The 57671-nt window shown below is 36.2% G+C and carries 60 protein-coding genes and 5 pseudogenes (2 of these 65 cut by a window edge); 20 read left to right on the top strand and 45 right to left on the bottom strand.

What is annotated here, in order from left to right; all coding sequences use genetic code 11:
• Positions 1–256: the 3' portion of an ammonium transporter gene (locus AC1DS7_RS06395; RefSeq protein ID WP_256484863.1), read on the top strand. The gene continues 977 nt to the left of window position 1, outside the view; only the last 256 of its 1233 coding nucleotides appear in the window; the start codon falls outside the window, past its left edge; the stop codon is at positions 254–256.
• A gap of 181 nt (positions 257–437) precedes the next feature.
• Here AC1DS7_RS06395 and katB read toward each other — a convergent pair whose 3' ends face one another.
• From katB to asnB, 3 genes and pseudogenes are all read right to left on the bottom strand, one after another.
• A complete protein-coding gene (gene katB / locus AC1DS7_RS06390) occupies positions 438–1904 on the bottom strand; it encodes a catalase KatB (protein ID WP_328068884.1) in 1467 nt (488 codons plus the stop codon).
• 59 nt (positions 1905–1963) lie between these two features.
• A pseudogene (locus AC1DS7_RS06385) lies at positions 1964–2417 on the bottom strand (ferrochelatase).
• 189 nt (positions 2418–2606) lie between these two features.
• Positions 2607–4454, bottom strand: a complete 1848-nt coding sequence (asnB, locus tag AC1DS7_RS06380) for an asparagine synthase (glutamine-hydrolyzing) (RefSeq protein ID WP_016119809.1) — start codon at positions 4452–4454, stop codon at positions 2607–2609.
• Between the two features lie 242 nt (positions 4455–4696).
• Between asnB and AC1DS7_RS06375 the strand changes: the two genes are divergently transcribed.
• Positions 4697–5251, top strand: a complete 555-nt coding sequence (locus AC1DS7_RS06375) for a DUF2777 domain-containing protein (RefSeq protein ID WP_002140810.1) — start codon at positions 4697–4699, stop codon at positions 5249–5251.
• 53 nt (positions 5252–5304) lie between these two features.
• On the opposite strand, the gene AC1DS7_RS06370 is transcribed toward AC1DS7_RS06375, so the two are convergent.
• On the bottom strand, positions 5305–5673 hold the full coding sequence (locus AC1DS7_RS06370) for a YisL family protein (RefSeq protein ID WP_002011256.1): 369 nt from the start codon (positions 5671–5673) through the stop codon (positions 5305–5307).
• A gap of 150 nt (positions 5674–5823) precedes the next feature.
• Between AC1DS7_RS06370 and rocD the strand changes: the two genes are divergently transcribed.
• Together rocD and AC1DS7_RS06360 are read left to right on the top strand one after the other, a co-directional pair.
• Positions 5824–7014 (top strand): ornithine aminotransferase, encoded by a 1191-nt coding sequence (rocD, locus tag AC1DS7_RS06365; protein WP_000616665.1) that lies wholly within the window; start codon positions 5824–5826, stop codon positions 7012–7014.
• 105 nt (positions 7015–7119) lie between these two features.
• Complete coding sequence (locus AC1DS7_RS06360; protein ID WP_000925332.1) at positions 7120–7404, top strand: hypothetical protein; 285 nt, start codon at positions 7120–7122, stop codon at positions 7402–7404.
• A gap of 34 nt (positions 7405–7438) precedes the next feature.
• Here the strand turns inward: AC1DS7_RS06360 and AC1DS7_RS06355 are convergent, their stop codons facing one another.
• Complete coding sequence (locus AC1DS7_RS06355; RefSeq protein WP_002140809.1) at positions 7439–8341, bottom strand: fumarylacetoacetate hydrolase family protein; 903 nt, start codon at positions 8339–8341, stop codon at positions 7439–7441.
• A gap of 243 nt (positions 8342–8584) precedes the next feature.
• Between AC1DS7_RS06355 and AC1DS7_RS06350 the strand changes: the two genes are divergently transcribed.
• The 7 genes from AC1DS7_RS06350 (at position 8585) to gerPF (ending at position 10845) form a co-directional block, all read left to right on the top strand.
• Positions 8585–8764: an aspartyl-phosphate phosphatase Spo0E family protein gene (locus AC1DS7_RS06350; RefSeq protein WP_002087032.1), complete on the top strand. Its 180-nt coding sequence runs from the start codon at positions 8585–8587 to the stop codon at positions 8762–8764.
• A gap of 96 nt (positions 8765–8860) precedes the next feature.
• A complete protein-coding gene (gerPA, locus tag AC1DS7_RS06345) occupies positions 8861–9082 on the top strand; it encodes a spore germination protein GerPA (protein WP_001111190.1) in 222 nt (73 codons plus the stop codon).
• Positions 9083–9096: 14 nt separating this feature from the next.
• Positions 9097–9303, top strand: coding sequence for a spore germination protein GerPB (gerPB, locus tag AC1DS7_RS06340; protein ID WP_001012506.1), 207 nt, complete (start codon positions 9097–9099; stop codon positions 9301–9303).
• A 67-nt stretch (positions 9304–9370) separates the two neighbouring features.
• Positions 9371–9985, top strand: coding sequence for a spore germination protein GerPC (gene gerPC, locus AC1DS7_RS06335; RefSeq protein ID WP_002087034.1), 615 nt, complete (start codon positions 9371–9373; stop codon positions 9983–9985).
• A gap of 6 nt (positions 9986–9991) precedes the next feature.
• Positions 9992–10186 (top strand): spore germination protein GerPD, encoded by a 195-nt coding sequence (gene gerPD, locus AC1DS7_RS06330; protein ID WP_002087035.1) that lies wholly within the window; start codon positions 9992–9994, stop codon positions 10184–10186.
• 14 nt (positions 10187–10200) lie between these two features.
• Complete coding sequence (locus AC1DS7_RS06325; RefSeq protein ID WP_002087037.1) at positions 10201–10587, top strand: spore germination protein GerPE; 387 nt, start codon at positions 10201–10203, stop codon at positions 10585–10587.
• Between the two features lie 42 nt (positions 10588–10629).
• Positions 10630–10845 (top strand): spore germination protein GerPF, encoded by a 216-nt coding sequence (gene gerPF, locus AC1DS7_RS06320; RefSeq protein WP_001141570.1) that lies wholly within the window; start codon positions 10630–10632, stop codon positions 10843–10845.
• Positions 10846–10895: 50 nt separating this feature from the next.
• On the opposite strand, the gene AC1DS7_RS06315 is transcribed toward gerPF, so the two are convergent.
• From AC1DS7_RS06315 to AC1DS7_RS06280, 8 genes and pseudogenes are all read right to left on the bottom strand, one after another.
• A complete protein-coding gene (locus AC1DS7_RS06315) occupies positions 10896–11603 on the bottom strand; it encodes a DNA alkylation repair protein (protein WP_016119808.1) in 708 nt (235 codons plus the stop codon).
• 215 nt (positions 11604–11818) lie between these two features.
• A complete protein-coding gene (locus AC1DS7_RS06310) occupies positions 11819–12097 on the bottom strand; it encodes an RNA polymerase alpha subunit C-terminal domain-containing protein (protein ID WP_016119807.1) in 279 nt (92 codons plus the stop codon).
• A 23-nt stretch (positions 12098–12120) separates the two neighbouring features.
• Complete coding sequence (gene addA / locus AC1DS7_RS06305; protein ID WP_088292273.1) at positions 12121–15846, bottom strand: helicase-exonuclease AddAB subunit AddA; 3726 nt, start codon at positions 15844–15846, stop codon at positions 12121–12123.
• Positions 15843–19358: a helicase-exonuclease AddAB subunit AddB gene (gene addB / locus AC1DS7_RS06300; RefSeq protein ID WP_476998851.1), complete on the bottom strand. Its 3516-nt coding sequence runs from the start codon at positions 19356–19358 to the stop codon at positions 15843–15845. The genes addA and addB overlap by 4 nt, the downstream gene beginning before the upstream one ends.
• Before the next feature lie 117 nt (positions 19359–19475).
• Positions 19476–20039 carry a signal peptidase I gene (gene lepB / locus AC1DS7_RS06295; RefSeq protein WP_088292275.1) on the bottom strand — a complete coding sequence of 188 codons (564 nt, stop codon included), beginning with the start codon at positions 20037–20039 and terminating at the stop codon, positions 19476–19478.
• Between the two features lie 56 nt (positions 20040–20095).
• A complete protein-coding gene (locus AC1DS7_RS06290) occupies positions 20096–20689 on the bottom strand; it encodes a TVP38/TMEM64 family protein (RefSeq protein ID WP_002011278.1) in 594 nt (197 codons plus the stop codon).
• A 334-nt stretch (positions 20690–21023) separates the two neighbouring features.
• Positions 21024–21605, bottom strand: coding sequence for a competence protein ComK (locus AC1DS7_RS06285; RefSeq protein ID WP_002011279.1), 582 nt, complete (start codon positions 21603–21605; stop codon positions 21024–21026).
• Positions 21606–21654: 49 nt separating this feature from the next.
• A pseudogene (locus tag AC1DS7_RS06280) lies at positions 21655–21732 on the bottom strand (RNA-guided endonuclease TnpB family protein); the annotation flags it as partial.
• Between the two features lie 302 nt (positions 21733–22034).
• Here AC1DS7_RS06280 and AC1DS7_RS06275 point away from each other — a divergent pair.
• A complete protein-coding gene (locus AC1DS7_RS06275) occupies positions 22035–22220 on the top strand; it encodes a hypothetical protein (RefSeq protein ID WP_002011281.1) in 186 nt (61 codons plus the stop codon).
• A gap of 50 nt (positions 22221–22270) precedes the next feature.
• Here the strand turns inward: AC1DS7_RS06275 and AC1DS7_RS06270 are convergent.
• Both AC1DS7_RS06270 and cspA read right to left on the bottom strand, forming a co-directional pair.
• A pseudogene (locus AC1DS7_RS06270) lies at positions 22271–22532 on the bottom strand (hypothetical protein).
• Positions 22533–22558: 26 nt separating this feature from the next.
• Complete coding sequence (cspA, locus tag AC1DS7_RS06265) at positions 22559–22762, bottom strand: RNA chaperone/antiterminator CspA (RefSeq protein WP_002011282.1); 204 nt, start codon at positions 22760–22762, stop codon at positions 22559–22561.
• Between the two features lie 275 nt (positions 22763–23037).
• On the opposite strand from cspA, the gene AC1DS7_RS06260 reads away from it, so the two are divergent.
• Complete coding sequence (locus AC1DS7_RS06260; RefSeq protein WP_476998850.1) at positions 23038–23532, top strand: DUF6584 family protein; 495 nt, start codon at positions 23038–23040, stop codon at positions 23530–23532.
• Between the two features lie 136 nt (positions 23533–23668).
• Here the strand turns inward: AC1DS7_RS06260 and aceA are convergent, their stop codons facing one another.
• From aceA to AC1DS7_RS06195, 13 genes and pseudogenes are all read right to left on the bottom strand, one after another.
• Complete coding sequence (aceA, locus tag AC1DS7_RS06255; protein ID WP_002140795.1) at positions 23669–24946, bottom strand: isocitrate lyase; 1278 nt, start codon at positions 24944–24946, stop codon at positions 23669–23671.
• A gap of 25 nt (positions 24947–24971) precedes the next feature.
• Positions 24972–26561, bottom strand: a complete 1590-nt coding sequence (aceB, locus tag AC1DS7_RS06250; RefSeq protein WP_098635490.1) for a malate synthase A — start codon at positions 26559–26561, stop codon at positions 24972–24974.
• Positions 26562–26749: 188 nt separating this feature from the next.
• A complete protein-coding gene (locus tag AC1DS7_RS06245; protein WP_098635489.1) occupies positions 26750–27409 on the bottom strand; it encodes an S-layer homology domain-containing protein in 660 nt (219 codons plus the stop codon).
• A 361-nt stretch (positions 27410–27770) separates the two neighbouring features.
• Positions 27771–28421, bottom strand: a complete 651-nt coding sequence (locus AC1DS7_RS06240; protein WP_215588818.1) for an S-layer homology domain-containing protein — start codon at positions 28419–28421, stop codon at positions 27771–27773.
• Positions 28422–28809: 388 nt separating this feature from the next.
• Positions 28810–28970 (bottom strand): annotated as a pseudogene (locus AC1DS7_RS06235) (S-layer homology domain-containing protein); the annotation flags it as partial.
• 72 nt (positions 28971–29042) lie between these two features.
• The gene (locus tag AC1DS7_RS06230) at positions 29043–29720 is read right to left on the bottom strand and encodes an S-layer homology domain-containing protein (protein ID WP_476998849.1); all 678 of its coding nucleotides are present in this window, start codon (positions 29718–29720) and stop codon (positions 29043–29045) included.
• Between the two features lie 77 nt (positions 29721–29797).
• The gene (locus AC1DS7_RS06225; RefSeq protein ID WP_429690656.1) at positions 29798–30706 is read right to left on the bottom strand and encodes a DMT family transporter; all 909 of its coding nucleotides are present in this window, start codon (positions 30704–30706) and stop codon (positions 29798–29800) included.
• Between the two features lie 221 nt (positions 30707–30927).
• Complete coding sequence (locus AC1DS7_RS06220) at positions 30928–31719, bottom strand: methyl-accepting chemotaxis protein (protein WP_407707571.1); 792 nt, start codon at positions 31717–31719, stop codon at positions 30928–30930.
• Positions 31720–31875: 156 nt separating this feature from the next.
• Positions 31876–32655 (bottom strand): annotated as a pseudogene (locus tag AC1DS7_RS06215) (MCP four helix bundle domain-containing protein); the annotation flags it as partial.
• A gap of 135 nt (positions 32656–32790) precedes the next feature.
• A complete protein-coding gene (locus AC1DS7_RS06210) occupies positions 32791–34059 on the bottom strand; it encodes a M48 family metallopeptidase (RefSeq protein ID WP_215588815.1) in 1269 nt (422 codons plus the stop codon).
• A 222-nt stretch (positions 34060–34281) separates the two neighbouring features.
• Entirely contained in the window at positions 34282–34581 is a 300-nt protein-coding gene (locus AC1DS7_RS06205) for a hypothetical protein (RefSeq protein ID WP_001006056.1), read from the bottom strand.
• Between the two features lie 181 nt (positions 34582–34762).
• A complete protein-coding gene (locus tag AC1DS7_RS06200) occupies positions 34763–35002 on the bottom strand; it encodes a malate synthase (RefSeq protein WP_113769179.1) in 240 nt (79 codons plus the stop codon).
• Positions 35003–35036: 34 nt separating this feature from the next.
• Positions 35037–35885, bottom strand: a complete 849-nt coding sequence (locus AC1DS7_RS06195) for a lysostaphin resistance A-like protein (RefSeq protein ID WP_476998848.1) — start codon at positions 35883–35885, stop codon at positions 35037–35039.
• A gap of 139 nt (positions 35886–36024) precedes the next feature.
• Here AC1DS7_RS06195 and AC1DS7_RS06190 point away from each other — a divergent pair, with 139 nt between their 5' ends.
• A complete protein-coding gene (locus AC1DS7_RS06190; RefSeq protein WP_002064182.1) occupies positions 36025–36726 on the top strand; it encodes a response regulator transcription factor in 702 nt (233 codons plus the stop codon).
• 9 nt (positions 36727–36735) lie between these two features.
• Entirely contained in the window at positions 36736–38478 is a 1743-nt protein-coding gene (locus tag AC1DS7_RS06185) for an ATP-binding response regulator (protein WP_002064181.1), read from the top strand.
• A 153-nt stretch (positions 38479–38631) separates the two neighbouring features.
• On the opposite strand, the gene AC1DS7_RS06180 is transcribed toward AC1DS7_RS06185, so the two are convergent.
• The gene (locus AC1DS7_RS06180) at positions 38632–39534 is read right to left on the bottom strand and encodes an AraC family transcriptional regulator (RefSeq protein WP_002030329.1); all 903 of its coding nucleotides are present in this window, start codon (positions 39532–39534) and stop codon (positions 38632–38634) included.
• 136 nt (positions 39535–39670) lie between these two features.
• Here AC1DS7_RS06180 and AC1DS7_RS06175 point away from each other — a divergent pair, with 136 nt between their 5' ends.
• Both AC1DS7_RS06175 and AC1DS7_RS06170 read left to right on the top strand, forming a co-directional pair.
• Entirely contained in the window at positions 39671–40156 is a 486-nt protein-coding gene (locus AC1DS7_RS06175; protein WP_016119792.1) for an RNA polymerase sigma factor, read from the top strand.
• 5 nt (positions 40157–40161) lie between these two features.
• The gene (locus AC1DS7_RS06170; protein WP_002140777.1) at positions 40162–41283 is read left to right on the top strand and encodes an anti-sigma factor; all 1122 of its coding nucleotides are present in this window, start codon (positions 40162–40164) and stop codon (positions 41281–41283) included.
• A gap of 67 nt (positions 41284–41350) precedes the next feature.
• On the opposite strand, the gene AC1DS7_RS06165 is transcribed toward AC1DS7_RS06170, so the two are convergent.
• From AC1DS7_RS06165 to AC1DS7_RS06155, 3 genes are all read right to left on the bottom strand, one after another.
• The gene (locus AC1DS7_RS06165) at positions 41351–41962 is read right to left on the bottom strand and encodes a hypothetical protein (RefSeq protein ID WP_429685572.1); all 612 of its coding nucleotides are present in this window, start codon (positions 41960–41962) and stop codon (positions 41351–41353) included.
• Between the two features lie 484 nt (positions 41963–42446).
• Positions 42447–43424 (bottom strand): HD domain-containing protein, encoded by a 978-nt coding sequence (locus AC1DS7_RS06160; RefSeq protein WP_215588812.1) that lies wholly within the window; start codon positions 43422–43424, stop codon positions 42447–42449.
• A 245-nt stretch (positions 43425–43669) separates the two neighbouring features.
• On the bottom strand, positions 43670–44776 hold the full coding sequence (locus AC1DS7_RS06155) for a metallophosphoesterase (protein WP_215584677.1): 1107 nt from the start codon (positions 44774–44776) through the stop codon (positions 43670–43672).
• Between the two features lie 34 nt (positions 44777–44810).
• Between AC1DS7_RS06155 and AC1DS7_RS06150 the strand changes: the two genes are divergently transcribed.
• Positions 44811–45002, top strand: coding sequence for a hypothetical protein (locus AC1DS7_RS06150; RefSeq protein WP_044741124.1), 192 nt, complete (start codon positions 44811–44813; stop codon positions 45000–45002).
• A gap of 70 nt (positions 45003–45072) precedes the next feature.
• Here AC1DS7_RS06150 and AC1DS7_RS06145 read toward each other — a convergent pair whose 3' ends face one another.
• From AC1DS7_RS06145 to AC1DS7_RS06100, 10 genes are all read right to left on the bottom strand, one after another.
• Positions 45073–46146, bottom strand: a complete 1074-nt coding sequence (locus AC1DS7_RS06145) for a sulfate/molybdate ABC transporter ATP-binding protein (RefSeq protein WP_002125843.1) — start codon at positions 46144–46146, stop codon at positions 45073–45075.
• A 12-nt stretch (positions 46147–46158) separates the two neighbouring features.
• On the bottom strand, positions 46159–47016 hold the full coding sequence (gene cysW / locus AC1DS7_RS06140) for a sulfate ABC transporter permease subunit CysW (protein ID WP_476998847.1): 858 nt from the start codon (positions 47014–47016) through the stop codon (positions 46159–46161).
• A gap of 11 nt (positions 47017–47027) precedes the next feature.
• A complete protein-coding gene (gene cysT / locus AC1DS7_RS06135) occupies positions 47028–47855 on the bottom strand; it encodes a sulfate ABC transporter permease subunit CysT (RefSeq protein ID WP_476998846.1) in 828 nt (275 codons plus the stop codon).
• Between the two features lie 21 nt (positions 47856–47876).
• A complete protein-coding gene (locus AC1DS7_RS06130) occupies positions 47877–48932 on the bottom strand; it encodes a sulfate ABC transporter substrate-binding protein (protein ID WP_476998845.1) in 1056 nt (351 codons plus the stop codon).
• Positions 48933–49165: 233 nt separating this feature from the next.
• Positions 49166–50191 (bottom strand): S-layer homology domain-containing protein, encoded by a 1026-nt coding sequence (locus AC1DS7_RS06125; protein ID WP_033715102.1) that lies wholly within the window; start codon positions 50189–50191, stop codon positions 49166–49168.
• An 89-nt stretch (positions 50192–50280) separates the two neighbouring features.
• On the bottom strand, positions 50281–50532 hold the full coding sequence (locus AC1DS7_RS06120; protein ID WP_002140768.1) for a hypothetical protein: 252 nt from the start codon (positions 50530–50532) through the stop codon (positions 50281–50283).
• A gap of 185 nt (positions 50533–50717) precedes the next feature.
• Entirely contained in the window at positions 50718–52250 is a 1533-nt protein-coding gene (locus AC1DS7_RS06115; protein ID WP_002140765.1) for a fatty acid--CoA ligase family protein, read from the bottom strand.
• A gap of 146 nt (positions 52251–52396) precedes the next feature.
• On the bottom strand, positions 52397–52840 hold the full coding sequence (locus AC1DS7_RS06110) for a hypothetical protein (RefSeq protein WP_016101568.1): 444 nt from the start codon (positions 52838–52840) through the stop codon (positions 52397–52399).
• Between the two features lie 170 nt (positions 52841–53010).
• Positions 53011–54000 (bottom strand): lipoate--protein ligase, encoded by a 990-nt coding sequence (locus AC1DS7_RS06105; RefSeq protein ID WP_002030357.1) that lies wholly within the window; start codon positions 53998–54000, stop codon positions 53011–53013.
• 9 nt (positions 54001–54009) lie between these two features.
• On the bottom strand, positions 54010–54744 hold the full coding sequence (locus AC1DS7_RS06100; RefSeq protein WP_476998844.1) for an MBL fold metallo-hydrolase: 735 nt from the start codon (positions 54742–54744) through the stop codon (positions 54010–54012).
• A 203-nt stretch (positions 54745–54947) separates the two neighbouring features.
• On the opposite strand from AC1DS7_RS06100, the gene yhfH reads away from it, so the two are divergent.
• Complete coding sequence (gene yhfH, locus AC1DS7_RS06095) at positions 54948–55076, top strand: protein YhfH (RefSeq protein ID WP_000567010.1); 129 nt, start codon at positions 54948–54950, stop codon at positions 55074–55076.
• 39 nt (positions 55077–55115) lie between these two features.
• Here yhfH and AC1DS7_RS06090 read toward each other — a convergent pair whose 3' ends face one another.
• Positions 55116–56129 (bottom strand): LacI family DNA-binding transcriptional regulator, encoded by a 1014-nt coding sequence (locus AC1DS7_RS06090; RefSeq protein WP_002087115.1) that lies wholly within the window; start codon positions 56127–56129, stop codon positions 55116–55118.
• A 224-nt stretch (positions 56130–56353) separates the two neighbouring features.
• Entirely contained in the window at positions 56354–56863 is a 510-nt protein-coding gene (locus tag AC1DS7_RS06085; RefSeq protein ID WP_107887047.1) for a GNAT family N-acetyltransferase, read from the bottom strand.
• Positions 56864–57003: 140 nt separating this feature from the next.
• Between AC1DS7_RS06085 and AC1DS7_RS06080 the strand changes: the two genes are divergently transcribed.
• Positions 57004–57354: a PH domain-containing protein gene (locus AC1DS7_RS06080; RefSeq protein ID WP_207626242.1), complete on the top strand. Its 351-nt coding sequence runs from the start codon at positions 57004–57006 to the stop codon at positions 57352–57354.
• Between the two features lie 175 nt (positions 57355–57529).
• On the opposite strand, the gene yknW is transcribed toward AC1DS7_RS06080, so the two are convergent.
• Positions 57530–57671 carry the 3' end of a YknW family membrane protein gene (gene yknW, locus AC1DS7_RS06075; RefSeq protein WP_215588809.1) on the bottom strand. The gene runs 536 nt beyond the window's last position, so the window shows 142 of its 678 coding nt (coding positions 537–678); its start codon lies beyond the right edge, outside the window — the gene reads right to left on this strand; its stop codon occupies positions 57530–57532.

The raw sequence follows: 57671 nt of genomic DNA, 5'->3' as shown, positions 1-57671 counted from the left end.
AACTGGACTATTTGCTACTACTACTATAAATAGCGATGGTGCTAACGGATTATTTTACGGAAACGCCACTCTCCTTTTCAAACAACTTGTAGCAATCGGAGCAACATATGCATTCACAATCATAATGACGTACGCCATTATTAAGGCTATTAACTTCTTCCTTCCTGTTCGCGTCGATGAGCACGAAGAACAAATGGGGCTTGATATTTCGATGCATGGGGAGAAAGCTTATGAGTATACTGAGCGAGTAAATTAAAAAAGAGATGCAATCTATTAATAGTAGATTGCATCTCTTTTATCGCACTGATTAGCACACCCCATCCTGTATTTCCATAAATATATCGATTTACCGACGAATTCCGACATAGCTAAAACGCAAAATACCCTGCATGATTTTACACAAAAAAGACGACCGTTTAACAGTCGTCTTTTCCTATTTACTTCGGAACATTCCCTACATACTGCGTAATATCAACATTTAACGCCCCTGCTAAACGCATTCCGTAGTCATGATCCGCGCGGAAGAAGTTGCAAATAGCTAGTAATTTCGTTTGCTCATTTACGCCTTTTAAGTCGTTTGTTAAGTTCGCAATTAAGTTGTCTTGCTCTTCTTTAGAGAATGAACGGTAACGCTCACCCGCTTGTTTGAAGTCATTTGGTTTTTCAATTTTTTCACGAGATACGTAGCCTTCTACTTTCATAGTTGAATCGCGGTAAGCTGGATCCTCAACTGGATTTTCAGTATGACGGCTCGGTTCGTAGTTTATTGTAGATGGGTTTTGATCCACTTGCATCGCACCATCACGTTGTTGATTACGAACAGCAGCGTATGGGCAGTTTACAGGAATTTGTAAATAGTTTGCACCAAGGCGATAACGCTGCGTATCTGGGTAAGAGAATAAACGACCTTGTAATAATTTATCTTCAGATGGTTCAATACCATTTACAGTTGCACTTGGAGAGAACGCCGCTTGTTCTACTTCCGCAAAGAAGTTTTTCGGGTTACGATTTAACGTCATTGTCCCTACTTCAATTAATGGGAAGCGATCTTCCGGCCATACTTTCGTCGGATCTAGTGGATCGAAATCTAAAGAATCCGTTTCATCTAGGTGCATTACTTGTACGTGTAAATCCCATTTCGGATAGTTTCCTTTTTCGATTGCATCGAATAAATCACGAGTTGCATGATTGAAGTCTTTACCTTGCACTTGCTCGACTTCTTTTGCACTTAAGTTACGCACACCTTGCTGTGGCTTCCAATGATATTTAATGTAAACAATTTTACCTTCTGCATTAATCCATTTAAATGAATGTACGCCGAAACCTTCCATTTCACGGTAGTTTGCCGGTGTACCATAATCAGAAAATACCCATGTCATCATATGTGTAGATTCTGGAGTTAACGTCATGAAATCCCAGTAACGATCTGGCGTTTGAACATTTGTATCAGGTGCTGGCTTTAAAGAATGCACCATGTCAGGGAATTTAATTGCGTCACGAATGAAGAAAACTGGTAAGTGGTTACCTACGATATCGTAGTTTCCTTCTTCTGTATAAAATTTAACAGCGAACCCACGCGGATCACGAGCTGTCTCTGGAGAACCTTGACCATGAATAACCGTTGAGAAACGAACGAATACAGGTGTTTCAGTTCCTTCATTTTGTAAAAACGCTGCTTTCGTATATTGCTTCATGCTGTTTTTCGTTACGAATACACCGTGAGCACCTGCACCACGTGCATGCACAACACGCTCAGGAATACGTTCACGATCAAAGTGAGCAAGTTTTTCTACTAAATGATAGTCTTCTAACAATACCGGTCCACGGCGACCAGCTGTACGAGAGTTTTGGTTATCTCCAACTGGAGCACCTTGGTTTGTTGTTAAGCGCTTATTTGGATTCATCAAGGGTGATCCTCCTCTTTCCTTCATAGTAATTATTATTTATTTAAAATTATTATAAACTAATTATTATTCAAAATTAAATCCTTGTCAACTATTTCCTTCATTTTTTTGGAAACAATTTCAGCTAAACAATCAATAAATACAGATTGTGAATTGGGCATATTTAGTCTAAAATATGCGGCATTTAATTCATCAGTTACAACTTTACATTCATAATCGGTGTCATATAAAACTCCTAAATCGAGCAATGTGTTTTAAACCTAAGTAACAAACAAATTCATACTCTGTAAACATTTTATTCATTGAATCTGTTAATTTATGCGCCTGCTCTTTCATTATTTTCCCAAGCGGTGAAATTCCACCAATTGCTTTATACCGTCCGATTAAATTTTGGAGCGCTTCTTCAGATGGCTTACGGCCATGACGAATGTGAGTATAATAAGCTTCTACATCATCTAATGACTCCGGTGTTCCATATGCCATTACAAGCAAACCTATTTTCTTCTTCGTCATCTATATAGCACCTCAATTTTGGAAATGAGAATCTTTTTCAAGAACATTTGTTTCCAATTATAACAAGCAATAATAAGTACGTCAAAATAATAATTCTAAATAAGTATTGTTTCTAATATGATTTCGAATTTTATATGACAATTTATTTAAGAAAAAGAGCGGCTCACATAAATATAAGCCGCTCTTTCCCTATTCCTTAATATTTACCCCATACTCTTTAAACCAAACATGAATTTGCGCTAAATGAGCTAAAAGCTGCGGCCCAGTCATTAATTGACCAAACCATGGTTTTTGAAATGCACTGCCGCCAGACTGGATCAATCCGCTCAATTGCTCCTTATCGAACAATTCATGCAAAATTGAGCCTTTATCCGTTAATAAATCTTGGAGCCATACTGTGACTGCTTTCGTATAGTGCGGGTTATGCGTTTTCGGATACGGACTTTTCTTTCTATACAATATATCATTTGGAAGTAATCCTTCTAAAGCCTTACGCAATAGACCTTTTTCGCGGTTTTTATACATTTTCATTTCCCAAGGAATATTCCACGCATATTCGACAAGTCGGTGGTCCGCAAATGGAACGCGTACTTCTAAGCTTGCCCCCATACTCATACGGTCTTTTCTGTCTAATAATGTTGTCATAAACCATACCATGTTTAAATAAAATAATTGTCGTCTCTTCGCTTCTAATGGGCTTTCTCCCTCTAAAATAGGAACTTCTTGAATGGATTCTTCATAGCGTTGTTGTACATATTGTTGTAAATTTAATTTATTTCTCCATTCTTTCTTCAGAAGTTGTTCACGCGCTTCTGTAGAACGCATCCATGGAAATGCACTTGATTGTAAATCATCTTCTCTATAAAACCACGGATAACCGCCGAATATTTCATCTGCACATTCTCCAGATAAACCGACGACAAAATCTTGTTTTATTTCACGGCAAAACCATAATAATGAAGAATCAATATCTGCCATACCAGGCAAATCGCGAACGAGTACTGCTTCTGTTAAATACTGCGCTAGTTGTTCATTAGAAATGACGCAGCGATGATGAATTGTTTGAAATGTCTCTGTCATTAAATTAATAAATGGTGCATCTGAATTCGGCTGAAACGCATTCGCTTTAAAATATTTGTCGTTATCTTCATAGTCAACAGAATACGTGTGCAATTGACCTTTCCCTGATCTTTCATACTCTTTCGCGGCAATTGCTGTTATAGCACTTGAATCTACACCTCCTGATAAAAAAGTACATAGTGGTACGTCAGAAACTAATTGTCTCGTAATCGCATCTTGTAATAAAAAACGAGTTTTCTCTACTGTTTCTTCAAATGAATCTTCATGTTTTTTACTTTCTACATTCCAATATCTCCATATGCATAAACCGTCTTTTGAGAACGTCATTGCATGACCCGGACGCAGTTCTTGAATACCAGCATATATACCGTGACCAGGCGTTCTAGATGGTCCGAGCCCAAATATTTCTGACAACCCTTCTAACGTTACTTCCGCCTTCACATCTGGATGCGCTAGTATCGCTTTTAACTCTGAACCAAATAATAATCGTCCGCTATCATATTTATAAAAAAGCGGTTTTACACCTAATCTATCTCTGGCAATAAAGACTCGTTCATTTTTCTCATCCCATACTGCAAACGCATATATACCGTTTAAATGATCGACACATTCTTCTTTCCATTCAATATAAGATGCCAATAGTACTTCTGTATCGGAATGCCCTTTAAATGTATAACCTCTTCTTAATAACTCTTTGCGAATATCTTCTGTATTGTAGAGCTCTCCGTTATAGCAAATCGCATAACTCGTTTCGTCTTTTAAACAAGTCATGGGTTGTTTACCACCTTCAGGATCTACAACGATTAACCGTTTATGCCCAAATGCGACGTTCCCTTTAATCCAAACTTTATTATCATCTGGACCGCGTTTCGCTAGCGTTTCCGCCATCTTCGTCACGATGTCCCTTTCCCCTTCTAATGAGCGTTTATAATCCACCCATCCTGTAATCCCGCACATAAGAATCATCCTTCCTAATCTAATATCTGTTTCCGAACGTGCAGTAATCCCCACCCTATGAGTGCGGATACATAAAAACAACAAACTTGACGATAACTAACTATCCACATATGGAATAGCAGTTTCACAGTGTAAAGCGTGTTTTATTGTATGCCCATCTATCTTTAGGTGTGTCTAGTTATAAAGAACGTACGAACTGTCCATAACAAGAATAACTATTTCTATAAAAGGAGAAATGAACTATGATACAACGCAAACACATTTTGTATAACCAACCGCGCGCTCATACAGTCGGTAATGTAGAATATATAAACAAAGAATGGGTATTCTTTGATGATGAAAATGATGAGGCTTTTCTATTAGAAGATATTGCTGAAGATGGTTTTGAAATTTTATATAACAACAATTGGCTACCAGCTCGTTTTTATGAACAAGACATATTACAAATTGCAAATGAACAACATTCTCTCCAAAACGGGGAAATGATACGAATTCGAAAAAAATTACTTCTTAGCTATAATGAATGGCTTGAGGAATTACCTGACTCTGTCTTTACATTATTAACCGAATCATTGCAATCACTTAATTACTCTTTATATGATTGCATGTATTGTCATAATTATTTATCCTTCTTGCCAAAAGAGGAAGCATGCGAAGGAGTAAATATTCTTTTATTCGATAACGACGAAATGATTTGTACATTGCAGCATCATTTTGTACGCCACTCTTCCTCTAATAAAAATATTTTGCGATTTACGAAAGTAAACGGAGAAGAGTTGCATATTGATGCGACATAAAATAAAAACCACCTTATCTCCCAAATATTTGAGATCATAAGGTGGTTTTATTTTTATTTGAATACGTACCAGCCAAGCGGTAATTTTAGTCCTAAGTATAATACCGCTACTAGCGCGACAATAAATAAGCCCCAAACCGCCCCTGTTGGTTTGTTTTTGCTCATTTTCACAAGAACCATTTCCATTCCAGCGATTACTAATATACCAGCTAGCATTTTCATGCCGTACCACATGTGCATGCTACCTGTTGCCGTCTTCACAATACTCATGTACAACATGAAACCTGTCACAATAATGATGATATACATAAGGCGAAGCCCCATATGTACACCTTTACCTTTTCTTCCTGCTGAATAAAGTGAATACGCAACGAAGAATAAAATTAATCCTAACGCCCATGCTGTAATATGCATATGTACCATCGTATCCCTGCCTCCTCTTTTTCACACTTTTTCACTCTATATGATAACATGTTCATATATTTTCAGGAAATGTTTCGCTTTTTTATATTTAAATGCTATAATATTTAGAGTATTTACAAACTTCTTGTAATAACAAAAGGGGGAACAATCATGATTCAAACTAAGGATATTATCGAACTTACAGACACATACGGGGCAAATAACTACCATCCACTTCCAATCGTTATTTCTAAAGCAGAAGGCGTTTGGGTAGAAGATCCTGAAGGAAACCGCTATATGGACTTATTAAGTGCATATTCTGCAGTAAACCAAGGTCATCGTCATCCAAAAATCATTAACGCTTTAATTGACCAAGCTAATCGAGTGACGTTAACTTCTCGTGCTTTCCATAGCGATCAATTAGGTCCTTGGTACGAAAAAGTTGCGAAACTAACAAATAAAAATATGGTACTTCCTATGAATACAGGTGCAGAGGCTGTTGAAACTGCAATTAAAACAGCTCGTCGCTGGGCTTATGATGTGAAAAAGGTAGAAGCAAACCGTGCAGAAATCATCGTTTGTGAAGATAACTTCCACGGACGTACAATGGGTGCTGTTTCTATGTCATCAAACGAAGAGTACAAGCGCGGCTTCGGTCCAATGCTTCCTGGCATTATTGTAATTCCTTATGGTGATTTAGAAGCGTTAAAAGCTGCGATTACACCAAATACAGCTGCATTCATTTTAGAGCCAATCCAAGGTGAAGCAGGAATTAACATTCCACCAGCTGGTTTCTTACAAGAAGCTTTTGAAGTATGTAAAAAAGAAAACGTTTTATTCGTAGCAGATGAAATCCAAACAGGCTTAGGCCGTACGGGTAAAGTATTTGCTTGCGACTGGGACAATGTAACTCCTGACATGTACATACTTGGTAAAGCACTTGGCGGCGGCGTATTCCCAATCTCTTGTGTTGCAGCAAACAGCGACATTTTAGGTGTATTCGAGCCAGGTTCTCACGGTTCTACATTCGGTGGTAACCCACTTGCATGTGCTGTTTCTATTGCAGCTCTTGAAGTATTAGAAGAAGAAAAATTAACAGAGCGTTCTCTTCAATTAGGAGAAAAACTAGTTGGGCAATTAAAAGAAATTGATAATCCAATGATTACTGACATTCGCGGTAAAGGTTTATTCATCGGTATCGAATTAAACGAGCCAGCTCGTCCTTACTGTGAACAACTAAAAGCAGCTGGTCTATTATGTAAAGAAACACACGAAAACGTAATTCGTATTGCACCACCTCTAGTAATCTCTGAAGAAGATTTAGAGTGGGCGTTCCAAAAAATTAAAGCTGTACTATCTTAATCATAGTGAGGTTGTCCTAAATATAGGACAACCTCTTTCTTTTTTTAGTAGTTTATCGTAAAATAAAATTGAATATTCTGTTTTTGTTAAAAAGGGGGTAACTGTATGCTATTGAAATACGGTAAACACATTAATAATTTAGCTACCATTTTTATTTCTATGACATTCATCGGCTTCATATTATCTACAACTTTACTCAGTCATTATTCAACTCCTAATACATTCACACTACTCAAAACATCATTTTGGGCTGCTGTTTTCCTTACAATTATCGGTTTTGGCCGTGAGAGAAGTGCACTTGCAGTTATGCTAATTGGAATTTGTACTTTAGCATTAATCGGATTGTATATTTTCGCCATCATAGATTACTCCGTTAATCCACGCCCATAGAAAAGAGCTATCTTTTCACAAGATAGCTCTTTTTTCATTTCACAATATTTCTAAGCGTACCAATTCCCTCTACTGTAATAACAACTTCATCACCAGCATGTAAAAACTTCGGTGGTGTAAAACCTTTACCAACACCAGCTGGTGTCCCTGTTGCAATGATATCTCCTGGCTCTAATGTCATGCCTTTACTTATAGTTGAAATAATTTCTTCTACTGAAAAAATCATTTCTCTCGTATTTGAAGTTTGCCTTACTTCTCCATTTACCACTGTTTCAACGTGTAATGCATTCGGCGTTCTAACCATCGATTTATGAATTAAATACGGTCCCATCGGACAAAATGTATCGAAACTTTTCCCTAGGAAAAATTGTTTATGTTTCCTTTGAATATCCCGAGCAGTTACATCATTTATAACTGTATATCCAAAAACATGATCAAGAGCTTTTTCTATTTTTATTTGTTTCCCTCGCTTACCGATAACGATTGCTAGTTCACCTTCGTAATCAAGTTCATTCGTCGCGTGAGGGTGACCATTAATTTGCTCATCAATTCCAATCACTGTTGTTGGCGCCTTTGTAAAAATCATTATATTTTCAGGGATAGACTCTACTCCGCCCATTTCTACCGCATGCTCACGATAGTTCTTTCCAACACAAAGAATATTTTTTCTCGGCCTTGGAATCGGTGCTAATATTTTCACCTCTGCTAACGGATAATACGCCGATCCCGCATTTTCCTTCGCCCAATTTACAATATCGTACACTTTCTCAAGACATTCGCTTCCTCTTTCAATACACTCTAACATGGTAATTGGGATAGTAACCTTTTCCCCTTTTTGTCTTTGCGCTTCTCTTAAATGTAATACCTTTTCTTCCTCTTCATCCACAATACCTACAAATACTTTTTCTTCTTTCTTCGCCGTTACAAAACGCAACATTTCCACTCTCCATCCTAAAACTCATACCCTATAATTGTATTCGCATCCTTAAGAAAAAAACCTTCTTATACACGCTAATTTTTACAATATTCAACCATTCTTATATTTGTTCCTCATCCGTTATTTGACATAAAATGTAGAAATTATACTTTTTTTAGCGAAGATGTTTCTTTTTTATGGGATTTTTGTATAATATGTACTACATATATACATAAAATTTATTGAGAGATGGAGCCGATTTCAATGTTTGAGCAAGCTATCGAAAAAAAACGCGAAAAAATGATCTATTTTGCTGAACGCTACGGAATGACTTCTCAAAAAACAGTAGATTGTAGCCAGGAATTGGACAGGCTCTTAAATGTTGTTTGGCCTATACATACAGATTGCACACATACTCAAATGTTCGAAACACATACGCAATAACGTATGTGTTTCTTTTATTTCGAAAAAATACACATTTTATTGAAAACGCCCATACAATAGTAGAAAAGAAAATTTTAAAAACGAAAGGTGTTTTGTATGCCAGCTATGGTCGGACATATTCGTATCGTTAACATTGGATCAAGTGGTATTTTTCATATTGGAGATGTATTTGCGATTAGGCCTATTAGTTATTCACGCGCTTTTGCCGGAGCCGGTTCATTTAATGTTGGGGATAACGTCTCTGTCTACAATTATCAAAGCTCAACGACCGTCAATGATTCAGATGTAATTGATCAAGCAATAATTGGTTCGAACTAAAGGGGGCGATTGCATTGAATTTTTATGTGAACCAAAGTATCATCATTAACAGCATTAAAATCGATAGCATTACGACCTCTTCCGTTTTTCAAATTGGAACTGCAGGTAGTATTAAAGCTCTTTCTAAATTCTCAAATTCTGGCGGATTTACAGAACCTCTTCGTCCATTACAGGCGAAAGGACAAATTATTTCCATCAAACCATCAACTAGTTCTTCTTAAGGTATCCTTGTCATAAATATATAGCAGGAATATATTTCCCCTCCCTATTGAAAAGGAGGTTTCACAAATGAATCAAGATATATATACTTACCTACACCAACTTCAACAAGCTCTCCAAATACAGCAGCAAACTATTCTAAATCTTGAAGAGCAAGTTCGCCTACTACAAGAAGAGCTTAATGAGTTAAAAAGTCGTCCCTCCTCTTCTATAGGAAAAGTGGAATATAAATTCGATCAATTAAAAGTAGAAAATTTAAACGGCACTTTAAATATTGGCTTGAATCCATTTTCAACAAAAGGGCAACAAATTGAAGATTTTCAAGTGGATACAGAAACATTAAAAGTAAATCCTGAAACAGAAACAAATCCAGATTTTTATCAAGGTATCCTTCAAGAAATGCATCGCTATTTAGATGAAGAAGCATATAGTCGAATTCTCCATTTTGAACAAGAAGAGAGAACGCCGCTTGATGAGATGTATCGACAAATGATGGTGGATGACATAAAAAAACAGATGGAACATAGACTTCCATATTATTTATCACAAGTTCAATCGTATGAGGGTATTTCCTCAGATCCCGATTATTTACGAGACGTCATTATTCAAGCGATGAAACAAGATATTGACAAGGCGTTCCTTTCCTTTATTCAACACATACCGGGTAATTTCCGAAAGGAGTGAGTATGTATGAATTTAAATGTTGTGAACCGCGAGTTAAAAGTAGGGCAGATTAAAATGACCGGGGTTTCTTCTTCCGCATTATTTTTAATTGGAGATGCTAACCTTCTCATCCTTTCTTCTATTCTTGATACGCCATTCGAATCCGTTACAGAGGGACCATTTGTACCATTAGTAACAGATGTCCCTCCGACTCCAGGTTGAGGAGAGGAAAAATTATGCTCCGTCATACTTCAGTTGTACAAAATGTTTCTATCATTTCTATGGGGGTTGCAGCTGTCTTCCAGGCCGGGGATGCTAATCAAATAGAATTAAAAAATAGAGCGCTTATCGTTCATCGAGAAATCCCTTGTTATATAAAAGGTGAAGGTCGTTTTGATGCGTTTGAAATCTTTACAGATGAGTACATTACAATTCCAAAGCGAACAACAGATGTAAAACTAAATATTGTAAATGAGTGCCCTTTTATTGAAGTAAATGATGTTCACTTGCGAACGCTTTTAAATTCCGCGTGCTTCCAAATCGGCAATGTTGACTATGTTTTTAATAATTCTCGTACGCTACAAATCCGCCAATTTATTACTGATGAACCTTCCTCTAAATAATTCATATAGTAATTAAAAAGCTTAGTAAAGTAGGTGGATGGTATGCCTTCGGTTGTAGGAAATCTCGTCGTTCAAAACAGTAACGGCTCTTTCAACTTAGGAGATTTTTATAACGTGTCTCCGAAAGAAAATACGAAAGCTTATAACGGATCTGGGGCTTCCAATGTCGGATTTGTCGTTAACACTTTTAGCGGCGTTAGTGCAACAAATACATTCGATTCGGACGTTGCAGACCAAGATCAAATTGGAACAGCGTAAAAAAAGCATTAGCTCTTCTTGTATAGAGCTAATGCTTTTCCTTCTGTTTTTTAACACCTTACATATTTACGTTTGAACCCCAGTCTTCCTCTATCAAGTCCTTTATGAATACTTTCGTAAGCGTTTAGAAAACTGCTTTTCTTGTTGTCCCGTTTTAGTTCTACTATGCCTACTTCCTTTGCGGTTTCAACTGCCTTTTCATGTAGCGGCACATATGAAATCCCCACGGTGTTTAGAAAATTATTCATAGCGGATTTCGTTCGTTCTGGCGCATCGTGAATTGTATTTTTCACAACTTCTAGCATATTGGTAATCTTACTTTCGGAAAATTCATGGTCTTTTCGATTCCCTAAAAGCCAGCAGTAGCAACTCCAGCCCGCGGACATTCTTAGCTCGTCACCACTTGCAATCCATTTATCAGCAACGTCTTGTGCAAAATCTGACTCTGATAAAGTTACTGCTACCACATAATCGGACAGCATATAAAAGTACGCCCCATCCATCCAACGATCAAAATCCGATTCTTTCATAGTTTTTGGATCTGCAATAATGCCTGCAAAGTACATCGCATCATAGTTACCTGTAGCATAAAGCTCTTCAGCTAAACTTTGATTGATTTTTATTTTCTTCGCGATTGGTTTCATAGCACCTGTAGCTACGCCAAAAAGTGGCTCCTTTGCACCATTAGATATGTATATTTTTTTAGTTCGTTCCTTGCCGAGAATTTCAAGCTCTTGCATTACTGTTTCAAAATCCATCGTGTTGCACTTCCTTCCTTACTATTATAATCAATTCACTTATATTCTTTATCAAGTTCTCTACACTTCATAAATTCATCTGTTAAAGCGTTTTGTCCATCGATTTATGATTTTCAAAATGGGATTTCGTTATACGCGTTTATCTAGCTAATTAATACCGATTATAAAAACTAATCATTAATGAAGATGCTACTCCCCGCTAATGATTAGTTTTTTTATTTAAATGATAATCCCTTATCTTCTAAAGCCGCTCTCAATTTAGGTAAAGATGCTGGCCCTATACCGTGCAGTTTCAAAATTTCTTTTTCACTATTCTTTGAAAGTTCTGCTTCAGTCGTTATTCCATGGTGCTCTAACGCTCGCCTTGCTGGTGCTGAAAGAAGAGAAAGAAAGCCTTCTTTTGGCTTTCTCTCTTTCTCACAGGTTGGGCAAGTTGGACAATCGCTATTTTTGTAGTACTCGTGTCCTTGATCACAAGTTCTTAACGTCGCCATAATCCATAACCCCTTTCTAAGCTCTATTCGTCAATATTTACAACATGATTTCCATCAAAGAAATATAAACATTTCTCTTTCACAGGATGTTTTAAGCTTTTCTCGAGTGCTTTTGCATATAGTGAAAGCTGTACTTTGTATCGGTCTTCTAAAATTGGTTTCGCTTGATCAAATCCGCCTGGGAACTTTCCTTCAATCGTATCTGTTTTAAAGTCGATTAAAGTAATTCCGTCTTCCTCTTCGATCATGCAGTCGATAACCCCTTGGACAAGTATTGATTCGCCTTTCTTCCCTTGCCAATCTTGATACGCTTCTTCTGCTGAAAGCATCATCGTAAATGGTACTTCGCGCTCAACACTTTTTGCTGCTAATACCCTTTTACCTAAGTCACTGTCAAAGAATGAAATTACCTTTTCAATCGCTATTTCTTCAGCTTGTTCAAATGTTAATAGTTCTTTATTTACCATTCTTGCAATTTGTTCTTGAAGAACTTCAATCGTAATTGGTTTCTTCAAATCTACATGCTGCATAACGGCATGGACTGCTGTCCCTCGCTCTGCGTATGTTAGCCCTTTTTTCTCCATAAAGCGCGGACGTGTTTTAATTGGTGCACGAAGTTTTTTAATAAAGGCGTTATCGCTACCTTCTTCAGATTGATAATTTCTCTTTATTTCTGTAACAGACTGTTTCGCACGGTGAGATGTCGCGTCCGCATACCCGTATTCCCACATCAATCTGTCGTACACTTCTTCTTTCCGTTCACTTTCTAACGGAACAGCTTTTTTATCACGAAGCGCTTCTAATAACTCTTGTTTCTCTTCTTGAACTGGTTCTGGTGCAAGTAAATCTTTTCCTTCAACAACTTCTACTTTCCAGCTAGCACTATATTCATAAATTTCGCCTGGAATATTTCCTTGTCCTAATTCAAGAAGCATTTCACTATCACGGTGTCTATATAAGGAAGGTGCAATCCAGTCTAAGTAGCAAGACGCTCCAGCGCGTATATGGTCTGGTAATAACCATTCACTATGCTCTCTTGCATCGAGCCATTTTTCCATTTCTTTATTTGCATCTTTAACTGTTCCAATTAAAATTAACTTCTCTTTTGCACGTGTTAACGCTACGTATAGTACGCGCATTTCTTCCGCAATTAATTCCATCTTCATTTTACGCTTAATCGCTAGTTGCGATAATGTTGTATATTTAATTCGTTTACGAGGATCGATAAATTGTGAACCGAAACCGAAATCTTTATGAAGTAAGAAACGCTTCATTAAATCTTGTGTATTAAAACGGCGACCAAGTCCAGCTACAAATACGACTGGGAACTCTAGCCCTTTACTTTTATGAATCGTCATAATGCGAACAACATCTTCTTGTTCTCCGAGGGCTCTCGCCGTTCCCATATCATCTCCGCGTTCTAAAATACGCTCAATAAAGCGCAAGAAGCGGAATAATCCTCTAAACGATGTTGCTTCATATTGTCTTGCGCGATCATATAGTACGCGTAAGTTTGCCTGCCTTTGCTTTCCGGCTGGTAAACCGCCGACAAAGTCGTAATAGCCTGTCTCACCGTACACTTTCCAAATTAAATCGGAAAGTGATTGTTGTCGCGCAAATTCACGCCACCCTTGCAGTAAGTTATAAAACCACTCTAATTTATCATGCAGTTCTTGTTCTTCTTCAAGCGGCGCTCCCTTTAAGAATGAGCTCATCACTTCATAAAACGAGCCTTTCTTTCCATGAGCACGAAGCGTCGCAAGTTCTTCGTCATTTAGTCCAACGATCGGTGAACGAAGTACAGCTGCAAGCGGAATATCTTGCATCGGGTTATCAATGACGCGGAATACGTTCATCATAATATTTACTTCTGTCGCTTCAAAGTAACCAGTCGCAAGGTCAGCATATACCGGAATTCCTTGTAGTTTTAACTCTTCCATAATTTGCGGCGCCCATGGCATGGAGCGAAGTAAAATAACGAAATCACGATATTGCACTGGGCGCATACTATCAGTTTTACGATCATACACTGCATAGCCTGAATCGACCATTGCTTTAATACGCTGCGCCATAAGACGAGCTTCAAGCTGCGCTTTTTCTACTTCGGCACCTTCTTCACCGTCTTGCACTTCTTCCTCAGTTTGCTGAATACATAATAGCTCTGCCGCTACATCTTCACCTTCTGGATAGCTAGCACCTAGCTTTAATTCAGCATCAGCATCATAATCGATTTCGCCGACTTCTTCGCCCATAATTTGTTTGAAAATAAAGTTCGTACCTGCTAGCACTTCATGACGGCTACGGAAGTTTTTCGCTAAGTCAATCTTCATTCCGCCGCCCGATCCTTCTTGTGTGAAACGTTTATATTTTCCTAAGAATAAACCAGGCTCTGCTAGTCGGAAACGGTAAATCGACTGTTTTACGTCACCAACCATGAACAAGTTTCCTTCACTCTCAGAATCTTTCGTTACGAATTTAATAATTGATTCCTGTACGAAGTTCGTATCTTGATATTCATCAACTAGTACTTCAGCAAATTTATTACGATATTGAAGTGCTACTGCTGACGGCTTCATTTCACCGCCTTCACTTTGCTCGCTTAAAATTTGCAAACAGAAATGCTCTAAATCTGTGAAATCGACCATTCCTTTATCTCGCTTAATCGCTTGGAAACGCTCTGTAAATACTTTTACAAGCTTCACGAGTTTTTCTAATACAGGATGCATATCTTGAAAATCTCGTAAGAAACTTTCGGGTCTGCGGCTAAATAGCTCTTCTTGTAATTTCTTCACTTCATCTTTCGCTTTATTACGAAGAGAATCTACTTGTTTTACAACATCTTCGTTGTAATCACTTTTTTTAATACGCTTTAACGTTTGCCACGATACATTTTGCATCGCTTCATAAACGCTTGTCCACGATCCACGAGCTGCTGAGGATAACGTTCCAAGTAAAGCTAAATCCGCTTGTAAAGTTTCAACGCGAGGCGCTGGACCATCAGGAAGCATTGCGAGTTCAGTCGCCTTACGAATATGCTTTTCCGCTGTTTCAAGCTGAAACTTCACATCTTCTAATAAGTAAGAAGCGTACACTAAATCTTCAATCGTCTTTCCTTCAACGTCGTATGCTTCTACTAATTTATCAAGCCACTTCTCCGGGTTTGGATGCGCTCTTGATTCTGTATGAAGCGCTAAAATCATTCGTTGTAAGTCATCGTCACTACGGTCACTCGTATAACGATCAACTAGTTCAAAGAAAATACTATTATCTTCGATTCCATATTCTTCTTCTAATATGTCATCTAGCACTTCTTCTTTTAATAACTCATTTTCTGTTTGGTTCGCAATACGAAAACGAGGATCGACATCAAGCATGTAATAATATCCTCTAATAACTTGTAAACAAAATGAATGAATTGTAGAAATGGAAGCTTTATTTAATAAGCTAAGCTGCTTTCTTATATGCTGTGAACCTGGCCCATCAATTAATACTTTTTCTAACGCTTCCCCAATTCGATTTTTCATTTCTTGCGCTGCTGCATTCGTAAATGTTACAACGAGCAGGCGGTCGACATCGACTGGATTTTCCTCACTTATAATCTTTTTAATAATACGTTCAACTAATACCGCTGTTTTCCCTGATCCAGCTGCCGCTGCGACTAAAATATCACGTCCGTTCGCTACAACCGCTTTCCACTGGTCATCTGTCCATTGACTACCTTCTGGTTTCTGAGGCCAATTTTCTATCATTCTCCGCCAACCTCCTCTCTAATTTTCTCCATCGCTTCGCTATCTTTCATATCTTTCAACGTACGGAATTGGTTATCTTCAAGTGATTCATCAAATTGACAAACAGATTTGAAGTTACAGAACGTACATGCCGCTTTATTCCCCTTTTTGTAAGGAGCAATATCGATAACACCTTCTGTAATGTCTTTTCCGATATTTTCAAACGAGTGGTGTACATATTTTTGAAGTACGTTAAACTCTTGTTCACTTGCAATGCTAGAACGCGCACTAAAACTACCATCTTTTTTCAGACCAGCAGAAATAATATCAGAGCTTCCTGTTGAAAGTTTATTATCCATTAAACGCACAACGTCAGCATCTCCTAGTACGAGACCTTTCATTTTAAATTTCTTTAAAATTTCTTTCTCAATTTCTTCTTCAGATGCATCGCCTTTCATCTCAACAATCGGGTTATGAATATGGAAATACAATACACCCGCCGGTGATGCAGTACTGCCCTTTTTCATCCACGTATGTGCATTTGAAGTAACAACATCTAAATACGTTAACATTTGAAGTGCGAGTCCGTAATACACTTCTGTTAAATCTAACGCTTTCGAACTTGATTTATAATCAATAATACGAAGGAACGTACCACTCTCATCTTCCGCCTTATCAACACGGTCAATACGGCCAACCACTTCCATCTTCACACCATTTGGCAACGCAAATTCCATTGGCGGAAGAGATCCAGTCCCGCCCATACCGAACGGTACTTCTAAATCAACTGGTACAAATCCACTCGACTTCGCATGTTCACGAAGAATAAGTGACGTACGGAAAATGATTTGTTGTAGTTTTTGCTTTAAATAGAAATGACGGTTCGAACTTAATAAAATTTGTCTTTGTAATAACGGTGCAATTTCTTCTATTACTAAAGCAGAAAGGTGTTCACACTCTTTTATTGATAAATCCGCCCAAGTCCGATTTTCACGTAATAGCTTGTCTGCAATTCTCTTCAGCGCTGCATGGAATAATTCACCGATATCTGGCGCATCAAGTTTGAAAATATCACGCTCTCTTAGCGATAAACCGTGCTGAGCAAAATGAGCGTACGCACAGCGATTAAATAGTTCCATACGAGAAACGCTTCCCTTAATTGTATCTCCATATAAATCCCTACTTACATCTGTACTTAGTTTCTGTGCACGATTTCGGTAGAATAAACTTGATAACACACGGCTACTTTTTTGCTTCCATTCATCTGAAGTAACGTAGAAGTTATATACGTCCCACCAAAAGTCTAAATTCCCTTCAAATCCGTATCGCTTCCACGTTTGCAGTTGCTGCATGACATAAGACAACGTTACTTCTGGCGTTGCTACATATGAGATTTGTTCCGAACGCGATAAGTCATTTACATCATTCGTAATAAACGATTCTTTCACATCAGGGAACATTCTTTTTATTTTCTTAATAAAACTAGAAGCAAGTAACGTCTTTCCTTCTTCATCCGCAAGCGGACAGGAAATGTATAACTTCTCAGATGCTCTCGTCACCATTTGATACATAACGAACTGTTCTTCTAATAAAGTTTGTCTCGTCGTTGGTGCTAATTCGATACCTGCAGCGGTGAGAACATTTCTTTCCTCATCAGAAAGCATACCTTCATCCATAGGCGCTGCTGGAATCACTCCTTCATTTACTCCAATAATGAACGTCGCTTTAATATCTGATAATCTAGAATGATCAATATTAGCAACTAACACTTGATCTAGTGACGGCGGAATGTTCGCAAATTGAAGTGCCTCAAGACCTGTCGACATAACCTCCGTAAACATTGAAAGGGACATCTTCTCTTCGCCAAGCATCTCAACGAACGTATCAAGAAGATTCATCACTTCTTCCCATACTTGCTCATGGTCTGTCGCAAATAAGAAATCTCCATTTTCTTCTGCACGAACACGTAATTCTTCTAGTTTTTTCGGAACGTCAAGCTCCTCTAAAAATAAATATACCGCTTCGCACATTTGCATAACTGTTCCAGCACGCTTCAGTCTTTTTTGCATACGAAAAACTGGCGTTCTTACAACGTCGCGAAGTCGATTTATTCTCTCTTCCATTTCACGCTCACTGTCTGTTATCATTTCGCTCGCATCATCAAGAGAACGATAACGACGATACATCCACGGATCTTCAGAAGTCCATCTCTTCCCTTGTACACCGTACGCTAAACAGTAGTTTTCAAACTCATCCATCTCTTCGCGCATCGCTTCTTTTCTTACATCTAATGGATATAAAAGCTCTGTTTTCACGCAGCGAAATACTGCATCATAACGCCAATTCCCGCTAATAATCTCGAGTGCAGAACGAATACATTCTACTAGCGGATGATGTGACATTGGGCGTTTTTCATCGATGAAATGCGGGATATTATAATCCGTAAATAACGTTCGCATTACGTCGTAATAACTTTCTCCGTTACGAAGAAGGACTGCGATATCTCGGTAACGATAGTCTTCATCCGCCACAAGTCTTCTAATTTCACGAGCTACACCTTCTACTTCAGCTCGTAAATTAGCTGCTGTACTAATTGTTACACTCGCTTCACCATGATACTTTTCATTCGGACGCGCTTCATAATGCGTTTCTAAATGAGCTAATGCTGGAGAATGAAAACGCGGTTGTTCCATAAGTGGAATTGTTTTTTCAATTTCTATTTTCTCTTCACGCGCTACTTGTTTTATTCGTTCATACGTTAACGTCGTTTCATAAAATAAATCTAGTTCATTCACTGGCTGCGCTAACGTTTTTTCATCCATCGTTAATGTTATTGTTACTCTTGTTCCTAATCTCATTAGCCCTCTAACGATTTCTAGCTCTTGAGGAGAAAATGAATGGAATCCATCTATATAAATTTCCGCGCCTTTTACATACTCAGAGTCTGAAAGCTTCTCAATTAATAATTGTAAGTAGTCTTCTGAATCTAAATACTTTCCGATTAAAGCACGTTCAAAATCATCATATAGTAACTGTAAATCATACACTTTATTCGCTAGCAGCTTTTGCTCTGCACTACTGCTATGCGTGTCTAATTGTTGCCACATTTCATATACGTTAGATGGCGTCACATTGTAACGTTTAAACTCAGCAATCATACTACCAAGATGTTCAAAGAAACCGTTTTGCTCCGCTGCTTTTTGAAACACCGATAATCCATCTTTACGAGATTCTACAATTTTACGAAGCAACATATGTACACCAGCTTCATCAATATGAAGACGACTCGCTCCGCCAACTTCTTGCAGCACCTTCCACGCTAATCGCGAAAAACTAAAAACTTGTGCCCGAATAGAACCTCTTACATCTTCGCTCCCAATTAACGCCTGCTGCGTTTGGAATGTCATCTGTTCTGGCACAAGATATAATATTGTTTTCCCTCTTGGGCGCTGTTTTAACTCTTCTTGCACTTCGTGTAAACAAAGTGTACTTTTTCCACTTCCAGCTCTACCAATCACAAATCGAAGTGACATGAAACCCCACCTTTCACTTACATAACGAACGTTAGTTTGCTATCACAATTGTATTATAGGACGATAAAAAAGACAAACATACTCGTTTGTCTTTTCCTTATACTTCATTTTATTATATCAGCCTTTTGAAAAATTCGTTTGTACCTCTTGAATCGGCCAATATCGTAAATCAACTTTACCGACAACTGTATCAGCTTTCACAAAGCCGAAGTGCCTACTATCCCAACTACCAAGGCGGTTGTCACCAACTACAAAAATAGAACCGGGTGGTACAAACTTTTCTTTCGTTAATTCTTCTAATTTAAAATCACCTGTTAATTGCCGTCCATTCGCCTCTTTCTTATACGTCTCTAAATAAGGTTCCTCCACGAATTGTCCGTTTATATATAATTTATCATGCTTATATTCGATATGATCCCCAGGTAAACCAATAATTCGCTTTACATAGTCCTCTTTTTTATTCGCATGAAAAACGACGACATCAAATCGATTCAAGTCCCCTACTTGATAACTCACCTTATTCACAACGAGCATATTTCCATCTTGCAATGTCGGCATCATTGACTTCCCCTCTACAACGTACGTTGAAAAGAAAAACGTTCGAAAAAATACAGCTAATAGTACACCAATTAAAATTGTTCTTATCCACTCTAGCCCTTCTTTTTTCAAAGTTTTCTTCATTCGCTTCTCCCCTCGCCCTTTAATGATGAAGCTTATCTTTACAAAGAAGACTTTTCCTAATGTAGTTCTAACTTTACTTCAATTTTTTTACCGACATACCATAAAATAAAAATAACAACGCCCACAATAACCGATTTCACTGGCTTATGAATAAATGACACTAAATCATGACCGATATACGTTAAAATAAAGATCATAACAAGCTTTCCAAATGCTAATGCTAGTCCAAACTGTTTTACGCTAATGCGAGACAAACCAGCTACAACATTTATAAGCGCAGATGGTGTGAACGGAAAACAAAATATAACAAAGATTGGCGCGAACCCTTTTCTTTCAATCCATCCCATCGCTTTTCGCACTCTCTCATGCTTATTTACAAAAGAAAAGAAACGACTTCTTCCAAAGCTACGAATAATGAAAAATACAAGCATTGCACCAATTACTGACCCAATCCATGAATAAAGAAAACCGAACCAAAAACCAAATGCAACAGCATTCGCCAACACAAACACAATGAGTGGCAATGCCGGAATAAGCGCCTCAATCATCGGTAAGCCAATACCGAGAAGCGGTCCGAACGCACGATAACTTTCAACAATATGATCCATATTTTCTGGTGAAAAATACTCTTTGATCGTTTGAAAATCCATTCTACACTTTACCCCTTTACTCTAATTACTACCTCTACTGTATCATCGCTTAAATGAAAGAGGAAATGGTAGATACGACATATGGAGATGTATTTATTAAAGTTTCCATATCATTCGCTAGAATTCCTTCATTATTATGCTATGATAATCTTTCAATATTCGACAAGGTTTGTTGTACGTTTGGTTGTTTGAGAAACAATATTTTTTGATGATTTTTTCGGTAAATGAAATTACACTGGTGATTTTCTGAATACATCGACCACAATTTGATTTTTATCGACTTTCCGACAAAAACAGACAAATAAAAAGGATGAGTCTCCCCATCCTTTTCCTCTCACACTTCGCCTTCCTTCACAAAATACACTTTCTCATATGCTGGTGTTAATTTAGATTCTTCATTTTTATCAATCTCTTTAAAGCAAGGATTTCCTTGTTTTTTCTTACGATCTTCATACTCTGTCCGCAATTTCGCTGTACGATTTTGCTGATTTTCAAAGCTACTTTTTGACATTTCTAGTTTCACAGCGAAACCATTTATAAATCTAATAATAAGATTTCCATCTTTTAATTCTTTATTATCTTCAATATGAAAATGAGATAACCACGCACACTCTTTTCGAGAATAAGAATACGTAGGGAAAAAATAAAGTTGATCTGTCGGGCTAATTGCGATAGGAGCTTTATGTGTAATACGAGTTAACTCCTTCGTTCCTTCTTTTCTTCCAAAGAAACTAGAACCATGCTTCCGGCAACTTCTCTCTATAATATCAAGAGGCTTTTGAAATACGAAAAAAGAATCTTCCATTTCTACAATTCGCGTAACAACTTTCTTTTCTCCTAGAACAACAGGAAGTAAGGCCATTGTATTTTTGCTTACAACATAGTTTTCGACATAACGTTCTACTTTACTTTCCATAGTCTACTGTCTGCTACTACAAATATAGGCAAATGTATATCCTTAGAGTATGTAGTTTTTGCACGCTAAGAATACTTTTATCTATACTCGCTCTTTTGTTAGTAACAGATTTTTCACCTCTCTTTTTTTAATTTTCGATTGCTATTTAATTTCCCTTCTTCATTTCCCTTTTATAGTAGCACCTACGAAAAGGAAATGCTTTACATTCTACGATTCTTTACAAATACTTATAATAAATCAAATATAATACAAATCTGTTAATAATGATATACGAATATTAAAGGAATAATCTGTATAAAAAGAGGATTCTGTATACGAAAAAAGAATTTATATCATTTGTAATATGTTTAACACATTCCCCTTTTCATATAATTACAGCAATTAATTTTGCTATAATTAAAATATAAATCAAATATACGGAGGTCTCTCATGGAAGAAAAGCAAGATCATCCAACAATTCAAATGAAAAATAGTAGCATTGTTATCGTAAAAAATTCAGCGAGTATTATATTCGGTTTATTTTTTATTTTACTGTTCTTCGCGAAGCCTTTTCGTAAATCTAAATGTCCAGAATGCAAGAAACGTGAAAAGAAAAAAGCTGTGAAAGAACACTAAAAGGCCTTCCTTTACGGAAAGCCCTTTTTACATACTGATTGCCATTTCCTTCATTCTTCTTCACCCTCAAAAAAACCTACTATTTTTTCTTTCAAGATTCTCTGTATCTCTTTCAACCTGTACTATGATTATATATGGTTCTTGATCTAAATACCGAGAATGAGACTTCCTCAAATCAATTACCGTCACTTTATCATTTTCATAAGTTTTCGAGTACACCTTTATTTCTTCAATCGTACTTTTTAGGCTGTCTTTATTACTAATATAAATATCGTATATCTCAACAACAAAAAAAAGGATGGCATAAGCCATCCTTTTTTCTATAATAAACTATAAAATTATAGTTTGATTACGTTTTTAGCTTGAGGTCCACGGTTGCCATCTTCGATTTCGAAGCTAACTTTTTGGCCTTCTTCTAAAGATTTGAAACCATCAGTTTCGATTGCAGAGAAATGTACGAATACATCGTTTTCGCCTGGAACTTCGATGAAACCGAAGCCTTTTTCGTTGTTAAACCATTTTACTTGTCCTGTAACTGTCATAATTATTTCCTCCTACGAAAATACATTTTATTTAGTCTTCATGTATAAAAAAAGAATCCACACATTATCAAATTCGAAACATAAACTAGTTCTCACATACTTTTTCCCGTTTGTTTTCGGCATTTGATAATATATGGATTGCTTAATTTAATTATTCAACTGGTATTATCATAACACACTTAAAATAGAATGTACAATCTTTTTAAAAATAAAATTTCTAAATTTTAGTATTTCTTATAAAATATAACCACACCTATTCTAATAAGGAGGCGTATATGGCAGAAATAATCCCTGAAAAAACATTAAAGAGAATTGAAAAAGATATTGAAAATAACAACCTTGGAAAAGCAAGAGATAGATTACACGGATTAATCACTACTTATCCGAATGAATTAGCACTTAGGAAAAAACTCGGTGACATTTACTTTACATTACAATACCCAGAAATGGCTGGACGGTATTGGTATCTTGAAAAAGAGAAAACAGATGTTATGCACGCGGCATGTCTACAATTTGAAAAATCGATGGGAAACGACTCTTATCATATTGTACGTGCTTTAAAATTCAAAGGAGATCGTAACATTATTACAGGACTACACACCGAACGTCCCTTACAGCCATTGCAGAAAAAAGTGATAGAGGAACTAATTGATGATTATGAAGAAACATGGAAAGACAAACTATTTACATGGGGCTGTCTATCATTATTCGTATCCCTTCTTTTTACTGCTATCGTTGGTATATTCACTATATTGGATTGGATATTTTAAATAGAAGTGAACGTCCCACAATACGACGACAAATAAAATTACATCAACTTTCCGACAAAGTTTAACAATGTCAGCGACGTAATAATAAATAAGAAAAGTGCCCCAAAAATATTTTTTGGGGCACCTACTTATACCTTTATTTCGTAAACTGCTCTTCTTCCGTAGATCCTTTTAAAGCAGTCGTTGATGAAGTACCGCCCGTAATTACTTGTGCTACTTCATCAAAGTATCCTGTTCCTACTTCGCGTTGATGGCGCGTTGCAGAGTAACCGTATTTCTCTGCTGCGAACTCTGCTTGTTGTAATTCAGAGTACGCTGCCATGCCGCGCTCTTTATAACCACGCGCTAATTCAAACATGCCGTAATTTAATGAATGGAATCCAGCAAGCGTTACGAACTGGAATTTATAACCGTACGATGCAATTTCTTTTTGGAAGCTTGCAATCGTTTTTTCATCTAATTTTTGTTTCCAGTTAAAAGAAGGGGAACAGTTGTAAGCAAGTAGCTTCCCTGGATATTTCTTATGAATTGCGTCCGCAAAGCGTTTTGCATCTTCTAAATTTGGCTCCGACGTTTCACACCAAACGAGATCTGCATACGGCGCATACGCTAAACCACGTGCAATTGCTTGATCAAGACCTGCTTTCGTATGATAAAACCCTTCTGGCGTTCTTTCACCTGTAATAAACTCTTGATCAACTGGATCGATATCGCTCGTAATTAAATCTGCCGCATCTGCATCTGTTCTTGCGACGATAATTGTTGGTACACCCATTACATCCGCAGCAAGACGTGCCGAAATTAAATTACGCACCGCTGTTTGCGTCGGTAATAATACTTTTCCGCCTAAATGCCCGCATTTTTTCTCTGAAGATAATTGGTCTTCAAAGTGCACGCCAGATGCACCCGCTTCAATCATCCCTTTCATTAATTCAAATACGTTTAACTGTCCACCAAACCCAGCTTCAGCATCCGCCACAATTGGGACGAAATAATCCGTATCACCGTTACCTTCCATATGCTGAATTTGATCAGCACGTTGAAGTGTTTGGTTAATTCGTTTTACAACAGCTGGCACACTGTTCGCTGGGTATAAGCTTTGGTCAGGATACATATGTCCAGAAAGGTTCGCATCTGCCGCTACTTGCCAACCGCTTAAATAAATTGCTTTTAATCCAGCCTTCACTTGTTGCATCGCTTGGTTTCCTGTTAATGCCCCAAGTGCATTAATATAATCTTCTGTATGAAGTGATTTCCAAAGCTTCTCTGCACCGCAGCGCGCTAACGTATGTTCAATATCAATCGATCCGCGCAGACGAATTACATCTTCAGCTGTATATGGACGTGTTATCCCTTTCCAGCGCGTATCTAATTCCCAGCTTTCCTGCAATTTATCAATTCTTTCGTTTTTCATATGTTCCATCCCCTTTTCTTGTTTCTTATAAAATTTCATAACCCGGTAATGTTAAAAACGGCATGAACTCGTTATTACGAACAAGGTTTGTAAACAGTTTTGTAGCTTCTTCAAATCTCCCCTTATTAAATGCTTCCTTACCAATCTCTCTTTCTATTTTTGCTAGTTCTTCTTCTTTCAATTCTTCCATTAATTTAAAAGTGATATTACGGCCATCACTTAGCTTTCCACCCTCATGACGAATCCACTGCCATACTTGTGCTCTTGATATTTCTGCTGTTGCTGCATCTTCCATTAAGTTATAAATTGGAGCTGCTCCCCGCCCGCTTAACCAAGATGCAATATATTGAATACCGACGTTAATATTCGTGCGAAGACCACCTTCTGTAATCGTTCCCATCGGTACTTCTAATAAATCCTTTTCTGTTACACGTATTCCTTCACGCTTTCTAAAAATTTGATTTGGCGTTTTCATTATGTGATTAAATACTTCCATTGCAACCGGTACAAGTCCCGGGTGGGCAACCCAAGTCCCATCATGACCGTCTAAAGCTTCGCGCTCCTTATCAGCACGCACTTTCTCGAAAGCTGCCTCATTTGCTTCTGGATCATTTTTAATTGGGATTTGCGCCGCCATCCCTCCGATTGCTGGCGCATTACGACGATGACACGTTTGAATAACTTTCAAAGAATACGCGCGCATAAACGGCGCTGTCATCGTGACTTGCGCTCTATCCGGAAGTAAAAATTCATTATGATTACGGAAGCTCTTTAAGAAACTAAATATATAATCCCATCGTCCGCAGTTTAAACCAGCAGAATGATCTCTTAGTTCATACAAAATTTCATCCATTTCAAATGAAGCGTGAATCGTTTCTATTAACACAGTCGCTTTAATCGTTCCGTTCGGAATACCGATATACTTTTGAGCGAATACGAAAACGTCATTCCATAATCTTGCCTCTAAGTAACTTTCCATTTTCGGTAAGTAAAAGTATGGGCCACTTCCTTTTGCTAAAAGCGTCTTCGCATTATGGAAAAAGTACAAACCAAAATCTACTAAACTGCCAGACATGTTCTTGCCGTCAACTTGCATATGTTTTTCTTCTAAATGCCACCCTCTCGGACGCACAATTAATACAGCTGTTTTACTATTTAAACGATATTCTTTTCCGTTTTCATTTTTATGTGAAATCGTTCCCTTATTCGCATCTCGTAAGTTAATTTGACCTTCGACAGCATTTCTCCAAGTTGGTGCATTCGAATCTTCAAAGTCTGCCATAAAAAGATGTGCTCCTGAATTTAAAGCGTTAATGACCATCTTTCTATCCACCGGCCCAGTAATCTCCACGCGGCGATCCTCTAAATCTTTCGGAAGCTGGGCAATTGTCCAATCCCCTTCACGTATATGCTTTGTTTCTTCTAAAAACGTAGGAAACTCCCCTGCATCAATTCTTTTTTGTTTCTCCACACGCTTTTTTAAAAGTTCCGTGCGGCGTTCATTGAAATTTTCATGCAGTTCCTTTAAAAAACTAAGCGCCTCAGGTGTCAATATTTCGTTGTACGCTGGTAACATTTCTCCGGCCAGTGTAACCCGTGAAGTTTGCGTCGACATATTAGCATCCCCTTCTTAAACTGTATTATAACAGATTTGATTTTATGTTTTATATTATATAACAAATCTTCAGAAAAGGAAGTTTTTTTTGAAAATTTAATCACTTTTTTACAAAACTGTATTCTTCCACCGGCATTACACATAAAAAAGAAGCCAGTGTTATACAACACCGGCTCCTTTTTTATTATTTATTCAAACATTGAGTTAAATAAGAACTGTGCATATTGTTCACGTGTTACTTTCATGTTCGGAGCGAAGTTACCCTTTCCATCTCCTACTGAAATACCATTTGAACCTACTGCATTAATCGCATTTTCTGCCCAATGTCCCTTTGGTACATCTTTAAATCCTGCTGGTCCTTGTACCTGTAACCCAAATGCTTTCGTAAGAACTTGCGCCATTTCTGCACGTGTTAACGTAGCTTTTGGTCTGAAGTTTCCATTCTCGTCACCTGTAAAGATACCTAATTCTGTTACTGCTAAAACTTCAAAAGGAAACATCGTTGAGTTGTCATCAACAATATCATTATACGGGCTTTCTAATACCTCATCTTCACCAAATTGTTCATCAAGATCTAGTGCGCGATAAATTAAAGCGGCTACTTGTTCACGATTTACGTTATGTCCAAAACCGAACACACCATTTCCGTAACCAAGCATAATTTCATGTTCTGCTAAAGTTTGAATTGCTTCATAAGACCAATGTCCTGCTGGTACATCTTTAAATGTAACAGGAGCAGCTTGTTGTTTCACAGCTACTTCAGCATTTGCTGTAGTACCTTGTCCGCTTAATCCAATTCCACCCATAATTGTTAAAGCTGTTGCTACTTTTAAAATCTTTTTCTTCACTGTATTCTCTCCCTAAAAAAAACATATTTTTTCTAATATAAAGAATTTATGGAAAAGTAACAATACACTTATCCATATAATATTTGTCTAATTTGTGAACTGTATTTCACATACTTATCTTTATACTTAATTAACAATAAAGTTACTAAACCGTACTTTTTCCTCATAAAAAGTAACTATAATTAACCTGTTTTTTCCATAAATACTAACCACCGAACTATGAACAGCAGAATAAATATACAGATAAACAATTTAAAATAAGAAAAAAGCGCGTAATTTCCGCGCTTTTTTTAAAGGAATATGATATATTAATATAATTTTATTTTTCTTGTACTATATTTTTAAAAACTTCCGTTTCATGTTATTCATCTTTCAAATTAAAATTAATAATAGCTTTATATAAAAATGTTGCATATTGCTCACGTGTTACAATTTTATGAGGTTCAAACTTTCCATTTCCTGTTCCTACTATGACATTATTAGATTGCAAGGCACTAATTGCATTTTTCGCCCAGTAATTATTTGGTACATCTTTAAATGTATGCTGTTGCTTCACTTCAAAGGAATATGTCTGTGTAAGAACTTGCGCTACTTCTGCACGTGTTATTGTTTCTCTAGGTCTAAAGTTCCCCTTCTCATCACCTTTAAAAATACCGCGTTCTGTTAATGCTAAAATTTCATTTGGAAACATTGTTGATCTTTCAGAAATATCATTATACGGATTTTTTAACGGTCCTTCATGTTTTATATTAAGTGCGCGATATAGTACTGCGGCCACTTGTTCACGTGTTACGTTATCACCTACACCAAACTTTCCATTTCCATAACCTAGCATAATTTTATTATATGCCGCATCTAGAATATAATCATATGCCCAATGGTTTACTGGGACATCGTCAAATACAATCATTTCAGGATATTCTTCTGCCTTTATGTTAGGAACATTTGCACTTACCAATAATCCACCCATAATAGTCGCTGCCGCCATTATACGGAACATTTTTTTCTTCATAGTCCTCGCTCCTTCATTTCCACTTTATTAAAAGTGGAACATAATAGACTAAATTCTTTCCCCATATTACATATGCTGTATTTGCAAGCCCTATGTAATATATTGCATTTTTAACATCTATTATTTTGAAGATTACTAGGAGAGCCAATTCGCTCTCAATTCCAATTGGTATTCTGAATTGCATGCAAATCATTTGAAAAAATATTCTTATCTTTGCGCTCTAGTTTCCCTGTTTGATTTTCAAAAAGGATAAACAAAAGCTTTTGCAAAGATGTTATATATACAATATTCTACTATCTACTAATCAAGTCCTTCACTTATAAAAATTTCACTTTATAGACAAAAAAAGCGCAAATATCATATTTGCGCTTTTTTCGAGCTTCATAGATTAATCGTTTGCGTAGAATCTATGAAGTGCATTATTTAAGAACTTCGCATACTGTTCACGGGTTACAAGTTTTTAAATAAACCATTACCCGTTTCAACTATAGCTTTATTAGACTGTAAGGCGCTAATCAAATCTTTAGCCCAATGATTTTCTGATATGTCATTTCACTTTTCATACAAAAGGTACAAATATGATCTATTTGCACTTTTACTACATAATAATGTAGCTCTTATTTATTCCATTTTCCCTGGCGAATTATCGATTGCCTTTTTTAAGGATTTCGCAAATTGTCCGCGTGTTACAAGCATTTCAGGTTCAAATTTCCCAGCGCCTGTTCCTGCTACAACGTTATTAGATTGCAGCGCACTAATCGCATCTCTTGCCCAATAATCCTCTGATACGTCTGTAAATGTATGATGTCGTTTTGCTTTCAGATTATATGCTTTTACCAAAATTTGCGCTAGTTCCGCACGAGTTAACGTATCTTTTGGACGGAAGTTCTGATTTTCGTCTCCTTTAAAAATACCGATCTTTGTTAAGTGTAAAATTTCATAAGGAAACATTGTTGATTTCCCGTCAATATCTCCATATGGATTTTCAATATGTACATTTCGTTTCAAATCTAGTGCGCGATACAGTACTGCTGCTGCTTGTTCACGGGTTACATTATCTTCTACACCAAATTTCCCATTTCCGTAGCCATACATAATCCGGTAATATACTAAATTCATAATTTCATTATAAGCCCAATGATCATTTGCTAAATCATCAAATATCAGCATAATATCAGGTGGAGGTGGAGATTGTTGAATTCCATCTGTATTTGCTGAAACAATATTACCGCTAACAAATATCCCCCCTATTAAAGTTAATGATGTCGCTATCTTTAATAACTTTTTCATCTCTCTCATCCGCCTCTTCCTTTATTTTCCTACTTTTATATTGTACAAAAAATAAGAAAATTCTCAATACGATAGGAGGTAATTTTTCACACTTCATAATACGTATTTTCTTTTACCACTACCTTTTCATCCCTCGTTTTTCGAAAAGTAAACGCCATTCCTACAAATATAAGAATAATCCCTACAATTTGCATACTAGTCGGTCTAAAGCCGGTAAAGATCGTATCTAACAAAATTGCAACAGCAGGATCTAAAAACACTAATACAGAAATAAGTCTCGTCGGTAAATCTCTTAAACTGTCAAAAAACAAGTAATATACAAACCCAGTATGTATAAGACCTGTCGCTGTGATCATCATCCAGTTCATCTCTGTTAATCCTTGAAATTTCCCGAAATCTACGAATGGTAGCAATAAAAATATGCCTAAAAACGTTTGTAAAAAGGTCATCGCATATGCGCTCGTATGCTGAATCCCCTTTCCTAGTAACGTGGTAAAAGCATAAAATAAAGCCGCAAGAAGTGCCCACACCATTCCAGATGACATTAATTTCTCAAGCGACATACTACCGTCCACTCCAGCTACTAACACTGTGCCGATAAAGCAAATAACAATGGACATAACAGCAAATACTGTAAGTCTCTCTTTAAATAGGATACTACCGATCATTAATACGATAATTGGCGCGAGATGATACACTGAAATCGCAATTGTAATCGACATGAGTTCAAACGCTTTAAATAAAAACACCCAGTTAAAAACGAGAAATACGCCACATGCTAATATTTGCACAATTTCTTTTTTATTCCATTTCTCATTTTTATATTGTCCTGTTGCAAACCAACATAGCGTTAAAAATAAAGTCGCACAAATACAACGAATAAATACTAATTCAAAAGATGGTAAACCCGTTTGGACAGAAAAAAATCCAATCGATCCGAAAATAGACATCGAAAGGATCATTTTTATAGCCGGCATTGATTTTGAATGAAACAATTTTCTCCTCCCCCTACAATCATCTCTTTATAAACTAAAAATTCTAAAAACATTATATATATCATTATATATCACAATTGAAAAACTGTAAAAAAATAGAATGTAAAAAGTAGAGTTCACACCAAATTTTCATAATAAAAAAATCATCCTTTATTTCTTATAAAGGATGATTTTTTTGCTATTTATTCAGAGGAATTTCACTATATATAAACTTAAATATACTATTTTTGAAGAGTAAATTGTGAAACAATCTGCTTTAATCCTCCTGCTACGCTATGCAGATGCTCAATTGAAACTGAGATTTCTTGAACTGATTTTTCTTGCTGATGAATAGACTCTTTTACCCTATCAGTTCGATCAGATGATCTTTGGGAAATTTGAGCCATGTCTTCTGCAGAAGCAGAAATCTCCTCACTACTCGCTGCAATTTCATCTGTAGACATAGATACAGTTTGAATTTGATTAGATACTTGCTGCACTTTTTCAGTGATTTTTCCAAATACTTTTTCTGTATTCATCACTACTTGTGTACCTGCCTGTACCTCATTATCTACTTTCCCCATCATGTCTACCGTATGGTTCGTTGTTCCCATAACTTGAATAATAAGTTTCTCAATTTGTTTTGCAGAATCACTAGATTGTTCTGCTAATTTTCTTACTTCATCTGCCACAATTGCAAATCCTCTACCACTTTCTCCAGCACGTGCAGCCTCAATTGCGGCATTTAATGCTAATAAGTTAATCTGAGAGGTAATACCTTGCATAACATCAATGATTTTAACAATTTCTTCTGATTGTTCTTTCATAGTCTCTACTTGTTTCACACCGCTATGTACTGAATTTTGGATTGTATCCATCTGTTGAATCATTTGTTTCATTAATTTGTTACCACTCTCTGCATCTAATGCTGATTGAGCAGACAATTCATTTACAGAGGATGATGTATTCACTATGCTCTGCATTCCTTGTGTCAACTCTTCCATCGCACCCGCAGTTTGTTCCATTGCTTGCATTTGGCTCTCTGCGCCATTGGCAACTTCTTCAATATCCATAGTGATTTTCTTTGCTGCACCGCTAGATACTTCTGATGCAGATACTACTCCGTCTGCATGTTGGAATAAAAGCTGAATATTATTCTCTACTTCTTGCATATTTGTTCTTAGCCCTGCAATCATCTCGTTAAAATCACTTACTAATATACCTAATTCATCTTTAGCATTATAATCACCATGTACAGTTAAATCTCCCTCTTTTGCTCTTTCCATCATACGACTAACCGTTTGTAAAGGAGCAACTATAAGTTTGCTAATAATATAACTTACTATACATATAATGATTGTAGTAACTACTGCAAGAATGATAAAGGTAATAACGGACCGATCTATCATTTTTTGAGAATCTGTAAATACTTGGTCAGCTAAATTTGAAACATACTCTTCTAAATCTACAGCATAAGCAGCTAACTCTACTCCCTTCGGTTTTAAGTCCTTTTGAAATTCGTTTACCATTTGAGATTCATTTGTTCCCTTTGCTTTGTCAAACAACTTCTTATATGTCTCCATATAACTTGGCAAAGATTTCTTCATCTTCTGAAACAGCTCATCCTCTTGCTTACTTAAATTAACGCCATCATCATATTCTTTTAATAAAGAATCATATTTTTTAAGATCCTTTTCAACATTACCAATAATCCCTTCTTTATTTGTCCCCTCATTTTGTGACGTTGTAATTAATTCTAGTAAGTTATATTCTAGTGAATTTTGTGTACGAAGCATTCCTTCTAATAAAACTGCAGAATTTTGATAATCATCTACTACAACCTCTGTATCGCGCTTAATCTTATTAATAGAATTAATTGCTACACAACTCATAATTGCCATGCCCAAAACTGCTAATGAGATAAGTAAGAATAATTTATGTTTCACTTTTAAATTTTGTAAAAAATACATATTTCCACCTTTATTCCTTTATATATAGATTTTTAGAATTTTATAGCTTATTATTTACAAAATCACAATAAAAAGCAATGATAAATATTCCCAATACCAAACTTATATTTCTATAAAAAAGAAGTAGCATAATCGCTACTTCTTGTTTTTTTGTTTTTCATATTGTTCAAATGTATGAATTCTTTCAAAAATTGGCGGATGTGTGTATAAGAAAAATTTCACTAACGCAGGTGGATTTACTTGGCTTAAACTTGTTTTTGATAAGTATTGAAAAGTTTTCACACCTGAATTTCCATCTTTCGTCATATCTAAAGCGTATTGATCTGCCGCTCGTTCTTCTATACGAGAAACGTAGTTTGTTGCTGGTTGTGACGCAAAGGATAGTACAGAAGAAATTAAGAAAAATAAAGGTAAAATCGAGAAACATGCCATTTTGGAAATTTGCAGCGTATCTCCCCATTTTCGAATACACATATTTAAAATACGACTAATTAAATACATACCTATAAACGATATGAAAATATAACTCGCAACGCCCCAATATATATGTTTCATTACGTAATGTCCCATTTCATGGGCCATAATAAATAAAATCTCTTTATCTTTTAATTGCTGAAGTGTTGTATCCCACATTACAATACGAAGGTTTTTTCCAATTCCTGTTACATATGCATTTAACGCATTCGTTTTTTCCGACATATTTACTTCATATACATGTTCAGATGGAATATCAGCTTTATCTGCGATCGCTAAAATTTTCGTTTCTAATTCCTTATTTTTCAGCGTTGAAAAATCATTATAAAGTGGATCAATTACAACAGGTTGCACGAACGTTAAAAAGATTGTAAATGGTACAGAGAGCGCCCATCCTGCTAGCCACCATCTCTTCGGGAATTTACGGATGAGCCATAACAAAACCGTAACAATGAGTAACATAGTCGCATAGTTCACCCAAAAATCGATGACATGATCTTTTATCCAGCTTTGTGTGCTTTGCGTAGATATTCCGTAATCAACGGACACTTTACGCCCGATCCATTGCATCGGTAATGCAAGAACTGTTGTTAGTAGTGATAAATAAAAGAAATAAATCGCAACTTGTAAGACATTTATTTTGGTCGTTTCCTTCGACCATTTCTCAAACTTTTTTGAAATACCGAGCACGAGTACAAATAATAAAATAATCCATTCAAGAGGCGTCGCTAAAAAGAACAGTAAATTTTTCACACGCGAATAATCTTGACTTAGCGTAAGCTCCCTCGCATTCATAAAGGTTTCTGGATCTGCACTCGTCCCTTTATACATGTCCGGAATGAGTTCATGATTCCATCCAAATAAATACCAATATATAAGTAACGCAAACCCAACGTACAAAAAAAGCGACCACCCAATAACTTTCCTCACGCTATTCCCTCCTCTATGCTGCCTGTCTATTATTATTGTAAGTTCGTACTTTCAAAATTAGAACAAGCTGATTGTGATAATTGTTCTAGCTCGTTCAATTTACATAAAAAAACTCTTCTATTACAAGAAGAGTTTCACCGGCTCATAATCTGGTATAAGAAATGTACTTACAAACCAGTGCCTTTTACATATCGTATATATTCATAGTTCTTAAAATCCTTCTTAAGGAAGTACATCTATTAACAAACTAAAATCTTGCAAAGAAAAAGAACTATATTTCATAATACCTTGTACAGTTAGAAGTAAAATAAGACCCATCACACACATATAATTAATACTTTCTTCATGCTTTTTCTCAGCAACTACTCCGCCCGTTATGCATAAAATCCCTAATAAATGGAGCGCTAAATACATAAAAAAGTAAGCTTCCTCCCAGCGAAGAACAACATTTACTGTCGTAATCAATACTAAACTCAGTACAATCAAATAAAAAAACTTATTTGACGATATTGTTTCATTCATATAATTTTATACATCCCTTTCAAATTTCGAATTAATGATGATTTAGTTTTCATAAAGTGAAACTTTAATCAGTGGGGTTTTGTTCATCCCCACTGATTATTAGTTGAACCAATCGGGCATTTATGGACAGTTAATCTCCCACCTAACTTCTTTGCTCCAGTCGAATTTTGAGGTGGGAGTTTTACTGCCCGTTAATGCGGGATAAAATAAAAGTCCCCATCACTTTCTCAAACATTTTATGAGCCCTAACATAATTCACTTCATTTTTTACATACTGTCTGAAGATGCGCTTCATCATTTCTTCTATAATAAAGCTGACTATTATTAATGTCCCTAACACGATAAAAAGAAAAATAATATTTCCTGTATCATTATTGATGGAAAAGTACTTATATCTAATAGAAGTACAATAATCTATCATTTCCTTCAATATTTTCTCAAACGTCTTCTCTACCTTATTTATCTCCTATTATACTTGAAAAGCTCTTCTCCCTCTCCGCATATATAACAGGCACTTCTTTACTCCAATATTTGCGATTCACAAATAAAAAGATGAGCACTAAGTTTAATCCTGTCATAAAAATAATTAATCCTGGAAAGAATGTCGTATAGTTCGAAAAATCGGCAAAACTCATTATCTTTTCTCTACTTACTAAAAAAGAAGAACTAAGCACAAACGCATTGTTTAACATATGAATAGCAATTGGCATGAGTAAGCTTTTCGTACGAATATATACAATTGATAGTACGATGCTAAACACAACTGCACCAAGGAAATCAACATGTAAGCAAGCAAATAAAAGTGCTACAACGACCATTGCTATACTAGTACCCCATTTTGCTGCAAAACGCTGCAGTAAAAACCCTCGAAAAACAAACTCTCCGACAATAGGCGCGATAAATACAACCCTAATAAATTGAAATACATATCCCCCGGTACTATCTATAATCGGTTCATGCAAGGCATTCATAATAAAATCTGGTGTAATCCATGCAAAGCTGTACATATATAAAATAAGATAGCCGTAACTAAACATACAAAGCATAATCGCGATGTACAAAACTTGCACTAGGTTAAATGTTTCGTTTCTATTAATAAATAATGAAAATGAAACACGATGCTTTCTATATCCGTAAAAAAGCCATATTATTGGAAGGATATAAAATATAAGCATATTTATAAAAGATGAATTCTGTATATGAAATGTATTTTCTAGCACTTCATTACTACTTCGTGCTATTAAAATTAGTAATGCAAATACAATTAAAAAATATCTAGCTCGCATCGTTTGAAACGGATTCACATTCATCTCCTCCCCATGTTACTTTTATCATATCATTTGAATCTTAATTTTTTGTGAAAGAAAACCTTAAAATTTCCTTAAAAATTCCATAAGTTACAAAAAGATGATATGATATTCGAGGAAATTAGGAGGGATTCATATGTATCACGCAAATATTCTACTCATTGATGATGAAACAGCAATTTTACAATTACTAACTACCATTCTTGAAAAAGAAGGTTTTTCTCATATTACAACTGCAACATCTGCGGAAATAGCCTTATCTCTCACCGAGCAAAACAATTACGATTTAATTATTTTAGATGTAATGCTTCCTGGACAATCCGGTTTTGACATTTGTCCAATCATTCGCCAAAAAACGGATTGCCCTATCTTCTTCCTAACAGCAAAAACATCTGATGTAGATAAAATTTCCGGATTTTCATACGGTGCGGATGATTACATTACGAAACCATTTAATCCACTAGAAGTAGTCGCTCGTATGAAAGCTCAACTCCGAAGACATATGAAACAAAACATACAAGAACAAAGAATATACTCCTTTTCTTTTGGGAGATTTGAAATTGATCAACATTCTGCGGAACTAACAGTAGATGGAAACGTTGTCGAATGTTCCGCTCAACTCTTTCAACTACTACTATTCTTTTGTGAGAATCCGAACTACGTATTTTCGAAGGAAGAATTATATGAAAAAGTTTGGGGAGCACCTGCCTATAATGGAGATGATAATACTGTTATGGTTCACATTCGAAAACTACGTGAAAAAATTGAACAAGATCCAAGTAAACCAGAATACATAAAAACAGTTCGTGGACTTGGCTATAAGTTCATTACAAAGTAGGTTAAAGATATGAATTTTAATAAACGACTTATAATCCAGTTTATTTTACAACACGTTTTTGTCTTAGTTACGTTACTTATCGCAGTAATTGCTTCTTTTTCTTATTTAATTTTTCTTCTTAATAGTACTTTATATGAACCTAATATTTCTGATTATGATACCTTTACAATCTCCGAATATATTTCTTCTGAAGACAATAACATTACTTTAAAATCTGAGGTAAAAGATTTAATAACAGAAAAGAGTGATTGGCTTCAAATTGTAGATGAAGATGGAAAGGTCCTTTACAACTTTAATACGCCTAACGATGTTCCGACCTCTTACACAAAGACATCCTTACTTACGTATTTACAGAATAGTAACAACAATATTTATAAATTTAACTATTGGGAAATTAAATTAGAAAAGAAACCAGTGATCGTTATTTACGGTGCCAAACTAAAAAGTAATGCATTACTAAAAACGATACAACAAGGACACCCTTCTTTATCATTAAATGAATTTGCATTAACTGAACAAGAAAAACAATTACTTTCTAAAGAAAAAGCAACACTGCAAATATTTAATAACAATGGCGAAGAAGTTTTTTCCTATCCAACTGGGAAGAAAAAAACATTTTCGGCTATAAAAACAGCTCTTAATGAAAAAGAACCGTGGAATTATAAAGAAAATACATCTAGTTTTTACGATTCAAATAGCGGTCATCTCGTCGTTGTATCCGCCCCAAACGCTCATTATTATCCAGATGATGAATTAGATGATATATTTACCAAGAAACTTCTAATCGGATGCAGCTTAATCCTCCTTATTGTGTTTGCTTATTTAGTCATTCTTTCAATTTGGTATGGAAATAAGTTTGGAAAGCCTTTATTACACACGATGCGCTGGCTTAAAAACATAGCCGGAGGAAAATATGAAGAACCTGTTAGTAAAAAAGGCAAACCTGTTCGGTTTCGGCGCTCCGGTAAAGAAAAATGGTCGTTCCGCATATTTAAAGATGTTACAAACTCACTAGAGCACCTTTCTATTACTTTGAAAAAGAACGATGCAATGAGAAAAGTACTGCAACAAACACGTGAAGAGTGGATTACTGGCCTGACGCATGATCTAAAAACACCGCTTAGCTCTATATACGGCTATGCATTATTACTAGAATCGAAGCAATATAATTGGACGGATCAAGACATTCAACAATTTGGCCATGTAATGAAAGAAAAATCTCAATATATGACTACATTAATTGACGACTTAAGCTTAACATATCAATTAAAAAATGATACTCTTCCTGCGCAACACGTAAATGTTGAAATTAATCAGTTCGTCCGAAAAGTACTATTACAATTTATTAATAACCCGACACTACAAAATCAAAACATTGAATTCGTGCCAAGTTCAAGCAAAATCCAATATTTTATTGAAGAAAAATGGTTCCAACGTATTATCGAAAACCTACTCGCAAACGCTGTAAAACATAATAATGAAACGACAAACGTAATCGTAAAACTTTCGCAAAATGCAAATTCATTTACACTATCTATTTCAGATAATGGAAAAGGTATGGATGATAAAACGAAAGAACTTCTATTCGAGCGATATTACAGAGGAACGAATACAGAAGAAAGCAACATCGGAACTGGACTTGGTCTCGCCATTACAAAGCAGCTCGTTCATGCCCATAACGGAACGATTTTCATTGATAGTGAACTTGGAAAAGGAACGACGATTATACTTGTGTTTCCGTTTAGTTCGTAGGAAAAGGTGCTTTTATAAAGCACCTTTCTCTTTTCGGAGCAGCGCGCTAGTAAATGAAATTATATCGACTTAACTATAAAATACAACAATAGTAGCAACCTATTAATAAAAGAAGACCGTCCAAAAATACCTTTTGAACGGTCTTTCTTTCTATTATTTCTTCTTCACCGGTATCCAAAGTTCAATTTGAGCGAACTCACTTTTATCTGCATGGGAACGTTCATCGTATAGCTCAAACTCATTAACGCCGCAATGTTCGTAGCCTGAATGCGGGAACCATTCTGAGAATACTGCATTCCACGTTTGGTGAATTGACGATACCATTTCTTCATGAGGAACTTTCGGCGTTGTAAATACTGCATATGTCGCCGCTGGGAATGTACGCTTTGCAACTGCATTTGGTACATTTTCAAAGTCTGTAACTTCCATTCCGATAATATAAGTGAAGTCCCCTGTTTCTAAATTAAAATCAGTACATAATCCAAGTTCTACCCATTGGCTCGTATCTTTACGATTCGGAATCGTCGTTCCAAGATCTTTTTGTAAATATTCTTGCCAAAATGCTGGAATGTCTTGATGGTTTTTTCCTTCTTTACTTGTCGTCTTCAGCTCATAACCCGCCATTAAAAATTCTGGTTTATTTACAATACGATATTCCATTTGTATGCCCCCTAAATATGGATTTAATTTTCTTTGCTTTACATTCACTCTATAATACATTGGTGTTTCAATTTCTTGTTTTCGATATTCACTTGGTGTCATTTGAAATAATTTTTTAAAGGCTCTCGTGAACGTTTCATGAGATTGAAAGCCATGCTCAAATGCGATATCAATAACTTTTTCATCCGTATGAGAAAGTTGATAAGCTGCCCGGGCTAACCTCCTCTTTCGAACATACTCCATTACTGTATCGCCTACTAACGCCTGGAATACACGATGAAAATGCGACTCAGAAAAACCTGCAACACGTGCTAAATTACGCAGCGTTTGTTTTTCCATTACATCTTCCTCAATATAATCAATTGACCTTTGAATTTGTGTTTCATAGCTTTCCATCTCTGTTCACCCGCCTTATATGTATTATGATAAAAGAGAATCCTATCCAATTCTTGACGTTTTTTACTATAATTTCGTAAAAATTGTAACTTTTTTATATGTATTTCGTTGTTATGTATGAAGGGAGGGAATTGTAGTGAAACGCAAACAATCATTAGAAGAAATTTACTCAGAGCATATGCAAGATTTATTTCGCTATCTTCTCTCCCTAACCGGAGATTCTCATAGTGCTGAAGATCTCATGCAAGAAACATTTTACCGAATGCTCGTCCATATTGACTATTATAAAGGAGAAGAAATTAGGCCGTGGTTATTTACAATCGCCTACAACGCCTTTATCGATTGGTACCGAAAAGAAAAGAAGTATAAAACAACGCAAATTAAAGAATTCCACTTACCAAACGTGCCAAGTACAGAACACTCTTATTTCGTAAAACATGAGATTGCTAGTTGGTTACAAAGTATATCCTCTCTTCCGCTCGAAAGACGAAATGTGTTACTACTACGAGATTACTACGGATTCTCTTATAAGGAAATAGCAGAAATGACTGGTCTCTCGTTAGCAAAAGTAAAAATTGAATTACACCGAGGACGAAAAGAAACGAAAAGCATAAAGGAGTGATACAGATGGGTTGTGCAGAGTTTAAAAAACTGTGGACGAAATACGAAAAAGGAACGCTCACACATGACGAACAAGAACAGTTAGAAAGTCATATAGAAACTTGTGCAGAATGTGAAGCTCATTTAGATGAATTGCTTGCGAAGAGTGAACCCGTAAAGAAAAAATTACCGCCCAAAGATCTTAAAGTTCCTTTTTGGAGAATTAAGTGGAAACATCGGTTACAAACGTTTGGTTTTATATTATCCATTTGCATCGTTATATATATAATCGGCGGGGTATTATCAGCCTTTTATTTTCAAGCTAATAATGATAAAAGGCTAGAAGAAATTAGAGAAGTTCCTTCGCTTGCACTTGAAGCAACTATCCCAAATAGCCGTGTTATGGGGGGCGGAACAAGTGTAGAAGCTTTTTTCCGTACGAACAGCAGCTTCGATTTAGTAAGAACCGTCGGTAAAAAAGAAATGCCACTCGGTACAGTGGAAACAAAAAGCTTCTTATCATCTGTAGATGTCACGAAACAAACTTGGATGAATCCGTTCTATCAACCAAAACTCTTCTTTGTTCATCCCAAAACAAAGCAGGGTGATTATTTAAAGGATTCCTCAAAAAAAGTATGGGATACACTTGCAAAAGTACATGATGGAACCGTTGCAGAAGTAGCAATTTCTTTTGATAAAACTTACACTTTAAAAGAATTAGAACCGCTTTTATATAGCATATTCGAAGCACAAGAACTCCCTCCAACTCCTGTATGGTACGCTTTAGATACAGGACAAGAAAGAAAAAATGTAGATGACTATATCTTACATGGCGGAGAAGCTATAGGATTTCCAGAACATGTAAGATTTCTAGATAGTAACGCAGACAAGTACAAAACGCCAGAAGATCAAGTAATCGAAATGATGCGCGTCCTTTCTATCCATAAAAAAACGGTAAGTAAAATAGCAGCACTTCCTGAGAAAGAACTAAACTTAGATAAACGTTATAAATATGTAAAAGATAACGGCGTAAAAGTATACGGCATTGTCATTACTGGGCCGTCGAAAGAATTATTAAAATTACAAAACTCCCCGCACGTACGTTATGCGACTCTTGGAGATATTGAGGTTTGGAATTGGTTTGATTAGTGAAAATGAAAAGGTTGTGTAGAAAATAGCAGCTATTTTCTACACAACCTTTTTAATAATTTAAAACCTATATTTCACTAACAGAATCCGTGAATAAAGCGTGGAATACGTTAACTTCCCCCATACGTAAACATTCCGTTTCTATATCAGGAATTGCAGTTCTAGCAACCTCTCGCTCTACTCTTACAAACCCTTTTGTAGTCATTAGTTTCTCAAATTCACAAATGGTATCCATTTCTACATCGATTGTTTCAAAAGTCCATTCCCTTACATCTTCATCATACGTTGTTTTTAATACATAGTAATAATAATATTTATCAAGTAAGCTAACAAAAACCCCTAAATCAAGGCGCTCGCCTCTTGATTTTCTTATCCAATCAATATCATCATTTAACATCGGTTCTTTTCCATTTAGTAACACATTATATTCTAGACAATTATATAGGTTTAAATCTGTATAGTCTGACACGTGATAATCACAAAATGTTGACTCGATTAAAGAGAAAATTTCCTTTTGAGAGCTTTCGTTTTTTATAAAACTCTCTTTCAAGTCTACAAACTTTTTATGTTCTTTGGACTCCTCGTACAATCCTTCTTCTTTCACAATATTTTTCGGAAAGAATTTGTAAACTGTTTCTTTTAATTCATTCATCATTTCAGGTTTTGCCGTTTTAATCATTCTGTAAATCCTCCTATGCTAAAAAGAATTCTCACCGCAATAAAGAATCATACCCTAAATATGTTATTAATTAACAAATAAATTATATTAAAATAAGCAATATGATTCAATTCTGTTTTTTTAAAATTTTTCTGTTATAATGGCTTATTCCGAACATTATGTTTATCATAATATAAAAATTACAACAAAAAACGACAAAAACCTTTAAATTACCTTAAAAAATATAACAATCCATATATAAAGAACGAAAGATTCTAAAGCGATTATTGAAAAATATATTATTTTTTTCACATTAAAAATTAGTACTTTTTTCACAAATTATTTTTGATGGAAAACTTTATAAAATTTATTTTTTACTATAAAAGGTATTTCTCTGGTAAAATATTATAGTCTCGTAAAAATGTAACACATTTCCATACGAACAACCCTTTAAAGCGAAAAGGTGTCATCATAATTGATGACACCTTTTCCTATTACAAATAAACTAATTAGAAATCACTTTCACATACATCCCTCTTATCGCCTTTTCATAAGCGATATCGCTCATCTGTCTTATTTTTTCCGATACAACAGACGATCGAACAACTTCACCTTCACGAAGTAATGGAGGATCAATAAGACGCACTTTATTTTTCTGATGTAGATCATACTCATTTCTATCTTCTTTTACTTCTATACTTGGATGAACTTTTCTTAATAAAGCATCTACTTCTTGATCTTTACATAGCCGCAATTTCGTAATAAGCTCATGATCTTCAAGAAGAAAATCATCTGGATGGATTATCTTTTTATGAAGAGCTAATTTTAACGTCTTAGCTAACATATCGTTTCCATAAATATTCATTGGTTTCATAAAGAAATCAATTACTTCTTTGTAATACGTCTTCGTAAACCATTCTGCAATTTCAATATTTTGAAGAACCATTTTCCCATCTACTTCGATTAAGTCCTCTAAAAAACTATGAACTTCTTCTAAAGAAATATATCCATATGTAAACATATCCCGTAATGTGTAATCCACTCGGTCTGCACATAATTCTGGCGCAGATCTTTCAAGTAATGTCCACTTCGAATCATCTAACAAAATATCTTCATAGTTATAACCATGTTTTGAAAGAATCGCCGGGATTTCCGAGTTTTTCACGACAGCACTAAATATTTCTTCATGATAACTTTCATTTTCGTTATCAAAAACGTAATCGATCACATGGGAAAAAACAGTATGCGATACATCATGCAGTAAAGCAGCAATCTGTTCTTCTACTGAACCACCAAGCTTTTTAATTAACAACATAGCACCAACTGAATGATCAAAGCGCGTTACATTCCATTTCTCATTCATTAAGTAACTTGCTCCGGCTTGATGAACCCCTTTCAGCCTTTGCACAGGTTTACTTAAAATTAATTCTTCTAACACTTTATCTACTTTAAACTCACCGTATATGACATCTAATATGATCACTTAAAATCCCCCTTTTCAAGCAGAGCCTTCTTATAGTATCTCTTTTTCCAAGTAGAGTAAATACGGACATTCCGCTCTTATATATCTATAATTAAAAATATATTGATTTTACGTTTATTTTTAATTATATTATAAATGTCTGTTATTTGTTTTAATTCATTTATTATACTTTTATTGAGCGCTCCTTATATGGAGCCTTTTTTTATTAGAAAAATAGAGAGCACTCAGCTCTCTATTTCGTAACCCTATTCAAACGTAACTTCCACCTGCACAATCTCGGATCTACTTCCCAGTCTAAGCGGTGGTCCCCAGAATCCAAACCCAGAAGAAACAATCGCGTGGAATGCACCTTTTTGTGCGTATCCCCAGTCTAGTTCGTACATTCTTCTCGTTACAATATGATTCGGCGCCATTTGTCCGCGATGCGTGTGACCGGATAATAATAAATCAACGCCGGCGTCCGCTGCTTGTTTTAATTCAAATGGTTGGTGATCCATTGCGATAACAGGAATCGATTTATCTACCGTACTCATTAGATTTTCAAAGCTTTGACGATCACGCTCTGTTTTATCCCTTCTTCCGACGAGATAAAAATCATCTTCAATTGTAATGACTTCATCTAAAAGAATACGAATATCAATCTTATCCATCTCTTGTAAAAACTCAGGAACAGCTCGGCCGTAATATTCATGGTTTCCTAACACACCATATACGCCTAATGGAGCTTTCATCTGTTTCATGATTGGTCCCATATTTTTTTGAATGAACACACCTGGATGATCATCGATAATATCACCCGGCAGTAAAATAATATCGGGTTTCATTTCATTTACATGACGAACGAGTCTCTTTAAATGAGCAACTCCAGACAGTTTACCGAAATGCATATCAGAGGCCATCGCAATGCGTAAACTTTTACGCCCTTCTACTTTTTTCGGTATGTGCACTTCGTACTTTCTTACTACTGGACTATATGCGTTAAATACTCCATACGCAAAAATAAAGATGAACGCAAGTAACACGGCCGATCCTGTCCAAACAATTGCCGTCTCTTTCTCCATTGAAAACTGTAGAAGGAAAACTGTAATATCGGCTAACGGCAATAACATAAGCGCGTATTGTATAACCGCAAACCAAATTGAGCCGACCGTTCGCAGGAAAGGAAGGAATTTAAACACTTGTACGAGAATGTACGCATATGAAATAAATCCGACTATGAAAGCGTAATATCCCCAAGATTCCCAGCCGAACACCGTACTGAGCCAAACCCATCCGTTCCAGCCGATGTAAAACATGAGTAGTGTGTATACAATTAAAATAGTGAATATATTGAGATAACGAAAATTTTTCACTGCTAGCCTCCTTATTGATTTCTTCTATTATATCTTGTTATGCACGTTTAACGTAAATATTAAGCACATCAATCTTCACAATAAAAACATTGATAAACACATCGTTTTAAAGTTTTTAGGAACGGCTGTAATGGGCATTTTAGAATCTTACGTGTTGGATGAAATTGACATTGATGTTGCGTTTATTGCGACGCAGGTTGGGGAATTGATGAGGCGGAATATATAAAAATCAGACATTCACGCAAACAAAGAAAAGCCGCACCTATAAATACTCATATAGGTGTGGCTTTTCACTATTAAATAACAAAATCCTCTGGAATAAACACTTTCACTTCTCTCGGATGTACGTATACAAACTCACCTGTTTGAATGCCTAGCTGTCTAAACTGTTCTTTACTAATTTCTGCTTCTAGATACTCATCTGTTCCGTCGCGCTTCAATTCTACATATACGACAGGGCCAACTGCATGAGAGTATGTTACTTTCGCAGGGATGGCATCTATACTTTGTTTCGTACGATCGATTGATAGGTGATGTGGTCTTACGTATCCCACTCCGTCTACGTTTGAAACGTGCTTATGCTCTGGTGCTTCTAGTTCCACCGATCCTACATTTAGTTTACCTTTATGAACGCGGCCGTGAAATAAATTCACGTTTCCTAAAAAGTCGTATACGAACGGACTTGCTGGTTTTTCATATACTTCTTCCGGTGTTCCCATTTGTTCAATACGTCCTTCATTCATTACAACGATGCGGTCCGCAACGTCTAACGCTTCTTCTTGGTCATGCGTTACGAATACGCTCGTAATTTGAAATTCGTCATGTAGTTTCCGGAGCCATCTTCGCAATTCTTTCCGTACTTTTGCATCAAGTGCACCGAACGGTTCATCTAACAATAAAATTTTCGGTTCGACTGCAAGTGCCCGGGCTAGTGCGATACGTTGGCGTTGTCCGCCAGATAATTGCGCTGGATAACGTTTTGCGAAACCATCCATTTTTACCAGTTTCAATAGTTCTGTTACTTTTTCTTTTATTACTTCAGCTGAAGGTCGTAAGTTTTTCTTTCTTACTTTTAAACCGAAAGCGACATTTTCAAATACATTCATATGTTTAAAAAGTGCATAGTGCTGGAAGACGAAACCGACTTGCCTGTTTTTTACGTGAATATCAGTTAAATCTTCTCCATCAAATGAAATGGAGCCTCCATCCGCTTCTTCTAGTCCTGCAATAATTCGTAATAACGTCGTCTTCCCAGAACCTGATGGGCCTAATAAGGCAACAAGTTCTCCTTTTGGAATATCCAAATGAATGTCTGTCAGCGCTTGAAATGTACCATATTGTTTTGATACATTTTGAATTTGAATACTCACCGCACTCACTCCTTATTGTCGTTTTTCCATTCTCCATTCAATCCAGTTTTTTATAACGAGCGTAAAAACTGCGATGAGTGACATTAAAGTCGCCACAGCGAACGCTGCTGAAAATTGATATTCATTGTACAAAATTTCAATGTGAAGTGGCATTGTATTTGTCATGCCGCGCACGTGACCAGATACAACGGAAACGGCGCCGAATTCACCAATGGCCCGGGCATTACATAAAATCATGCCGTATAAAAGGCCCCATTTTATATTAGGTAATGTGACGTGCCAAAACATTTTCCAGCCGCTTGCGCCAAGTGATAGAGCCGCTTCTTCTTCACTCTTTCCTTGCGCCTGCATAACCGGGATTAATTCACGCGCAACGAACGGAAACGTAACAAATATCGTCGCAATGATAATGCCAGGAACAGAGAAGATGAGCTTTATCCCGTGTTCCATTAACCATCCGCCAAGATTCGCACGAGGTGTGAAAAGTAAAACGAATACTAATCCTGCGATAACTGGTGATACAGCAAACGGCAGTTCAATAAGAGATAATAATACTTGCTTTCCTTTAAACTGAAACTTCGTAATAAGCCAAGCAGCTGCTATTCCGAATACCGTATTCAGCGGCACAACAATTAAAGCAACGAGAAGCGTTAACCTGATTGCCAAAAATGCTTCTTGATCTGTTACAGCGGCAATATATACATCAATTCCTCGTTCGAATGCTTTCATAAAAATTGTCACGAGCGGCAGTAATAGAAAGAGAGATAAAAATAAAATTGTTATCGTAATGAATAAAATTGGTACAAACTTAGAGTCTTTTTTAACTGATACGCTTTTTACTATTTTCTTTTCTAATAATGTTGGTTCCATTTTCTCCCCTCCTATTCGCTTTTCAATTCATGCCTTCTGCTCCAAGTTTGAATCATATTAATAAATAGTAGGAAAAGGAGAGAAATAATAAGCATCACAGCCGCTACAGCTGTTGCGCCTGCATAATCATATTGTTCGAGTTTTGTCATAATCATAAGCGGTGCGATTTCTGTTTTCATCGGCATATTACCTGCAATGAACACGACAGATCCATATTCCCCTAACGCCCGAGCAAAGGCGAGTGAAAAACCAGCAAGTAGAGCAGGGAATATTTCTGGCAAAATGATTTTTACAAATATTTGAAAGCGTGACGCCCCTAAACTAGAAGCTGCTTCTTCTACTTCTTTATCAATACTTTGCAGCACTGGTTGCACCATTCGAACGACAAATGGTAAGCCAATAAACGTAAGTGCAACAATAATGCCGAGCTGGGTAAAAGCTACTTTTATATGAAACACACTAAATATTTTTCCAATAAAGCCATTTTCCGCATAAAGCGTCGTAAGTGTAATACCAGCTACAGCAGTCGGAAGAGCGAATGGTAAATCGATTAGTCCGTCTAATAACCGCTTCCCTGGAAATGTGTAGCGAACGAGTACCCAGGCAATTAATAAACCGAAAATGGCATTTACGATTGCCGCTGCAAGTGAAGTTGTGAAACTTACTTGATAGGAATGCAACACGCGCTCACTCGTTATAACCCCAGCAAATTTCTTCCTGCCTAGCTGCGAAGTTTGAATAAATACGATAGAAAGTGGTATAAGTACGAATAAACTCATATATAGCATTGTAAATCCAAGAGATAATCCAAACCCTGGTAAGACACGCTTCTTCCTCATATAACGTCACCTCATCCCCCCTTATTTTTTATACATTTGATCGAATACGCCGCCATCATTAAAATGCTTTTCTTGTGCTTTTTTCCATCCTCCAAATATTTCATCAACTGTAAATAATTGAACTTTCGGAAATTGTGATGCATACTTCTCTGCTACTTTTTCATTACGAGGGCGATAAAAGTTTTTCGCCGCAATTTCTTGCCCCTTTTCTGAATACAAATATTCAAGATATCCTTCTGCTACTTTTTTCGTTCCTTTTTTATCAACGACTTTGTCTACAACTGCTACTGGCGGCTCGGCAAGTATACTAATCGAAGGTGTTACAATTTCGAATTTATCTTTTCCAAGTTCTTTTTGTGATAATAACGCTTCATTTTCCCAAGCGATTAACACATCACCAATTCCTTTTTCAACGAAAGTCGTCGTTGCCCCGCGTGCTCCTGAATCTAGTACTTCCACGTTTTTATAAATTTGACCGACAAATTCTTTCGCCTTATCTTCACTATTGTTATATTTCTTCAGTGCATATCCCCACGCCCCTAAATAGTTCCACCGTGCTCCCCCAGATGTTTTCGGGTTTGGTGTAATGACAGACACACCTTTTTTCGTTAAATCATCCCAATCTTTAATTCCTTTCGGGTTTCCTTTTCTAACAAGAAATACAATCGTTGATGTATACGGAGTAGAATTATCCGCAAGTCGCTTCTGCCAATCTTCTGCTAGTTGTTTCTTCTTACTAATCGCGTCAATATCATAAGCGAGCGCTAGTGTTACAACGTCTGCTTCTAAGCCGTCAATAACGGAGCGTGCCTGACTTCCAGATCCCCCGTGTGATTGCTTTACATTTACTGTTTGACCATGCTTCTCTTTCCAATACTTCGCAAAGTCTTTATTGAAATCTTGATATAACTCACGCGTTGGATCATATGAAACATTTAAAAGTTCGACTGTCTTCTTATCTGCACTTCCTTCAGAATTGTTAGTGGATGTTGCCGAACCACACCCTGACAAAAGGACAAATGCTGATAATAAAACACCTGTACTTTTCATTAATGCTGTCTTACTCCACTGTTTCATATATAAAGCCCCCTTAGTTTGTACAATAGAAAAAGGCACACAATCTATTCACAAAAGTGAACGTTGTGCGCCTTCAGTTTCTCTGATGAGCTTCTATTGTATTCTGTTTGATTTCTTTCCATTTTAATTCCGTAATTCACATGTGTCAACTTGGAATTCGTAATTATTATATAAGAATCTTCATACAAGCTAAAAATCAGCGGGAATGGAATCCCACTGATTTTAGTTTCGATTTATTTCTTTAACTTATCTGTCTTCGCAATAAATTGAGCTGCTTCTGCGCGGCTTACCGATTTATCTGGAGCCCATCCATTATCTGTTCCAACTGAAATATTTTCTTGGATTAAAATGTTCGCATACTTCGTACCCCAATGATCTTTTAAATCAGCAAATTCTTTTGGTAGTTTAATATTTTCATTTCTTTCTAATTTATATGCATTCACAAGCATAGAAGCCATTGATGCACGGTTAATTAGCCCGCTCGGATTAAAGTTACCCTTATCGTCACCTTTTACAATGCCAGCTTTTTCAACTGCTGCGATGTATGGTGTAGCCCAATGATTTTGCGCGTCAGAGAACGATGGCTTCGCATCTTTATTAATTTCTAATCCTAAAACAGTAGCTAATATTTTTGCTGCTGAACCACGATCGATATTTTCAGCTGGTGCAAATGTACCATCTGGCTTACCGTGTACTGCCTCTTTGTCTACTAAATATTGAACTGACTCTTGTGCCCAAGTTGGTACATCTGAGAACTTAGATTTCTTTTCAATTGCACTCGCATCGATTTCAAACTGCACTTGATATTTATGGTCATATTTAATTGCTGGAATTAATATGTGCATTTGCATATTATATTTTTTCGAGAACTCATCGATTTCAAATTGAACAACTTTCGTACCATTATTCGCTTTATCTTCAGAAATTACTTTTACATCATGGAATGTCCCTAATTGATTCTGATCTTCTACTCTAAGATACTGGAAATAGCTACTATCTTGCACTGTTAACGTCACAATTTTTTTATCGCCTTGTATTGTTACTTTTGCATTTTTTAAATATGTTGAAGCAACCGATGTTTCATTCGTTTGATCTTTATACGTTTTTAAAATAACGTCATATGTACCATCTGCAAGTTTACTATTTGCTTTCATTTCTACTGCCGCTTCTGCTTTCGCAATCGGTGCCATAATACCACTGAATGGAACTGCTAAAGTTGCTGCTATAACGAACGCATTAACATATTTTTTCTTAATCATTATCAATACGACATCTCCTTTTATATGAATATACCCAACATAACCATCATATTGATAATGATTATCAATGTCAAATAAAATTAATAATACTATTTCCTACATAAGTACGCCTTCCGCTCATTTTTAAAAAGTAAATAATGCGCCGTGTGAACTTTTCTTTCCAAATAATCAATAGAATACGAGCTTGATGGATCAACTAAATCACCTATCGCCCCTGAAAGGTGATCAATTACCTTTTGCAATGTTTCTAAGTTCTTCTTTTCATTCTCCATATTCATTTCATCCATAATGTCACAAATAAGATATTGTACTTTCCGTAAGCGTAATTCCTTCTGCTCCACGTATATCTCCTCCTTATTAGCAATATTACGTTTTAAATATATGGGCTTATAGCTTAACCAATTCTAAAAAATAACGCGAAACTTTAATGAGTAGGAATTTTGTCCATCCAAACTAATCCAGCTTTTTTGGGACAAAAAGATATCCATCTCTATACATGTAGTCATAGTGATGGATATCTTTATTTTTATACTTGCAATGCCTTCTCTCTCAAAGCTCTTCGTAACAACTTACCAGTTGTATTCTTCGGCAATTCTGTTAAAAACTCAATGCTCTTTGGCACTTTGTATTTCGCTAAATGCAGCGTGCAGTAATGCGTAAGCTCCTCTTCTGTTATGTTCGTTTGCTTCAGAACGACGTAAGCTCGCACTGCTTCTCCTAAGTTTTCATCCGGTACACCAATTACGACAACTTCAGCCACAGATTCGTGAGTATATAATACTTCTTCTACTTCACGAGGGTATACGTTATAACCACCAACTAGGACGATATCTTTTTTGCGATCGACGATATAGAAGTAACCTTCTTCATCCATTTTCGCTAAGTCACCTGTATATAGCCAGCCGTCTTTAAGTGTCGCAGCTGTATCTTCTGGCGCATTATAGTAACCCTTCATAACGTTAGGTCCGCGAACAATTAGCTCCCCAACTGCACCGACAGGTACTTCTTCCCCAAGTTCATTCACAATTTTATTTTCTACGTGCCAAATATTTGTACCAATCGAACCTGGTTTACGAGGACGATCTAACGGATTAAAACAAGTAACTGGTGATGCTTCTGATAAGCCGTATCCTTCTGAAACAATCACATCAAAACGTTTTTCAAAGTTTTGCAGAAGGGCAACAGGCATTGACGCACCACCTGAAATACAGAGACGAAGCGTCTTTACATCTTCTGCGCTTGCTTCTTCAAATAAATATAAGTAATTGTACATCGTCGGCACACCTGCAAAAATCGTTGGTTCATACGTACGACAAATACGGAATACTTCTTTCGGACTAAACCTCGGTACCATTAAAATCGTTGCCCCGTTCACAATCGGCGCATTTACTGCAACTGTTAAACAGAACACATGGAACATCGGCAATGCCGCAACGACGCGATCATCCGCAGTATATTGTAAATATGACGCAACATCGCTTGCGTTACTATATAGGTTTTTATGTGTTAACATAGCGCCTTTTGGCTTTCCAGTTGTACCTGAAGTGTATAAAATAACAGCTACATCTTCTTCATCTAGTTCAGGACCTTCGTAAGTTATATCTCCAGTTCCTATAAAACTAGTAAACGTTTTCATTTTTTCCGTTTCTGTATGAGTAAAATCTGATGAGGTTTCGCATATGATGATATTTTCAAGTGAAGGAAGTCTTGTTGTAAGAGATTGTATAACAGGTAGAAGGACGTCGAGTACAATGATTGTTTTTACATCTCCATTTTGTAATATGTAATGTATTTCGTCTGCTGTATAAATTGGATTAATCGGAATGACAGTTGCTCCGGCTTTCATCGTTCCGTATAAACCTACTAAAAAATGTGGTGAATTGCCTACAGCTAATGCGACATTGTCCCCTTTTCCAACGCCCATTTTTGCTAAATTACTAGAAAACCTAGTGACCACTTTGTTTAATTGGTCATAAGAGACCGACTGATCCATAAATATGTACGCCGGTTTATCCCCCTTCTTTTTTGCCGTTTCAGCCAAAGATTGAACGAGATTCACACAAACCCCACCTTTATAAAATTTAGAATATTTAAAAATTCTAAATTAATTATATTAAAAGAAAATTAAAGTAGCAAGTGATATTCCATTAACTGCATATACAACGATCACCTCCTGTTGACTCTCTTTGGAAGGATACGGAAATTTCATTCGTTAGCAAATGATGAACCAAAGGCTAAAATCATTTCAAGATAATATGCACTCATCTTTTCACTAAGTTTTTCTAGTTCCTCTTTATTCAAGCTCGTATGCTCCCCATACAAGTTGATTGCATCCGCTCCGTTTTCATGAAAAAACAATGTTACATATAATGTCAGTAACCCGGTATTGGCCTCATCTATTGACAAAACAAGATCTGGCGTTTTATTCATCGTACTAAAAGCTTCATTTCTTTTCCATTTCTTATTTTGAAACATAGTTTGTATATCATCTATCTTTCGTTTGTTATCCGTATGCGTAAAATATATGACATTATCCCTCCCTGGCTTTCCAATAGATAAAAGTGTGCGACTTGAGGACGTTTCATCGTTACAGGCTGTCATTCCGATGACGAAGCTGAGCAGTAATACAACGTACATTATCCTTTTCATTTCAATTCGCCTCCTTTTGAATATATATATTCCTTTATGAGGGGCAAATGTCCTGTGATTTTATGGTGAATGAAATTATATAAGCGATTTTTAAAATATATCGACTTACCGATAAAACGTGACAATCTACGCAAAAAAGAGGCTGCCCGTTACGGCAGCCTCCCTTATTTTTAGAAGAATAAATGCAAGAAATCTTCTGTTGTAATATTACCGAAATAGCGTACGATATCTACGCCTTCTAAAGCTACAGTGAATGCATCTTTATCAAATTGTACACCTGTTAGACGCTCTTCAATGTCATGCACATCTAGTGAGCCGAAGAAGTCACCGTAAATTTTACATTCTGTTACTGTCCCTTTTTTCACTTCAAGACGAACGTCAACTTGTCCAACTGGGAAGCGGTGTGAATGTTGTAAGTTGAACTTCGGAGATTTTCCGTAGTTCCAATCCCAATTTTGGTAGCGCTCTTCAGAAAGTTTATGGATTTCTTTCCAATCATTTTCTGTTAATTCATACGTTGGAATTTCTGTTTCTCCTTCGAAAATTGTTTCTAGAAGAAGTTGTCTAAACTCTTCTGTCGTCATTTTTTCGTTTAAGAACTCTGTAATATTCGCAACGCGGCTACGGATTGATTTAATGCCTTTTGATTGAATTTTATCCATTTTCACTTTAAGTGCTGATACAACGTGATCGATTTCAGAGTCAAATAGTAACGTACCGTGACTGAACATACGACCTTTCGTTGAGAACTGCGCGTTACCTGAAATTTTTCTACCTTCAGCTAAAATATCGTTACGACCACTTAGTTCTGCATTTACGCCTAATTTACCAAGCGCTTTCGTTACAGGCTCTGTGAACTTTTTGAAGTTGCTGAAACTATCTCCATCATCTTTCGTAATAAAGCTGAAGTTTAAGTTTCCTAAATCATGATATACTGCGCCTCCGCCTGATAGACGACGAACGACATGAATACCTTGTTCTTTTACGTAATCTGCATTAATTTCTTCTACTGTGTTTTGGTTTTTACCAATGATAATCGAAGGTTTGTTAATGTAGAACAGTAAATATGTTTCGTTAATATCTAAATTCTTCACACAATATTCTTCAATTGCTAAGTTTATTCTAGGATCTGTAATCCCTTTATTATCAATAAATAACATCGTATCACCTCATGAATTCCATACGTAGCCACTATGCGCTAGCGTAATATGGCCAATGAAAATTTGTTTTGCTTCTGTTACTAAATCAGATGGGTTGCCTGTATGCGGTAAGTGCGTTAATAAAAGTTCTTTTACATTTGCATCTTTCGCAATACTTGCTACTTCTGTACTATTCATATGCCCTGCTTTTGCAGCCTCTTGATGTGCATACATATTACATTCACAAATGAAAAGATCAGCATCTTTTGTGAACGGAATAAATTCAGGAATATAACTTGAATCTGCACTGTATACAACAACATCATCGCCAGCTATAATACGCATCGCAAAGCATGTAACAGGATGAACAGTTTTTAAGAATGAAATGGAGAACGGTCCAATTTGAAGTGTTTCTTCTGGATTGTACGCGATTCCTTTCGTATTCGGTTCATGCGTTAAAGAATGGAATCCATTCTCATCAAACGAATGACCGTATATTGGTAACTCCGGTAGTTGTCCTTTTGTCACACTCGTAATTAATCTTGCATATTGCAGCACCCCAATGTCTGCAACATGATCATGATGATAGTGTGACAGTACAACTGCATCTATATGAGATGGTGTTATATATTTTTGAAGCTGTGCTAGTACACCACTGCCACAGTCTACAAGTAAACGAAAACCATCGTGTTCAAACAAATACCCCGACGTTGCTTCTCCCGCTTCTGGAAAGCCGCCCCAAAAGCCGACAACAGTCATCTTCATATGTATCCATCCTTTCTAAAACCGCGTAGGAATGCCGTTTTTTTCCGTACTTGAGAAAGTTTTTTACTTACATCCTACATTGTTAACTATAATCCATTTCCTAAACTTTTTCATTAATTTTCACTTTTGTTATAAAACAGTTGTTGACTTTTATTATTTGTACTAATACAATGATAGTAAGAAATGGAAATGGAGGGATTGACATGATCGATCAACCAATGGAGTTTTTCCGAAATTTACCGACGAAAACTTGTGCTCATTGCGGGAAGGAAATTGATGAGCAGCACGAAGCATACCATAACAAATGTGACGATTGCGTTCACGAAGAATAGTAGTTTGTAAACATAAAAAAACCTAGCAGACATAGTCTACTAGGCTAATAACATCGTATCCTTCATCGTTGAACCTTTCACCAAGAGCTCCAGTTCAAACTCATACAATTCTTTTTGTCGATAATTTTTCGTATGGATTTTATCCATCATTAAATCGACAACTTTTCGGGCCATCTCGTCGATTGGTTGTTCAATTGTCGTAATACCTGGCTCTGTAATCTGCGCCAAAATTTGATTATCAAAACCGATCACAGCGAGATCTTCTGGAATACTCCAACCATGGCGTTTCGCCTCTGAGATAATTCCAGCTGCAACCTCGTCGCCTCCTGCCAAAATCGCGGTAGGATTTTTTTTGTCCTTTAATACTTCATTGAATATTCGTTTTCCATCATCCCAAGAGAAAGCGTTTTCAAGAAAATCGATCGCTTCCACTTCTCTACTCTTTTCAGTAATAGCGCGTAAAAAGCCCATTTTTCGCTGTTGGCTCACTACTTTCGTTTCGTTGCCACGGCAAAAAATCAGATTACGATATCCTTGTTCTAATACATGATTGGCAGCTATGTATGCACCCTGTGCATGATCGAACTTCACTGTTGGAACATTTGCTTCCTCAATATATTCATTACATAACACGATTGGACCGTGTTGCAAGTATGGCTCCACATTCTCCCATGGATTTTCTAGTGAACATAGAATAATCCCATCTACTTGTTTCGTAGATAATAATTGTAAATACTCCATCTCTTTTTCCGGTAAATATCTTGTTTGACAAATAATCAGTTTATATTTATGTTCAGAAGCAGCAATCTCGATTGCTTCAATAAATCTACTAAAAAAAGGATTTGTAATCCTTGGAACAAGCACCGCAATTGTTTCTGTTTTTTGTTTACGAAGCCTTCTCGCCGCAGAATTAGGAACGAAGCCTAAATGCTTCATTGCTAATTGAACCCTTTTCTTCTTCTCATCTGAAACATATGGATGATTATTGATCACCCTAGAAACCGTTGTCCTTGATAACCCCGCTAATTTCGCCACGTCCTCGATAGTCGACACGAAATTTCCCCCTTTGCATGAAAACGTTTTCTTATCCTGATTATATAGTATATTATTGGAAACTGCAATATAGGTTCTTATGATTTTACTATATTAATATTATACATAGGGAAAAGTCTGTTAATGGCAGGGAATTACACACTACTTTTAGAATTTCACAATATGCATATGAAAAAAGATGTACATACCATAACGCATATACACCTTCTTAATTAATAAGAATTCTATTCAATATAAAAACCCATCAATACGTCGTCTCCATATGATCCATCTTCATATTTAATTTGCTTTCTTTGTCTTCCTTCTTCTACAAAGCCAATACGTTTGTACACTTGAATTGCCCTATCATTAATAGAAACTACACCTAAGCAAATTTTCTCTAAACCTTTCTGCCCTTTAGCCCAGCTAATAAGAAATTCAATTAGTTTCGTACCAATGCCTTGATTACAATACGCCTCCCTAATCCCCATTCCCATTGTGCCTGCATGTCGTAACCGTTCTAGTTCATATCGTTTAAAAACCAGAAAGCCAACCACCTTACTATCTACCTCGTAAACTATATAAAGGTTGCCTTTTTCACTACTTGTCTGTATCTTTTCTCTTTCTGAATCAATATCATTTGGTAATTTATTTGGAGATGATATAAAAAACTTTGTAGTAGTTTCTGATAATATAATTTCTTTTCTAATATCCATAATTGATTCCGCATCAACCTCTTTTGCTAATCGTATCACCGAATCACCTCGTACCTTTTTCTTTTAAAAATAATATTGGAACTATCAAACTAAGAATCTCTAAAACGCTCAATATGCAACATTACATATTGAGAATCTTTTCACTTTTGATACAATATCCTTACATCTATATAAAAGGAATGCATAAAATGAATCCAATTTTAACAGCTGCAAAACAACTATTACATAAAGACGAAGTTATTATATCTACTTTAAATTGTTCACTTACTGGCTATATTATTACGCATAAAGTTCCGTATCCGGGCATGCTACTTGCTACTAATAGAAGAATTCTCTTTTTTAGCCAATATAAAAATACATTAATTTCCGAATTTGAGTATGAAAAAATTGTATCTATAGAAACGAAGAGAAGAATCTTTGATAAAAAAATAATATTTTATTATGAAGATGAATATATAACGGTGGGATACATTACAAGTTCAAATATTGAAGAATTCATAGACTTACTACAAAGAAAAATGCAAGACTAGCGCGGGCTACTAATCGGGCATTTACGGGCTGTTGATCTCCCACCTAGCTTCTTTGCTCCAGCCGCATTTTGAGGTGGGAGTTTTACTGCCCGGCAAATAGCGGGATAAAAGGTGGTTTGTCCATATTCAAACCACCTTTTTCATACAAGCTTATAATTATACTTCCCACCTATCCTTACGCTTTAGATATTTCCTGCATAAACCCAGCCATGCTCGCTAATAAACTAGTGAAAACGAAAAGTACAATAATAAGAGGGATAAGTTTGTCTTTATTTAAATTCGTTATCGTTTTTAAACCTATTCCTAATAAAACGTAA

This window comes from Bacillus sp. P4_E1 (assembly GCF_056401715.1).
The sequence above is the reverse complement of the archived record's forward strand: the minus strand, read 5'-3'. Positions and strand labels throughout refer to the sequence as shown.

What these genes read in the sequence shown, in the direction of transcription:
- katB (WP_328068884.1), bottom strand. Translation starts at nt 1,904, where the DNA reads ATGAATCCAAATAAGCGCTTAACAACAAACCAAGGTGCTCCAGTTGGA.
- asnB (WP_016119809.1), bottom strand. Translation starts at nt 4,454, where the DNA reads ATGTGCGGGATTACAGGATGGGTGGATTATAAACGCTCATTAGAAGGG.
- AC1DS7_RS06375 (WP_002140810.1), top strand. Translation starts at nt 4,697, where the DNA reads ATGATACAACGCAAACACATTTTGTATAACCAACCGCGCGCTCATACA.
- AC1DS7_RS06370 (WP_002011256.1), bottom strand. Translation starts at nt 5,673, where the DNA reads ATGGTACATATGCATATTACAGCATGGGCGTTAGGATTAATTTTATTC.
- rocD (WP_000616665.1), top strand. Translation starts at nt 5,824, where the DNA reads ATGATTCAAACTAAGGATATTATCGAACTTACAGACACATACGGGGCA.
- AC1DS7_RS06360 (WP_000925332.1), top strand. Translation starts at nt 7,120, where the DNA reads ATGCTATTGAAATACGGTAAACACATTAATAATTTAGCTACCATTTTT.
- AC1DS7_RS06355 (WP_002140809.1), bottom strand. Translation starts at nt 8,341, where the DNA reads ATGTTGCGTTTTGTAACGGCGAAGAAAGAAGAAAAAGTATTTGTAGGT.
- AC1DS7_RS06350 (WP_002087032.1), top strand. Translation starts at nt 8,585, where the DNA reads ATGTTTGAGCAAGCTATCGAAAAAAAACGCGAAAAAATGATCTATTTT.
- gerPA (WP_001111190.1), top strand. Translation starts at nt 8,861, where the DNA reads ATGCCAGCTATGGTCGGACATATTCGTATCGTTAACATTGGATCAAGT.
- gerPC (WP_002087034.1), top strand. Translation starts at nt 9,371, where the DNA reads ATGAATCAAGATATATATACTTACCTACACCAACTTCAACAAGCTCTC.
- gerPD (WP_002087035.1), top strand. Translation starts at nt 9,992, where the DNA reads ATGAATTTAAATGTTGTGAACCGCGAGTTAAAAGTAGGGCAGATTAAA.
- AC1DS7_RS06325 (WP_002087037.1), top strand. Translation starts at nt 10,201, where the DNA reads ATGCTCCGTCATACTTCAGTTGTACAAAATGTTTCTATCATTTCTATG.
- gerPF (WP_001141570.1), top strand. Translation starts at nt 10,630, where the DNA reads ATGCCTTCGGTTGTAGGAAATCTCGTCGTTCAAAACAGTAACGGCTCT.
- AC1DS7_RS06315 (WP_016119808.1), bottom strand. Translation starts at nt 11,603, where the DNA reads ATGGATTTTGAAACAGTAATGCAAGAGCTTGAAATTCTCGGCAAGGAA.
- AC1DS7_RS06310 (WP_016119807.1), bottom strand. Translation starts at nt 12,097, where the DNA reads ATGGCGACGTTAAGAACTTGTGATCAAGGACACGAGTACTACAAAAAT.
- addA (WP_088292273.1), bottom strand. Translation starts at nt 15,846, where the DNA reads ATGATAGAAAATTGGCCTCAGAAACCAGAAGGTAGTCAATGGACAGAT.
- addB (WP_476998851.1), bottom strand. Translation starts at nt 19,358, where the DNA reads ATGTCACTTCGATTTGTGATTGGTAGAGCTGGAAGTGGAAAAAGTACA.
- lepB (WP_088292275.1), bottom strand. Translation starts at nt 20,039, where the DNA reads ATGAAGAAAACTTTGAAAAAAGAAGGGCTAGAGTGGATAAGAACAATT.
- AC1DS7_RS06290 (WP_002011278.1), bottom strand. Translation starts at nt 20,689, where the DNA reads ATGGATTTTCAAACGATCAAAGAGTATTTTTCACCAGAAAATATGGAT.
- AC1DS7_RS06285 (WP_002011279.1), bottom strand. Translation starts at nt 21,605, where the DNA reads ATGGAAAGTAAAGTAGAACGTTATGTCGAAAACTATGTTGTAAGCAAA.
- AC1DS7_RS06275 (WP_002011281.1), top strand. Translation starts at nt 22,035, where the DNA reads ATGGAAGAAAAGCAAGATCATCCAACAATTCAAATGAAAAATAGTAGC.
- cspA (WP_002011282.1), bottom strand. Translation starts at nt 22,762, where the DNA reads ATGACAGTTACAGGACAAGTAAAATGGTTTAACAACGAAAAAGGCTTC.
- AC1DS7_RS06260 (WP_476998850.1), top strand. Translation starts at nt 23,038, where the DNA reads ATGGCAGAAATAATCCCTGAAAAAACATTAAAGAGAATTGAAAAAGAT.
- aceA (WP_002140795.1), bottom strand. Translation starts at nt 24,946, where the DNA reads ATGAAAAACGAAAGAATTGATAAATTGCAGGAAAGCTGGGAATTAGAT.
- aceB (WP_098635490.1), bottom strand. Translation starts at nt 26,561, where the DNA reads ATGTCGACGCAAACTTCACGGGTTACACTGGCCGGAGAAATGTTACCA.
- AC1DS7_RS06240 (WP_215588818.1), bottom strand. Translation starts at nt 28,421, where the DNA reads ATGAAGAAAAAAATGTTCCGTATAATGGCGGCAGCGACTATTATGGGT.
- AC1DS7_RS06230 (WP_476998849.1), bottom strand. Translation starts at nt 29,720, where the DNA reads ATGAGAGAGATGAAAAAGTTATTAAAGATAGCGACATCATTAACTTTA.
- AC1DS7_RS06220 (WP_407707571.1), bottom strand. Translation starts at nt 31,719, where the DNA reads ATGCAAGCAATGGAACAAACTGCGGGTGCGATGGAAGAGTTGACACAA.
- AC1DS7_RS06205 (WP_001006056.1), bottom strand. Translation starts at nt 34,581, where the DNA reads ATGAATGAAACAATATCGTCAAATAAGTTTTTTTATTTGATTGTACTG.
- AC1DS7_RS06200 (WP_113769179.1), bottom strand. Translation starts at nt 35,002, where the DNA reads ATGATAGATTATTGTACTTCTATTAGATATAAGTACTTTTCCATCAAT.
- AC1DS7_RS06190 (WP_002064182.1), top strand. Translation starts at nt 36,025, where the DNA reads ATGTATCACGCAAATATTCTACTCATTGATGATGAAACAGCAATTTTA.
- AC1DS7_RS06185 (WP_002064181.1), top strand. Translation starts at nt 36,736, where the DNA reads ATGAATTTTAATAAACGACTTATAATCCAGTTTATTTTACAACACGTT.
- AC1DS7_RS06180 (WP_002030329.1), bottom strand. Translation starts at nt 39,534, where the DNA reads ATGGAAAGCTATGAAACACAAATTCAAAGGTCAATTGATTATATTGAG.
- AC1DS7_RS06170 (WP_002140777.1), top strand. Translation starts at nt 40,162, where the DNA reads ATGGGTTGTGCAGAGTTTAAAAAACTGTGGACGAAATACGAAAAAGGA.
- AC1DS7_RS06165 (WP_429685572.1), bottom strand. Translation starts at nt 41,962, where the DNA reads ATGATTAAAACGGCAAAACCTGAAATGATGAATGAATTAAAAGAAACA.
- cysW (WP_476998847.1), bottom strand. Translation starts at nt 47,016, where the DNA reads ATGGAACCAACATTATTAGAAAAGAAAATAGTAAAAAGCGTATCAGTT.
- cysT (WP_476998846.1), bottom strand. Translation starts at nt 47,855, where the DNA reads ATGAGGAAGAAGCGTGTCTTACCAGGGTTTGGATTATCTCTTGGATTT.
- AC1DS7_RS06130 (WP_476998845.1), bottom strand. Translation starts at nt 48,932, where the DNA reads ATGAAACAGTGGAGTAAGACAGCATTAATGAAAAGTACAGGTGTTTTA.
- AC1DS7_RS06125 (WP_033715102.1), bottom strand. Translation starts at nt 50,191, where the DNA reads ATGATTAAGAAAAAATATGTTAATGCGTTCGTTATAGCAGCAACTTTA.
- AC1DS7_RS06110 (WP_016101568.1), bottom strand. Translation starts at nt 52,840, where the DNA reads ATGAAAAGGATAATGTACGTTGTATTACTGCTCAGCTTCGTCATCGGA.
- AC1DS7_RS06105 (WP_002030357.1), bottom strand. Translation starts at nt 54,000, where the DNA reads ATGTTATTTATTGATAATAAAGGGATTACAGATCCTAGAATAAACTTA.
- AC1DS7_RS06100 (WP_476998844.1), bottom strand. Translation starts at nt 54,744, where the DNA reads ATGAAGATGACTGTTGTCGGCTTTTGGGGCGGCTTTCCAGAAGCGGGA.
- yhfH (WP_000567010.1), top strand. Translation starts at nt 54,948, where the DNA reads ATGATCGATCAACCAATGGAGTTTTTCCGAAATTTACCGACGAAAACT.
- AC1DS7_RS06080 (WP_207626242.1), top strand. Translation starts at nt 57,004, where the DNA reads ATGCATAAAATGAATCCAATTTTAACAGCTGCAAAACAACTATTACAT.